This window comes from Bacillus sp. FF-1 (assembly GCF_028548245.1).
Lineage (GTDB): Bacteria > Bacillota > Bacilli > Bacillales > Bacillaceae_G > Bacillus_A > Bacillus_A paranthracis.
Map to the genome: position 1 here is coordinate 517,025 of NZ_JAQQGG010000003.1, position 57,671 is coordinate 574,695.

Genomic DNA, 57,671 nt, shown 5'->3' on the forward strand with positions numbered 1-57,671 from the left:
TGTATCCCCTAAATATATAATGCGCTCTTTCGGCAACTGACGAATTAATTCCTTCGCCACTGTTAAACCGCCAACTCCTGAATCGATAACACCGATTGCTCTATTCAACTTCATCACCCGTTTTCTCATTCATCATCTTATTTTATCATTATATTTTTCACACTTTAAGTTCGCTCACTTAAACTGCTTCTATATGAAAATTTTCATTTGTACCTGTATAGACTAGGACCTTTTTTATTTTGCTCCTTTTTTTCATAATTTGCAAGACAGAAAAACAACCGACCTTCTATATGAAAGTCGGTTTCTTCTATAATAAAGTACATCTTTAATGCTCCATCTTTTTTTGGAAAGAAGACATTCCTATTAATAAGAAGAAATGAGCAGAAATTAACATGACGATTAAAATAAAATTGAAACGATAACTATTTGTAGATTCCATAATTTTGCTCGCAACAGCTGGTCCAAATGCCATACCGAAAAAGTTAATTAAATTATATAAGCCAAGACCGACTCCAACTTTAGCTGCATGTAATGTTTTCGGTATAAATGTGTTCAATGATACTTGAATGGCAGAATAACTCATAAATGTCAAAATAATCGCCAATACAATAACGACTATACTTCCATTCGGAATAAACCCTAAAATTAAAAAGCCAACAATCATAATGACAGACGCTACATAAATCATATTCACATTTCCAAACGAAGGGACAATCTTTCCAGTAATAAAACTAGACACAATACCAAAGAGTGATGCAACAAATAATACAATTCCGATAACAAATGGAGACAATCCGTGCTCTCTTCCTAACAGTAATGGCAACAATAATAAATTAGCACATAACGCCACATTAATTATAAATCCGACTGTTATTAAACGAAGAAATGCTTTGTTCGAAAACAACTCAATATCGATAAATGGATGCTCCGCTTTCTTCATACGAACCGTGAATAAAAATAAAGAAATTATCGATAACACAAATAGCCAACGATTCATATTGATACCTAGTAAAACAGTCGTAATGAATGCAAATAGTAACGCCGCTCCAATATAATCAAAATGAAACGTTTCATCCGTATGCTGCATTTCTTCTGGCATAAATTTTATAAGCAAGAAAATCCCCACTACTGAAATAACCATAAATAAAAATAAATATGGCCACCCTAGTGTATTTGTAATAGCCCCGCCAACTAAAGGGCCAATACCTACTGCTAATGCAATAGAAGAACTAATCATCGCTAACGCACCAGGCTTCTTATGAGGAATAACTAATTTGGCCACTGCAATCATACTAAGCGCAATAAACGCTGCACCCCCGCTCGCTTGCACTAATCTTGCAAGAATGGTAATCACATAAGATTGATTCATAAATCCAATAATAGAACCCACTACAAATATGATAATCGAAATAATTAATAGTTTTTTTACACTGTAACGATCAGCAAGCTTCCCATATATCATTGAACCAATACCGACAACTAAAGAATAACCTACTACAACCCAACTTACTTTCGATTGACTAATAGATAAATCATGAGCAATATCCTCTAACGCAACATTAAATAAAACCGCATTCATCGGTCCTAATAAAACGATAAAACATAATGTGAAAACAAACCATTTTGAATGATTGTTTATATCTTCCCCCATGTGTAACACCTCTCCTGATTGTAGTAATTGAAAACGAAAAATGAAGTTGTTTAGCTCTTCTATTATCACTAGACAACTTCATCAAATGTATACATTTATCGCGCGACAAATTGAATTCGAAACGAAACATGTACGTTGTTCGATATTCATGGAACTATCATAGTTTCAGCATTACAGTTTGTCAACGAAAAATATACAAAGTAAACTAATTTAGTGTTTTTAGTTTACTTTGTTCAAAAATTGTTATACACTAATTTCGAATCCGATATAAGGAGGACTAACACGGTTATTCAAATTTGCAATTTCTAACTTAATAAAATAATGAACTTGTATACGGAAGAAACATTACAGGAGGATTATGATGAAGAAAAAAATGTTAGTTGTATTAACGAGCGTTGAAAAATATCCAAATTTAAATCGAGCTACTGGCCTTTGGCTTGGTGAAGCTGTTCATTTCGTTAAAAAAGTTGAAGAAGCTGGTTACGAAGTAGATTATGTTAGCCCACAAGGTGGTTATACACCGATTGATCCGCATAGTTTAGCAATGGCGGAGAGCATCGATTGGGAATGGTATCAAAAGAAAGAATTTATGAATCGCCTCGGTTCTACAATAAAACCGAGTGAGGTGAATCCAGAAGACTATGCTGTTATTTATTACGCAGGTGGTCACGGTGTGATTTGGGACTTCCCTGAAAATAAAGAACTCCAAATGATTAGCCGTAGCATTTATGAAAATGGCGGAATTGTTTCCTCTGTTTGTCACGGAGCTGCTGGTTTATTTCATATTACATTAAGTAATGGGGAACGTTTAATTAGCGGTAAAAAAGTAACAGGTTTCTCAAATGAAGAGGAAAAACTAGCTGAATTAGATCAATTCGTTCCATTTTTAACAGAAGATGAACTTATTAAAAATGGAGGAATTTACGAAAAAGCAGCGCAGCCTTGGGAAGCTTTCGCTGTAGAAGATAGTCGTGTTATCACTGGTCAAAACCCAGCTTCAGGTGGTCCAGTAGCTGAATTAGTATTACAACACTTAAAAAAGAACATGTAATAAAAAAAGCAGATTTTCCATTCATATAGGAAAATCTGCTTTTTTACGAAATCATTTGCAAAATAGCCATAACTTCTTTTTCAATTTCAGAATCATCAATCGCTTCTATATAATCCGGTTTAAACAGTTGATACTTCTTTAGTTGATAAAAATCAAGTATCGCTTTCTTTAACGTAATATCGTACTGAATACAAAAAGAATGATCTATAATACGCCTTAACATCACATCATCTTGCACCATAAATAATTGTGCGTTCATTTTATTAAAGTAACCTTGTTCCATACCAGCTTCAAAAAACATTTGCAAATTATGATTACGATTTTGTTGTGCAGCGACTAACCGATCAGATAAGTGCGGATATGCCTCTTTCAAATCTTGTAAAAAGACATCTGAAATGTATGTCACACATTTTAAAGAGTGAATAAACGTCTTTTGGAAACGTTCTGCAAAAGACATACTTTCATCTTGATTATCCGCATCCCCTTCAAGAAGATAGTTCATAAAATCTTCTACCACAGCTTCAATAATCTCATCTTTTGAAGAAAAACGTTTATATAAAGTAGCTTTACTAATATCCATATACTTCGCAATTTCATCTATTTTCAATTGACTAAAACTCGTTTTTCTAATAACGGGCTTTATTTTATTAATATAAGTATTTGCACACGCAACTTTTCTCATTAAAAGAGCCTCCCCTTTTGTCCATACAAAATAGTATAGCAAATTCACGATTAATTATAAATGAAGTCACTATACTCAATACATCTTTTTAGTTTAAGGGGTCATTTATCCTATAGAAAAAGTGCCCGCTACCTTTATGAGTAACGAGCACTTTTTCTATACTTTATTTACAGCTCTTCTTATAGCTTTCCCTATTTCCATACTAGACTGCGGATTTTGCCCTGTAATTAAACGCCCATCTACTACGACGTGCGGCGTAAAATTTGGAGCAACATAAAACAAAGCCCCTTCTTCTTTCAATTTATTTTCTAACAAAAACGGCACTCGCTTTTCTAAATGTACAGCTTTTTCCTCATCATTTGTATAACCTGTTATATGCTTACCCGCACTAAAAAACGAGCCGTCCTTATTTTTCACACCGACTAAAGAACTTACTCCGTGACAAACAGCCGCTACAATTCGGTTGTCGTTGTACATATTCACAATTAAATTTGCAACATATGGATTACCTGGAAAATCTACAATCGCCCCGTGTCCACCACCAAATAAAACCGCATCATAATCCGAAAAATGAACATTTGAGATTGGTTTCGTATTTTGCAATAAAGAAGCGACATGCTTAAATTCACGAGGTATCCCGTTCGGAATAGAAACTCTATCAATCGGCACTCTACCGCCCTGTATCGACACAATATCAACATCAAACTTAGCCTTTTTAAACAAGTTATAAGGAGCTGCGAGCTCTTCCAGCCACAAACCAGTCGGGTGTCCATTCATATCATGAGCGCTTGTTGAAACTAACAATATCCTTTTCAACATATCCCCTCCTTACTACTTATTTATGTATGGAGTGTTCTTATCATTCATATAACGCATGAAACAAAAAAATAGCCGACTCTTTATATAAGTCGGCTTTCTTTTTATAACTCGAGCTCTCCCATACGAAGAAGCTCAACAACTGCTTGTGAACGTCCTTTAACCCCTAGCTTTTGCATTGCGTTTGAGATGTGGTTGCGAACTGTCTTTTCACTGATAAAAAGTTCACCTGCAATTTCCTTCGTTGTTTTATCTTGAACCAGTAATTCAAATACTTCTCTCTCTCTCTTTGTGAGTAAAGGTTTAGATTGATACGCTTTTTCCTTCAACTGGTATAACCCTCCTTGCTTAAGCCAGAGCTGTGTATGTGTAAGTTGGGTGTTTATTTAGTCAAGATATTGTATGAACGAAATGTGCGGGTGGTGAATGAAAATGGGCTTTATTTCACATGTTATTTTAGACTTTTATACAGTGCGTTCACTCTTTGTATCCACTTACTTTTCGGTACGCCATATTTGTTCTAGTAATATGCTGACAACTGTACCTACGAACAAACCATTTCCAAATATATATTGTATGACAGACGGCAAGGATTGGAGCGCTCCAGACGGTAAAAACATAACGCCGCTACCAAATAATACTGCAACGCCTAAAATTGTTACATTCCTTTCATTAAGCTCCACTTGTTTTATATTATTTAACCCAATTCCAATTAACTGTACGAAAGAAGCCATTAAAACCGCAGATGCGACAGCGGATGGTAAAGATGCTAAATAACGAATAATACTTGGGAACAGCGACATTACGACTAGTAACATACATGCTAGTAAGAACGAACGTATATATTTTTGTTTCGTTAAACGTATAAATCCTGCCGTTGCCGGTAACGGCACGACACCTACAGTTGAAAATATGGAAGAAATGATATGTGAAATGCCTCCAACCCACGTTCCATCCTTCAACTGTTTCTGTTCAATAGTCGCTTTTTGAATGGTAGCTTGATTAATCGCTATAATAGCTGCCACTGTATTTGAAACTAAAATACATACCATAACGAAACTTGATACTGCCATACCTGTATTCCATTTTGGAAGTCCCCAAGCAAATATTTGCGGAAGTTGCACAAAATGAGTTACTTGAGATGGAATCGTCACTTTTCCTGCAATGAGAAAAAGAATCCACCCACTAATTAATCCTATTAAAACCGCATAACTTTTGACAAAACCTTTCCCAAAATTAGATAGTATAATAACGAAAAGAAATATACTAAACGCAATTATCGCTGTAAATGCATCAATTTGAGAAACAGTAGCAGTAATTCCTAGCATTCCTTTTAGGAATACACCGCTTAATTGTAAGCATAATAAAAGTAAAAACGTCCCTGTCACAAGTGGCGTAAATAAAAATAAAATACGTCCGATGAAACCAGTTACTCCTAGTCCTATTAAAATAACACCTGAGATTATCATTCCTAATTCTAAAATTTGCAATGTACTGTGTAATTGATCTTGCCCGACCGTTGCGTAAGCAAGTACGGTAAATACGCCAACCCATGATCCAGCTGGTCCATCTGCAATTGGTAGTCTATGTCCAAGCCACCCTTGTAAAAAAGAAGATATACCAACTACAAAAAATGTACGCTGCATTAAATAAAATATTTCCTCCGTCGTAAGATGAAATAATCCGCCAACGACAATTGGTAATGCGATTGAATTCGCTAATAAAAAGATAAACCATTGCAAAGTTCCCATAATATGATTTTGGTTATGTTGATTGTCCAAATTTTTCATCCCTTCCATACATTTCACATAGAAATACACACTATACTATTACGTAGCTTTTCGAAACAAAACTTTTTGTCCCTTCGATTTCTTCCCGTATCCAAATGTCGCAGTGTACACTCCACAAACGATAAAAACAGCTCCAATTATTTGAATAGCTGTTACACTTTTCTGCAATATAATATAGCCTACCACCATCGTAACGAATGGTTCTAAATTTAAAAACATGGCTGCTGTTGATGCTTGTGCTTTTCTCAATTGATTATTCCAAGCCAATGTACAAATTCCATGCATAAGTATTGCTGTCACAATAAGAAGCGACCAACTCTCTATAGAGTATTTCAACGTTATGTGAGAAAAGGTAAAAGCAAGAAACGGTAGCATAATTAAAAAACCAAAAATTGAAGAAAAGAATGTAATCAAAAACATATCTTCTCTGTTCCCCAATTTCCGAATTAAAACGATAGATAAAGAAAAAGATAGCATCGTTATAAAAATCCATATTAACCCTTCTGAAAAGACAAACCTCTGCCCAACACCAATTACAAAAAACACTCCAAAAGTAGCAATTCCCCCTCCTATTACTAACTTAGCTGTTAACGGTTCGTTTAAAATAAATACCGCTAAAATAGAAGTCATGACAGGAGTAAGTGCTAATATTAGCGCAGCTGTTGTTGGATCTGCTGTTTGTAACCCTTCATAAAAAGACCATTGATTAATCGCGACACCTATGACTCCAATTAATAATACACCTTTCATTTCATTCTTTTCTATATATAAGCCTTTCTTACACATAATAGCGTACGCTAGAAAAAACAAATTAATAAATAGTAAGCGAAGTGTCGTTAACAACACCGGATGAAATGTATTCACTAAAATCGCACCAAATATAAAATTACTCCCCCAAACTACTACACATATAAACAGTAATATATATGTACGTGTCATCTATTCCCCTCCTTTTCTCGTAAAAAAGAAGGATTCCTATTCTTTCATTAGGAACCCTTGAAAAAATATATATAAAGTGAAACTTTAATCAGTGGGGGTTTTGTTCATCCCCCACTGATTATTAGTTGAACCAATCGGACTTTTACGGACAGTTGATCCCCCACCTAACTTCTTTGCTTCCGCTGAATTTTGAGGTGGGGGTCTTACTGCCCGTTAAAGCGGGATAAATTAGGGAGATACGTAAATTAAATCAATACGCCTTGAACATGTTGCAAGGAACCTGCTACTATTTTTCCACCTTTCATCACAGCAGGTCGCTGTGCACGTCTAGCTATCGCTTCTGCTGAACAAGTAGCTTGTAAGAAAACAAAATCAGCTTTATCTCCTACTTTAGGCCAAACTTGATTTCCGTCTTGATCCAATGGCGTTTTTCCACCTGTAATATAAGTTAAAGAAGAAGCTAAAGACTTTTCATCAATCCAGCGATACTTTTCCGCTAAACGCCCTACTCTTTCAAAAATATCAGCATTTCCAAATGGTCCCCATGAATCAAACATACTATCGCAACCTAAAGAAACGGAAACACCCTTTTCTGTAAGTAATGGTACTGGCGGCATATTTCTGTTAATTGGTACCGTCGTAATAATAGACATTCCTCTTTCAGCTAATAAGTCTGCCATATCTGCTCCTTCTTCTTTAGATACATCTCCTAGGCTAAACGCATGACTGACCGCAACACGTCCGTCCCAACTAGCCTCCTCTGTATACTGAGCTAACTTTTTAATTGTATAAATACCTAAATGCCCTGCATCATGTAAATGCAAATCAACATCGGCATTTGCTTCTACAGCAATTTCCATCATATCAAAAAGTGATTTTTCAATATTATTATCTACAGTAGCTGGATCTACACCACCTACTAAAGTTGCGCCCATTTTCATCGCTTCTCTCATAAGAGAATGCGCTTCTGTACGAAGTAAACCATGCTGCGGGAATGCTACGATTTCATATGTAAACGCATCTTTCATATTCTCTAAAGTTTGACGTACAGATTCTAAGTTTTTAAGACCGATATACGGATCAATATTTACATGCGTTCGTATATGAGTCGAACCAGCATTTAAAATGTTGCTTAGTAATAACTCTGCTCTCTCTCCAGTTGTTTGAGCTAAAATTGGTAACTCTTGCTGTTCTAACTCTAATCTCTCAATAATATTTTTTACTGGTGTACATGCTTCCCATGGACCACCAAGTCTTGTCTTATCAAGGTGAAAATGATTTTCCACAAACGACGGAAGAACAAGCAATTCTTTCGCATCTTTCATTTCATATTCCGTTTGAAGCGGTACATCCGCAAGTACAATCTTTGCAATCTTTCCATCTTGTATAAGTAAATGATGCAAAGCTGTTTCTGTACCTGTAACTACTTCATTATTAAACTTGTAACCTGTTTCTAATCGTACATTCGTTAACCAATACACATTTTGCATTTCAATCATCCTCTCAAACAAGATTATTTATAGCCGTTTTTTCCAAACTACCAGCAACAACATTCCCTTTATATAAAACCGCACAGCGCTCTGTTTGTCTTGCTACTACCTCGGCTGAACATGATGCTTCTGTAAAGACGATATTTGCTTCATCCCCAATTTTTGGCCATTGACGATTTCCTTGATCATCTAATATAGATTTCCCACCCGTAATAAACTGAAGTGCTTTCCCTAAAGAGCGCTCATCAATCCATCTAAATCTCTCCGCTAGACAATTTGCCTTTTGCAACATATCTCCTGTCCCAAACGGAGACCAATGATCAGTTATACTATCATTTCCTAGCGAAACTTTTACACCTTTACGATTTAATAACGGAACTGGAATTACATGTCTACTAATTGGAACTGTTGACGTTATATCAATACCTAATGCCGCAAGTCGTTCAGCCATTTCCTCCGCTTCTTCTACAGATACATCTCCAAGTCCAAGAGCATGACTAATCGTAACTCTTCCTTGCCACCCTGCTTCTTCTGTTAGTGCAGCTAATCTCTTCATTGTAAATGTTCCAAGTTGATCCGCATCATGTAAATGAATATCAATGTCTGAATCAAACTCTACTGCAATATCCATAATTGTATTCAATGATTTTTCAATATTACCATCTACTGTGGCTGGGTCTACTCCACCTACTAAATGAGCTCCCATACGCATAGCATCTTTTACAAGCCCTACGGAATTACTTCTTAACAAACCGTGTTGCGGGAATGCTACAATTTTTGCTGATAACTTATCTTTATATGTTTCCAGTGCCGCAATCGTTGCTTCTAAATTCCCAAGACCAATTACAGGATCAATATTGCAATGTGTTCGAATATTTGTCGCTCCATTTTCAAGAAGTAATTGCAACATTTTCTCCGCTCTACTCTTTGCAGTTTCTAATTGCTTCGGAAGAATAGTTTGCTCCTCATGAATACGAGTGAATATACTTTTTACTGGTGTACATGCTTTCCATGGTCCACCATAATACGTTTTATCAATATGAATATGCATTTCTTCAAATGCTGGTAATGCCAGTAAACCATTTGCATTTACTACTTCACCATCTTGCTCTGATACAATTCCAGGTAATATGTTCGTAATCTTTCCATCTTCAATAAATAAACTACAAATTTCTGTTTCTGTACTTGTAATTCGCGCTTCCTCATATACGTACCCACATTCAAGTTTTACATTCGTTAACCAATATTGTGATTTCACACTCACTTTGTCAATCTCCCTTCGCAATATGATTTTTCTACTTACAAACGAAACAAAAACAGATAAAAATTTCTATCAGTGTAAAATCATTTTTACACTGATAGAATTTTCTATTTTACTGTAGTTCTACACCTTCCAGTCGCAAATACCCAGATGGATCAATCCAAAATCCTTTTATATTTTTCGTAGTTGCCGCAATATGATTAATCCCTCGAATTGGTACTAGTAAGGCATCCTTTAATTCAATCTCTTGTAACTGTTTATATAATTCTTTTCTCTTCGTCTCATCTTTTTCTTTTCTAGCTTCTTCTATTAATTTATCTACTTCCGGATTACTATAGAAAAATTGGTTACCAGTTGCTCCGTGTGAACTAGAATGGAATAAATTATATTGATTATAGTCACCATCACCTGTTGCGTTTCCCCATCCTCCAACAAACATCGCATGTTCTGATTTATTCGTTGCAGCTAAAAACGCACCATATTCCATAACTTTAATTTCTACATCAACGCCAATCCCTTTTAATTGAGATTGAATTACTTCCACTAACGCCATTCTAACTTTGCTGTCATTCGTCCAAATTGTTGTTTTAAATCCATTTGGATAACCAGCATCTGCTAATAATTTTTTCGCAGTATTAATGTCATACTTATATCCTTTTACGTCTTTCGTATAACCGAACACTTTAGGAGTCATTACGGAGTTTATTTCAGTCCCAACATTGTTATATACCCCTTTTAAAATCCCTTTCGTTTCAATTGCATGTGCAATCGCTTGACGAACGAGCGGGTTGTCAAATGGCTTTTTCTGTACATTAAATCCAATATATTCTACACCTAAACCTTCATTTTCAATTAACTCCATAGATGGTGAATTTTTCACACGTTCTACTTCAGTTACAGGTAAATTCTCTGCAATGTGAGCTTCACTAGTTTCAATCATTCCAATACGTGTTGCATCTTCTGGTACTACTTTGAATACCACTTCATCAATCTTTGATTTTTCACCCCAATAATTTTTATTCTTTTCAAGGCGAATTTCTTCACCTGGTTTCCATGATTTAAAAGTATATGGACCTGTCCCAACCGGATGCTGCGCTAAGCCTTTCCCTTTTTCATCAATTGCCTTCGGACTTAAAATACTTCCTTCATTACTTGCGAAAATAGATAAAAGAGGTGAGTATGGGTATTTCAATACGAACTGTACTGTATATTCATCAATTACTTTTATTTCTTGAATCATGGAATAAACAGTTGCTCGATTTGAACCTACTTTCGGGTCTAATACACGTTCAAAGTTTTTCTTTACTGCCTCAGCATTAAATGGTGCACCATCTTGGAATGTCACTCCTTGTTGCAACTTAAATTCCCAATTTAAATCATCAATTTGTTTCCATTCCTTTGCTAACATCGGCTTAAAATCCATGTTTTTATCTCGCTGTACAAGATTTTCATATACTTTATGGTACACAACACTTGCGGAAGGGATGTTTGTAATAAAATGCGGATCTAAATTATCAGCATCTGACAGTCTAGCAATTGTTAAAACACCGCCTTCTTTTGTTCCATTGCTTCCTGATCCTTCATTTCCTGTCTTCGTATTAGATGAACACCCCGCTAGAAAAACTGAAAGACATAAAATTGTGATAAAACAAATCACAAGTCCCCTTTTGAATCTCATCGCCCTTCCCCCTCCACTTTCTTTTATCTCTACATCCTAAAGTGAAACCTTACATCTAGCTTTCTATCCCCTACTTTCTAATAGCAGATCATTCCACCACCCTTTCTTTTTCAATTTCGTCTATGTATTTGTAATTATAAATAACTTTGCGAAAAAAGTTTTTAAACATCTTTACTTCTATTTGCACTTTCTTTACTTATTGAATTTTCTGAATTATTTTGAAACATCTTTACTTCTATTTGCACTTTCTTTACTTATTGTTTTAAACTCGTTGACTCGTTTTAATTTTCTGATAATTTAATCATAAAGAAAGAAAGAAAGGGAGGTATAAAAAATGGAAGTTCGTCTTTCTAAAGAAGAAAATACTTCTTTGCAAACAATTCAAACGAAGAACACATCGAAATGGATCATTAGCTATCGAAAACTGAAAAAAAATAAGATGGCATTTATCGGGGGTATTATCGTTCTTTTCTATATTTTAATAGCTATATTTGCCCCATTGTTAGCACCCTACAATCCATTTGATATTCAGTTAGTTAACAAATTACAACCACCATCTATGGAACATTGGATGGGAACAGATGATAAAGGCAGAGATATTTTAAGCCGCCTTTTACACGGGACACGCCTTTCGTTACTTGTTGGATTTTCTTCTGTATTTATAGGGGCATTGTTCGGCATTATTCTTGGTATCATTTCTGGTTATTACGGTGGATGGTTTGACACAATCATTATGCGAATCATTGATATTATGCTAGCTTTCCCTGGTATTTTACTTGCTCTTGCCATTGTAGGCGCACTAGGACCAAGTCTTGTGAACGTAATTATCGCTATTGGCTTTTTCTCAATCCCTATGTTCGCTCGTATCGTTAGAGCTTCTACATTAACAGTAAAAAAATTAGAGTATATCGATGCTATAAGAGCACTAGGGGCAAATGATTTTACTATTATTATGAAACACATATTCCCTAACATCTTATCACCTATTATCGTCCAAGCTACTTTACGCTTAGCTACAGCAATTTTATCTGCAGCTGGATTATCATTTTTAGGACTTGGAGCGCAACCACCTTCACCTGAATGGGGTGCCATGTTAAGTAATGGGCGCGACTTTTTATTTACCGCACCACATATTGCAATGTTTCCTGGAATCGCAATGTCTACACTCGTAATCGGTTTAAACATGTTTGGTGACGGATTACGTGATGCACTAGATCCGAGACTTAAAAAATAGAAAGGGGCATTATACATGCTAATGTTTATTTTTCGTAGAATACTACAATTAATTCCCGTTCTTTTCGGCGTTGTATTCGTCGTTTTCTTAATTATGCAAATGGTACCCGGTGACCCAGCTCTCCTTATCGCTGGTGAAGGAGCATCAAAAGAAACTGTCGAGCAAATACGCCATCAATTAGGATTAGACAAACCCTTTATCATGCAATATTTCTCTTATATCGGAAATATATTACAAGGAGATTTCGGGGTTTCAATTCGTTCTAACCGCCCAGTGTTAGACGAAGTATTAATCCGCCTTCCAATCACTATTGAACTCGCACTGTGTAGTATCGTCATTACAGTTGTAATTGGGATGATTGCTGGTATCATCTCTGCTACAAAGCAATATTCTTGGACAGATGTTTCTATTATGATTATCGCTTTGTTAGGTGTCTCATTACCAAGCTTTTGGTTTGGACTTATGCTCATTTTCTACTTCTCTGTCCAAATTCAAATATTCCCGGTTTCTGGTTGGGGAACTTGGATGCACATGGTTTTACCAGCACTTACACTTGGTGCATCTGGCGCAGCAATTGTAGCACGTATGACTCGCTCAAGTATGCTTGATGTTATACGCCAAGATTATATACGAACAGCAAGAGCAAAAGGGGTAAAAGAAAGAGTTGTTATATATAAACATGCTTTGAGAAACGCATTAATTCCCGTTATTACTGTTGTTGGATTACAATTTGGTGCCCTTTTAGGCGGTACAGTTTTAGTAGAATCAGTTTTTGCTATAAATGGACTTGGAAGATTGATCGTAGACGCCATCCGAATGAGAGACTTACCAATGTTACAAGGAGGCGTATTAATCGCCTCGGTCATCTTCGTTCTAGTCAATCTTATTGTTGATATTTTATACCGTCATTTCAATAAACGTATTGAGCTTAATTAAGGGGGTGCACAAACATGAATAAAAAGGAAGAGGTATTACAAGTTAAAGATTTAAAAACACATTTCTTTACAGACGAAGGTGTAAGCAAAGCGGTTGATGGTTTAAATTTCTCTGTTTCTAAAGGAGAAACACTCGGCATCGTAGGTGAATCTGGTTGTGGGAAGAGTATCACTTCTCTATCCATTATGAGATTAATTGACCGAGAAAGCGGCAGTAAAATTGAGGGGAGCATTTTATTTAAAGGAAAAGATTTATTACAACAAAACGAAGCTGAAATGCGTGCAATTCGCGGAAATCAAATCTCAATGATTTTCCAAGAACCAATGACATCTTTGAATCCAGTATATTCTGTTGGGGAACAGATCGCAGAAGCAATTCGTATCCATCAAAAATTAAATAAAAAGGAAGCTTGGAATAAAGCCGTAGATATGTTGAAACTAGTTGGAATTCCTTCTCCTGAAAAGCGTGCAAAACAAGAGCCTCATGAACTAAGCGGAGGAATGCGACAACGCATTATGATTGCAATGGCACTTGCTTGCAATCCAGATTTACTCATTGCAGACGAACCAACAACTGCTCTTGATGTAACAATTCAAGCCCAAATATTATCACTTATGAAATCACTTCAAAAACAACTCGGTATGGGAATTATCATGATTACACATGACTTAGGAGTCGTGTCAGAAACATGCGATAGAGTCGCCGTTATGTACGCTGGAAAAATCGTCGAATATGCAGATATCGAGCATATATTTACTAGTCCAAAACATCCTTATACAATCGGACTTCTTCAATCTCTTCCAAGACTCGATACAGACCAAGAAGAGTTACAAACTATTCCTGGATCCGTACCGAGTCCATACCATATGCCGAGCGGATGTCGCTTTGCTGATAGATGCACACATGCAAAAGAACTATGTCACAATACTCTTCCAGAACTTCAACTCACACAAGATGGAAGTAAAGTTCGATGCTGGATGTTTACAGACCTTTGGGATAAATCATCTTCAGAAAAATTGGAGGTATTATAATATGTCTACTGCTACGCAAATAAATAAAAAAGAGTTATTACAAGTACAAAACTTAAAACAATACTTCCCTATAAAAAAAGGAATTCTAGGACGCTCTATTAACTATATTAAAGCGGTTGACGATATTAGCTTTACAATTTACGAAAAGGAAACTGTTAGTATTGTTGGTGAATCTGGTTGCGGAAAATCCACCACTGGGCGTGCAATATTACGCCTTGATGAAGCAACAAGTGGAAAAATTATTTTTCAAGACAAGGATTTACTAGAATTAAATAACTCAGCAATGCGAAAGGTTCGAAAAGATTTACAAGTTATTTTTCAAGATCCCTTTGCTTCTTTAAACCCTAGGCAAACTGTAGGGAGCATTTTAGAAGAAGCTATAGCCATTCAAAACGTATGCCCAAAAGGTGAAAGAATGGCGAAAGTTATTGAGCTGCTCGGGAAAGTTGGTCTTCCACCTGATGCAGTGAAGCGCTATCCACATGAATTTAGCGGTGGTCAACGGCAAAGAATCGGAATCGCACGCGCCTTAGCTGTTAATCCAAAACTCATTATTTGTGACGAGGCTGTCTCCGCCTTAGATGTTTCAGTGCAAGCACAAGTTTTAAATTTATTAAAGCAGTTGCAACAACAATACGGGTTAACATATTTATTCATCTCTCACGACTTAGCTGTCGTTCGTCACATATCAGATCGCATCATTGTAATGTACCTTGGTACCATTGTGGAGATTGCCGATAAACATTCTCTTTTTAACAATCCGCAACACCCTTACACAAAAGCGCTTCTCTCAGCAATTCCTACCATTAGTGCAGGAACGAAAAAAGAACGCATTGAACTTAAAGGAGACCTCCCCTCTCCTCTAAACCCGCCAAAAGGCTGTCGTTTTCATACTCGTTGTCCGTATGCCATTGAAAAATGTGCTACGCAGCAACCAAGTTTTCAATCTATAAGCGAAGGTCATAAAGTAGCCTGTCATATCATTTGATCCGAGTCTGAATAATAGAAACATTTACAACGCTTTAGTATAATAATAAAAAACAAGATTGAGGTATGTATGTTAACTTATGAAGCATTTGCTGTATTAATAACTATACTTGTCTTAGCTCCAATTTTTGGAGCTATTATTTTATTATGTTTATTTATTTTTGAAAAACGAATCGATTTACTAGAAAGTGAAAAGAAAAAAATAGCACTGGAACGAGAGTTGCAACAGTCTTTATATCATCAACTTACGCAACAAATTCAGCCTCATTTTTTATTCAATACATTAAATACAATTTTGAGCTTAGCTCGTCTACAGAGAACAGATGAAGTTGTCAAATCACTCGAGATCTTTTCTCTATTTTTGAAAGGAAAATATAAAACAACAGATTTGTTAATTCCAATCTCTGAAGAACTGGCTTATACGAATTATTATATTGAGATTCAAAAAATGCGGTTTCGCTCGAGACTTTCAATAAATATTACTTCTTCTGAAGATTTACAGAATGCTTATATTCCACCTTTCGTTATTCAAACGTTAGTTGAGAATTCTTTTAAACACGGTCTTGAAAAAAAAGCTGGTCAAGCTATTTTAAATATTCATCTACACAATACAAATAACCGAATTACACTTCTAGTATCCGACAACGGTACTCAAAACGAACCATTTACTTCCCATACGGAAGAAAGCGGATACGGACTTGAAAATATAAAACAACGATTTCAGTTATTCTTTCAAGAACAAACTACATTCTCTTTCCTCTCTACAAAAGAGAATGGCACGAAAGTAGAAATCACATGGCCTTTCATCACAGAAAAAAACACAGAGGAGGTAATACAAAAATGAACGTGCTATTAGTAGATGACGAACCACTGGAACTGGAACAATTAGAATTTCTTATCCACCGTCAGTTCCCTAATTGGACATTACATCTAGCTTTAGATGCGGCTGAAGCTTTACGTATAAATGAAAAATTCTCAATTCATTTGGCACTTTTAGATATTCACCTTCCGGGCATATCCGGCCTACAACTAGGTGAGAAATTAAAAAATAATAACTCTAACCTCGATATCATTATTGTAACCGCATATCAAAATTTCGATTATGCAAAACAATCTATTCGTCTAGGCGTTATTGACTACATAACAAAGCCAATTATAGAGAAAGAACTCATCGATATATTACAAAAGTACAAAGGAGATGCTAATACCCCTTCCTACTCACGTATTATTCAAGATACATTAGACATCATCCATGAAACTTTTCATGACAAACTACACTTAGCAGACATCGCAACTAAAGTACATACAAATCCGACTTATTTAAGCCGAAAATTCCATGAAGAAGTAGGGGTTTCATTTTCCGGATATATCATGCAATATCGGATTGAAATGTCACAGAAATATTTAATGGAACACCCACATTGGTGTATCTCTCAAATCTCTGAAAGATCTGGTTTTAATAGTCAGCATTATTTCAGCACTGTTTTTCGTAAGATGACCGGAATGACTCCGAAAGAATATAGAGGCGAGGGATAAATTGTGAAGAAAAACAACTCAGCTTTCACACCTTTACAATTAGGCATCGGAACTGGTACTGTTCTTTTATTATCTAAATGGGTCGCAAGTATATCGACGCTCGCTTTACCTGAATCGATTATTAATTATGGGCTAATCGCTGGTATTCTTTATGCGATGATTGGCCCTTTTACTCTTATTTTATTGGGGATTTTAATAAAAAAAATACGTTCTACATTCCCAGAAGGAGAATCCATTCACGATTACTTATCTTATAAACTTTCTCGCAAAGGATATATAATTGTATGCTCTTTCCTTGTTCTATTAAGTATAGAAAGTATGTTCATTCAAACGAAAGTTGCTAGTATTTTACTTAATGTTTTTTTCCATATTCCATATACATTGGGTTCTTTCCTTTTCATTACCCTTTGTACAATATTCGTAATATTAAGTAACGCTAAGCTATTTACTAAAATGGCTATTATGCAAACTGTATTAATGTTTTCTACTATGATCATTATTCCAATTTATTTTTTTGTGCAAGATGGCATTACCCATGTATACGATGGAATCCGCTTATATCACCCGTACTTGCTATTTTATGAAAATAGAAATGGAATATATTTTCTTACTGCCGGTATTCTCATTGAAACAGGAAGAGTATTAATAAGCCCTGCATCTTGGGATAAAGCTTTCCGTATTCATCCTAAAAAAATTATTCCAACTTTTTTACTATCAGGATTTATATGGATTACTATCCCTTTGGCATTCGCTTCTCTAATTATGATAGTTATCTTTAGTGGGAGCTTAGATCATTTATACGATCTTCTAGTCCAGCTTCCAAAAAAAATAGAATTTACCATTTTATTTTATCTGCTCGTTATCGGTTCGTTAAGCGCAATAACTTCTAGTTTTATTTCTTGGATACATGGATTTACTAAACTCATTCGAGATTTTATACCGATGATACCTACAAAAATAAATTTCAAATTATATACAACTCATTTTATTTCTATCACTATCGGATTTTTAGCTTTTTTCATTACAATTACTACAAACTATACGATTTTAGAAATTATTTTTTTCTTTGGTATTCTTTATACATCTCTTATCATCACAATATTATTCGTTATTTTCAGCAAGCAAAAAATCAGCATCATTATACCGCTCATCTCGATTATTGGTGCTCTTACCGGTTATGTAGTTTACTTCTTAATCGGTCCTTTAACGAGCATTTGGGTTAGTATAGCGGTTACTCTTTCACTAAGTATTTGTTTTCTGTTTTCACATTGGATACATCAACAATTCAACTATAAAATGAAACAATAATATGAGGCCTTTTTGGTAGCTTAAATTTTGCTACCTAAGGCCTTTTTATTTTTATCGCAAACTATTATACTGCGCTATAAATTAGATTTATTGTTTATATGACCTCACATCTAAATTGTAAAATACGGTTCACTTTATAAAAAAATGTCATACAACCTCATAGTCTCCTCATAGATTTCCATATAGAATAGAAGTATATAGTTTGCTATAAAAGGAGTTGATCGTAATATGTCAAAAAAATTATATAAATCCGAAACTGATAAAATGCTATTTGGTATATGCGGTGGTTTAGGAGAATATTTTGATATTAGCTCTACTCTCATTCGCATACTTTGGGTCATTGCAGTTTTATGTTTTGGGACGGGGTTTTTAGTTTATTTTATTTGTTTATTACTTATGCCACGCTCTTACTAATAACATTCTTTCGTATATTTGAGCATAGTGTATACAAAATCCCCTATAGATTTTTCTATAGGGGATTTTTTCATGAAGAATATTTCATCGTTAAATGTAATACCGCCACTTCATCTTCTTCATTCTTATAACTATGTTTCTTATTCGCTTCAAATTGAATAGAGTCAAACTCATTTAATTCGTAAACATCGCTTTCTACTTGAATCGATACTTTCCCTTTCATTACCGTTACAAGCTCAATAGCACCTTCATGATGAGCTTCTGGTTCATATATACTATTCGACCTTAAACAAGCACGGTGCATTTCCATACCCGTTTCTTTCGTATAACGGAACATTGTTTCTAAATGCCATGCTTGTCCTACGTCTACTGCAAATCCTTCTCCGCAGCGCGCAACCGCTACAGGTTCTCCAACAACCATCAATCTCGATAAAGGAATCGATAACCCTTTCGTTATTTTCCAAATGACAGCTAACGTCGGATTCGTTTCGCCTCTTTCAATCTTTCCTAATGTTAATTTACTAACCCCTGTTTTTTGAGCTAATTCTTCTAAACTTAATTTTTGTTCATTTCGAATTTGCCTTAATAACTGACCTACTTGCTGAATGACTTCTTTCGTTTGCATATCTTCATGTTCTTTCATCTATAAAACCACCTTAAAATATAAAATAGTTTACTTTTATCTAGATAAAGTATATTATACTATACATAATCATTAAATTCCGAAAGGAGTGCTATACTTCATGCGCGCAATTTTATTAGGCCTTTTATCATCAGCCTTTTTTTCCGCAACTTTTATTATAAATCGAGCGATGAATGTATCTGGAACGAGCTGGGCTTGGACAGCTTCCTTCCGTTTTTTATTTGCTCTCCCTATTTTATTCCTTATCGTTTTATTTCGCAAAAACTTAAGGGAGTTATGGGAAGAATTAAAGAAACATCCATTGGCTTGGATCGGGTGGGGGTCTGTTGCTGGTATTGGTTTCTATTCTTTATTAAGTTTTGCAGCTGTCTTTTCTCCAGCTTGGCTCGTTGCTGGAACTTGGCAAGTTACTATATTAGCAGGTTTACTACTCTCGCCATTATTTTTCGTTAAAATAGAAACGAAATCAGGTACGAAACTTGTACGCGGAAAAATTCCACTTCGTAGTTTATACGTTGCATTATTTATTTTACTTGGTGTAATTTGTATGCAAACAACTGCAGCAGGTCACATTACAATGACTCAGTTTATTTCAGGTTTTTTACCTGTCGTGTTAGCTGCTTTCTTATATCCGTTCGGTAACCGAAAAATGATGGAACTTGTTGGTGGGCGCCTTGATACATTCCAACGTGTATTAGGAATGGCAATAGGCAGTCTTCCTATAACAATTTTACTTGGTATATACGGATTTTCTACTACTGGTATTCCAACATCAAGCCAAATGCTACAAGGATTTTTGTTAGCATTATGTTCTGGCGTTATAGCGACAATGACATTTTTCTTTGCTACTGACTTAGCCAAAGATAATCTCGCTCTACTTGGAGCTGTTGAAGCAACGCAAGCTGGAACGATGGTCTTTACCGTGCTTGGCGAAATTGTTTTCTTAAATGGTTCATTTCCTGGCGGGCTTTCCCTACTTGGAATGATTATTATTATGTTAGGAATGGTTGCAAATAGCATTTTAAACCGTTCTGTTCCAGTCGTTAAACAGAAAAAAACAGCATAAAAAAAGAGTATGGTTCTGTAACAAAGAACTATACTCTTTTTTATTGTCTCCCTATTGCGCCTTATCAGAATAGTATTTCATTAACGGTTTATACTAAAACCTATGTTATAATACGGTTCATGCGCAACAATAGGAGGTAAATTATGTTAAAAAAAGCAATCGCTGAATTTATTGGTACGTTTGTACTAGTATTATTCGGAACTGGAGTAGCTGTCATTGGCGGCGGAATTGAAGGAATTGGAACATTAGGAATCGCTATGGCTTTCGGTCTATCTATTGTGGCTATGGCATATAGCATCGGAACAATTTCTGGATGTCACATTAACCCAGCAGTATCAGTAGCTATGTTCATCAATAAAAGAATGAACGCTATGGAACTTTGTTATTATGTATTAGCTCAAATTTTAGGTGGTTTATTAGGAACTGCAACGTTAGTAACAATTTTAAAATCTGCTAAAACACCTTTAGATAATTTAGGACAAAACGGTTTTGGAACTCTTGGTTTATCTGGAGCATTTCTAGTTGAATTTATTTTAACTTTCGTATTCATTTTAGTGATCGTTGCTGTAACAGGTAAAAAAGGAAGTTCTTCTCTAGCAGGATTAGTAATTGGTTTCACATTAGTTTTAGTTCACTTATTAGGTATTCCGTTAACTGGAACTTCTGTTAACCCAGCTCGTAGTATCGCCCCAGCTTTATTCGCTGGCGGAGAAGCCCTTTCTCAACTATGGGTATTCATCATCGCACCAATTCTTGGTGGTATCGTAGCAGCTATCGTAGGTAAATTCATTTTAAATACTGAAAAATAGAATTTTCAATATTTCTGAATAAAAAAAGGCGAGCCCTCATTATGAGGATGCTCGCTTTTTTACTCTTTCATTTTAGACTTTAAATTTGTAACTAGTTGATCTACCGTTACATTTGCAAGTACATTTTCCATCGCTTCTTGTGCTTGCATTAAAATAATTTCTAATACTGATTGAATATTAGCTCCTACTGGACATTCAATGTTGGGATTTTCATGGAAGGAAAATAGCTGTCCTTCTTCTACAACTTCCACTGCTTTATATACATCAAGTAATGTAATTTCTTCTAAATCACGAGCAAGTGTCGTACCACCTTTACCAGCTTGTACATCAACAAGTCCTGCTCTCTTCAACATTCCTGTAATGCGACGAATCACAACTGGATTTGTATTCACACTACCGGCAATCCATTCAGAGGTACAGCGAGAGTTTCGATCTATCGCAAGTAATGTCAGCATATGAACACCTACTGTAAAACGACTACTAATTCCCATCTGCACACCCTCCTTTTTATTCATTCTATTAAAAGACGACTCTTATTATTATATACTATTTTTAATTTATACATAAAGAAAAAGCATGATTTCATTAGGAAATCATGCTTTTCTCTCATTATTGACGCTTTATAAATTTCGCTAAGTCTTTAAATTTCACTTTGTCTGAGTAATTCATTACACCATTTACGTAAATGCGGCTTGTTAGCATATTGACGATAACAATAGTCACCAATAAAATGACTAACGTCACAATAATTTCTACAGTGCCCGCTTCACCAGATACAAGTCTTGAAAAAGTAACCATAGGTGTAAAGAATGGAATATATGAACTAACTATAGCTAATGTACTATTTGGATCAAATAATGATTTAAGACTAATAAAAAATGCCGCCATACCTAACATTGTAATTGGGAACGAAAGAGATTGCACATCCTCAATTTTTGATACAACAGCACCAACCGCTGCATATAGCATTGCGTATAGTAAGTAACCCGTAACAAAATACACAAAGAACATACTAATTACTACAGCATCCAATTTAGAAAAATCTAGTGTAAGTCCTATTAAGGATGCATTATCTAAATCCACCCACCCTAATAAATTTGGTACAAGAAAACCGAAAGAAGCAATAACAAGTAATAGTAAAGCACTAGAAACAATTGCTAAAATTTTGGCATGTAGCATTGTTAATGGTTTTACTTTCGGAAGCATTAACTCCATAACACGAGATGATTTTTCAGATGCCACAGTTGTTCCAATTGCAGCACCAAAGATAACAATAAACATATATAAAGCAAACGAGAAAACATAACCAATTCCAAAGGAAGATGCATGATCCTTTACTGCCTCTTGCTTTAACGGAATTTCCATCTGTAACTGTTTGGCTACTTCTGCAGATACATTATTTTTTTCGATCATTACCGCTGTATATTGTTCTTTTAAATAACTCGCCATAAGTGTAGCAGTTGATTGACTTGGAAAACCACTATACATATACGTCACTTCTGGAATACCATTCTTTTCTGTAATACGGAATAAACCGTCTAAATCCCCATCTTCTACTTGCTTACGTAACTCATTAAACTTATCCTTATTTTCTACCGTTACTTTAGCAGACGGGAGTAACTTTGTTACATCACTTTCTTGCACTTTATACGTATCACTTTCTGTTACTACAGCAAATTTATCTTTTCCTTTATCATTATCAGCAGTGAAATGATTAAAGGCAAAAAGACCAAACACAACTAAAAACAAAATCGCACTCGTAATTAATGATTTTTTAGATAAAAATGCTTCTCTAAAATAAAATGAAAATACGTGAGAAAATTTACGCATCGTTATTTCGCCCTCTCTACAAAGATTTCGTTTAACGTCGGCTCTAACATCTTAAATTGTCGTAAGGTAACACCTTGTTCTTGTAATTGTTGTAAAATGTTTAGAGCTTCTGCATCATCTTGTACTCGCACATAAAGAAGGCCTTGTTGTTTTTCATACGATACATGTATAGATTCTAATCCCTTCTCATTCACTTCTGTATCTTCAATCGTTAAATTACGAAAACCATATTGTTTTTTAATATCACTTAACTGACCTTTTACGACTGCTTCGCCTTTTTTCAGAATACATACATGTTGGCAAAAAGCCTCTACTTGTTCCATACGATGACTAGATAAAATAATTGTCTTTCCGCTCTGTACTTGTTCTTCAATAATGCTAGCTAACATTCCAGCATTCACTGGATCCAGTCCGCTAAATGGCTCATCTAAAATGAGAAGTTCTGGATTATGAAGAAGAGCAGCAATTAATTGAATTTTTTGCTGGTTCCCTTTTGAAAGCTCTCCTGCTGTTTTAAATTTATATTCTGGTATTGCTAATCGATCTAACCAATGATCAATAGCAAGATCTACTTCTTTTTTCGTCATTCCTTCTAATCTACCAAAATATCGCAACTGGTCTATTACTCTACTTTTAGTATATAAACCTCTTTCTTCTGGTAAGTATCCTATCGTTACCCCACTAGTCCCAAATGGTTTTCCATCCCATGTAATAGAGCCTTCATTAGGCGTTAATAATCCGAGAAGCATTTTGATTGTCGTTGTTTTTCCTGCACCATTTCGTCCAAGTAATCCTAACACTTCACCTTTTGGTAACGAAATTTGCAAGCCGTTAACTGCTTTTGATTCCCCAAATTGTTTCGTTAAGTTTTGAATTTGTAAACTCAAAGTATAAAGCCTCCCCTTTAGTATCATTCATACTCTCTTTCAAAGACTATGTTTATTCAGGATAAAATATAGCACTACACTCCATCCTCTTATTATGTAGCATCTCTCTAATCCATCATTTGTTTCATTTAGTTAAAATTGTAAATAAAATTACATAGTTTGTCAATTATTATTGTCATTTCGACAATTAAACTTGTCAAAATAATTCCCATCATTTTTTCTCATCTTTCTAATATAGGACATACTACTATATATACAAAAGACAATATGCAAATGTTCATACAAAAAATATTATTTTTCGATATATAATATTAACTGGTTTTCTAACATCAAGGAGGGTACATATGAAGATGAAAAGGGGCATTACCACTTTATTATCTGTAGCGGTTCTATCTACATCACTTGTAGCATGTTCAGGAACACAAGAGAAAACAGTGGCGAAAGAAGAGAAAGTAAAATTAACAGACCAGCAATTAATGGCTGATTTATGGTATCAAACAGCCGGTGAAACGAAAGCACTGTACTACCAAGGATACAATATCGGTCAATTGAAACTTGATGCAGCTCTTGCAAAAGGAACCGAGAAAAAACCCGCTATCGTACTTGATTTAGATGAAACTGTTTTAGATAACAGTCCTCATCAAGCAATGAGCGTAAAAACAGGAAAAGGCTATCCATATAAATGGGATGACTGGATTAATAAGGCTGAAGCCGAAGCCCTTCCAGGTGCAATTGATTTCTTAAAATATACAGAGTCTAAAGGTGTAGATATTTACTACATCTCAAATCGTAAAACGAACCAACTAGATGCAACAATTAAAAATCTTGAGCGTGTAGGCGCTCCTCAAGCAACGAAAGAACATATATTACTACAAGACCCGAAAGAAAAAGGAAAAGAAAAACGACGTGAACTCGTTTCTCAAACACATGATATCGTCTTATTCTTCGGTGATAACTTATCTGACTTCACTGGTTTTGATGGAAAGTCTGTAAAGGACCGAAACCAAGCAGTAGCAGATTCAAAAGCACAATTTGGTGAGAAATTTATTATTTTCCCTAATCCGATGTATGGTGATTGGGAAGGCGCTTTATATGATTATGATTTCAAAAAATCAGATGCAGAAAAAGATAAAATCCGCCATGACAACTTAAAATCATTTGATGCAAAATAAAAGAGGATGGCATGTGCCCTCCTCTTTTATTGCATATTTCTCGTTAAAGGTAAAATAAACACTTCTACACGTCTATTTTTCGCTTTTCCTTCTTGCGTATCATTTGGAGCAATTGACCGATATTCTCCGTAACCAACTGCACTAAATTTTCCTGGTTGTAATTCTTTATTTTGCAGTAATACTTGCATAAAATTAACTGCCCGCTGCGTACTTAATTCCCAGTTCGATGCAAATTGCGCATTTGCAATAGGAACATTATCTGTATGTCCAGATACTGTGATTTCACGAGGTGATGCTGAAACCAGTAAATTAGACATTTCTTTCGCAATACTTAACGATTCTAATTTTACGTCCGCTTTCCCAGAATCAAATAGTACATTTTCTAATATCGTTACCTTCAATCCCTTTTCTGTTAAATCAGTTTTAAAAGAAGAAGATAATCGATTTTCCTCAATATACTTATCAATACCTTTTTGTACCGCTTTTAATTCGTTCATTTCTTGTTGCTTTACTTCAGCTTCAGCATTCTTTTTAATCTTCTCAGACTCTAAACTACTTGCTGATAATTCCTTTTCATCATTTGGCTTCTGATCACTTAAAAATTCTTTGTTACCTGTTCCACCAGCTAATTCACTTCGAAAAGCAACAGCCATCTGTTTAAACTTAGCAGCATCTATACTGCTCATTGCGAATAAAACGATGAACAATGCAAACAACAACGTTAACATATCAGAATAAGGGATTAGCCAAGTTTCATCGATATGTTCTTCGTGTTTTTTCTTTTTACTTCTTCTATTTTTTTTACTCCGCATTTTTTTCTGCCCCTTTTTCAAGCTTTTTGCGCTCAGTTGCAGAAAGTGCACCTAAAATGCGGTTCTTCATAATAAACGGATATGTACCTTCTTGTAACATTAATAAACAATCAATAATTAAACGTTTTTTCTCTAATTCAGCTGCAGATTTTTGCTTTAATTTATTTGCAAATGGATGCCATAGTATATAACCTGAGAAAATACCAAAAATCGTTGCAATAAATGCACCCGAAATAGCGTGACCTAACTTTTCAATATCAGTTAAATTACCAAGTGCAGCTACAAGACCAATAACAGCACCTAAAACCCCTAATGTTGGTGCATATGTACCAGCTTGAGAAAAAATTGCTGCCCCCTTTGCATGCCTTTCTTCAATTGCTTCTAATTCAGCTTCTAAAATCTGTTCTAAATCTTCTGCAGATACGCCATCAATCACAAACTTCATACCACGCAAAAGAAATTCATCTTGAATTTTGTCTAATTGCTGCTCTAAAGACAAAATACCGTATTTTCTACTTTCAGATGTCCAATGAACAAACAATTCTAGCAACTGTTCATAACTTAAATCTTTTTTATTAGAACCAAAAAGAACTTTAAATAATTTTGGAATCTTTTTTAATTGATCCATCGGAAATGCGATACATACTGCAGCAAATGTACCAACAAAAATAATTAATGCTGCGGCAGGATTAACTAAGGCCATTACGTCAGCGCCCTTGACGACCATCCCTACAACTACCGCCACTACTCCTAAGATGATTCCAATAAGTGTTGCAAAATCCATTCCCATTCACTCCTAGTCTATACAAGAAGTTCTTTATTCTCGATAATCGCTACATCTTCTTATGTATATATATTACATAAAAAATGAATTTCATGAAAGATAAGAAATGAATTATATAAAAAAATACTACAATTCCACACATTTTCTGACATTTTCTTTGCATTTCTATTACGTTACGACTCTTATATTTCTTTTTCAGTAAACTAGACTTATAATAAAAAACGATACATATTTTATTAAGAAAGGATTGTGATTACAAGGCATCATGAAAAAAATAATCCTTATTTCTGCCGCTACTATTGTAATCGGTATCACTTCTTTCGCTTACTTTGATTCTAAATCGCCACTACAAAATGAGGCGAAAGCTGTCGAAAGTCAACAGCATAATAATCACCAAAAAGAAGAGATTCCTGCTTTTCCAAAAGCTGATCATAACGCCAAGAAGCTAGACAATGATTTTTCCGTTGTAACAAATCCAGATTCTAACCTTGTATTAGTTAATAAACATCGAAAACTACCAGATGGATATACACCTGAAGACTTAACAAGACCAAATGTACCATTTACTAGTCCAAAAGATAAAGAAAAAACATTGCTACGCAAAGATGCTGCAGATGCGCTTGAAAATATGTTTGCAGCAGCAAAAAAAGAAGGACTTGAACTTACAGCTGTATCTGGTTATCGTTCATACAAACGCCAAAAATCATTACATGATACATACGTTAGACGTCAAGGAAAAGCTGAGGCAGATTCAGTAAGCGCCATTCCTGGTACGAGTGAACATCAAACTGGTTTAGCAATGGATATTAGTTCAAAATCTGCTAAATTCCAATTAGAGCCTATTTTTGGAGAGACAGCCGAAGGTAAATGGGTTGCAAAACATGCTCATGAATTTGGCTTTGTCATTCGTTATTTAGAAGATAAAACAGAAACAACAGAATACTCATATGAACCATGGCATTTGCGCTACGTTGGAAATCCATACGCTACATACATATATAAACATCATTTAACATTAGAAGAAGCGATGGAAGACAAAAAATAAGAGAGCATGTTGCTCTCTTATTTTTCTTTCACTCTATTATTGTAGTAATTTTTTCTTCCACTCTTCAGGCCACGGTTCGCCTCTTCCTGTTTTTTTCGACGCTTGGACCATCATTCCACGACCAACTAAACAAACCTCTCCTTCTGCATTCTTCACCATATAATGCAAATCTAATGAAGAATTTCCAACTGATCCCGCTTTTACATACACCTTCAACTGTTCATCAAAATATATTTGTTTAATAAAATTACATTGTAAATCCGCAACAACAATCATCGTTTCTGAAGATTCATGCGTCCATTCTTGCATAAATCCAAGTTCTTTAAACAATGCGATACGCGCTTCTTCAAAATAGGTGAAGGCAACGACATTATTTACATGTCCAAACATATCTACTTCACCAAAACGAACCTTTACAGGATTGTAAAACGAAAAACCACTTTCCCATTGCTCAAAGTCTTCAATATAAGAAATCCTCTTCATTGTTCCCTCTCCTTTTCGCTTTAAAATAAACAGAATAAACAGAAAAATATAGTTATAAATATTGCCCCTTCGAAATGAAGAGGCAATATTTTTTAATAGTTATTGTCGCTACCAAAGAAATCTTTGAACGATTGAATTGTTGTATCACGGTTTAACGCCGCAATTGAAGTTGTTAATGGAATACCCTTTGGACATGATTGCACACAGTTTTGAGAGTTACCACAGTTTGCAAGTCCTCCATCACCCATAATTGCACGTAAGCGATCTGCTTTATGCATTTCACCCGTTGGATGTGAGTTAAATAAACGAGCTTGTGATAACGGTGCTGGTCCAATAAAGTCCGATTTACTATTTACGTTTGGACATGATTCTAAGCAAACACCACATGTCATACATTTTGAAAGCTCATAAGCCCATTGACGTTTCTTCTCTGGCATCCTTGGTCCTGGTCCTAAGTCATACGTACCATCAATTGGAATCCAAGCTTTAACACGTTTTAGAGCATTAAACATGCGACTACGGTCAACTTGTAAGTCACGAACAACCGGGAATGTCTTCATCGGTTTTAAGCGAATTGGTTGTTCTAATTGATCGATAAGCGCTGTACATGATTGACGTGGTTTTCCGTTAATCACCATCGAACATGCACCACATACTTCCTCTAAACAGTTCATATCCCATGCAATCGGAGTTGTTTTGTTTCCTTTTGAATCAACAGGATTACGACGAATTTCCATAAGCGCCGAAATAATATTCATATTCGGACGATACGGAATTTCAAACTCTTGGTCAAACGCTTGCGCATCTGGTCCGTCTTGTCTCGTAATGATGAGGCGGATTGTTTTCTCAGACATGTTGTTTATCCCCCTTCTCTTCACTCTTAGCAGCTACATCGTGTTTTGAAGAATAATCACGTTTACGTGGTTTAATTAATGAAATATCCACGTCTTCGTAATGGAATGCCGGTGCATTTCCTTCTCCTTCAAATTTCGCCATCGTAGTTTTTAAGAAGTTTGCATCATCACGATTTGGGAATTCAGGTTTGTAATGCGCCCCACGGCTCTCATTACGGTTATATGCACCAATTGTAATAACACGTGCTAATTCAAACATATTTGCAAGTTGGCGTGTAAATGAAGCACCTTGGTTGCTCCATCTCGCTGTATCGTTAATGTTAATACGTTTGTAGCGAGCCATTAACTCTTCAATTTTTGCATCTGTTTCTAATAATTTTTTATTTTCACGAACTACTGTAACGTTATCTGTCATCCATTCTCCAAGCTCTTTATGAAGAACATACGCATTTTCGTTACCATCGAGCGTTAAAATATTGTTAAATTTCTCTGTTTCGATTAATTCATTTTGTTCATACACAGTAGATGAAACAGCATCTGATGATTTAGAAAGACCTTTCATATATTCAATTGCATTTGGTCCTGCTACCATACCACCGTAAATTGCTGATAATAGTGAGTTCGCTCCAAGACGGTTACCACCGTGCATAGAATAATCACACTCACCTGCTGCAAATAAACCTGGAATGCTTGTCATCTGCTTATAATCAACCCATAGCCCGCCCATTGAATAGTGAACAGCTGGGAAGATTTTCATTGGTAGTTTACGAGGATCATCACCTGTAAATTTCTCATAGATTTCAATAATTCCACCAAGTTTAATATCTAGTTCTTTCGGATCTTTATGAGAAAGATCTAAGTACACCATGTTTTCACCGTTAATACCTAGTTTTTGCTCTACGCAAACATCAAAGATTTCACGCGTTGCGATATCACGAGGTACAAGGTTTCCGTAAGCCGGATATTTTTCTTCTAAGAAATACCATGGTTTACCATCTTTATATGTCCAAACACGTCCACCTTCACCACGTGCAGATTCACTCATCAGACGTAATTTATCGTCTCCAGGAATTGCCGTTGGGTGAATTTGAATGAACTCACCGTTTGCATAATATGCGCCTTGTTGATATACAGCAGAAGCTGCTGTACCTGTATTGATAATGGAGTTTGTTGATTTTCCGAAGATGATACCAGGGCCCCCTGTTGCCATAATCACGGCATCAGCTCGGAAACTTCTAATCTCCATAGTTTGTAAGTCTTGTGCAACGATTCCTCGGCACACACCTTCATCATCAATAACAGCTCGTAAGAAATCCCAACCTTCATATTTCGTTACAAGTCCTGCTACTTCGTGACGACGTACTTGCTCATCTAATGCGTATAGTAATTGCTGTCCAGTTGTTGCACCAGCAAATGCTGTACGGTGATGTTGCGTTCCACCAAAACGACGGAAATCAAGAAGTCCTTCTTCCGTACGGTTGAACATAACACCCATACGGTCCATTAAATGAATGATACCAGGTGCTGCTTCACACATTGCTTTAACTGGTGGTTGGTTCGCTAAGAAGTCCCCACCATAAATTGTATCGTCAAAGTGGATCCATGGAGAATCCCCTTCACCTTTCGTATTTACGGCACCGTTAATTCCACCTTGGGCACATACAGAATGCGAACGTTTTACTGGTACTAAAGAGAACAGTTCAACATTTACTCCTGCTTCCGCCGCTTTAATCGTTGCCATTAAGCCAGCCAAGCCACCGCCGACTACTATAAGTTTCCCTTTCATGCTCTCCCACTCCTTACTGGTTTGCTAGCTGTGGATCGATGAACGCTAATAATGCACTCACACCTACATAAGATAGACCTAAGAAAATAGCTAATGTTACATAAGTAGAGATTCTTTGTGAACGTGGAGATACTGTAATTCCCCAGCTGATGCAGAATGTCCATAGTCCATTTGCAAAGTGGAAAATTGTTGAAACAACACCAACTAAGTAGAATGCAAACATAGCTGGATTGTTTAAAATATCTGCCATCATGTCATAGTTTACCTCTTTACCTAACGCTGCTTGAATACGAGTTTCCCAGACGTGCCAAGAAATGAAAATCAGTGTAACGATACCTGAAATTCTTTGGAAGACGAACATCCAGTTACGGAAATAACCGTAAGAAACCGCATTGTTCTTAGCTGTAAATGCAATATATAAGCCATATATAGCATGGTACAGTATCGGTAAAAAGATAATGAAAATTTCTAGCGCATACCGGAATGGAAGGAGCTCCATAAAGCCTGCAGCTTTGTTAAAAGCCTCTGCTCCTCGTGTTGCAAAGTTGTTTACAATTAAATGTTGCGTCAAAAAGACACCAACCGGGATGACCCCCATTAATGAGTGCCACTTACGAAACGTATACTCGCGGCCTTTCATGTCCCCATTACCCCCCTTGAATGATTGACTGCTGTTTTCAGATTAGTTTATGGCAATAATGTTTTTTCACTATTGGCATAAGAAAAACTGAAAAAATTATTCGAAATATTTCAGCATAATTTGATACCAAGTTCATTTTACTCCTATTTTTGTCGAAGCGTCAAGAAAACGTATACATAATTTGCATATAATTTGCCAATTCTTTTTTTCTTCTTATATATTCAGATTTTCCCAAAGAAAAATCTGTTTTTATAAATGAGAAATGTTATATAATAATCCCTATAGAAAGAGGGGAATATTGTGAGTAAAAATACAATCGATTCAACATCTTTAGAAGATGTTTCATTGAACGCCTTCGCTTACGAATTGCTACGTGAAGAATTACTACCTGATTTAATCGGTAACGATCTAGATGGTATTTTATACTGGTCCGGTAGAAACCTTGCAAGAAAATATCCACTAGACACAATTGAAGAAGTCATTCAGTTCTTTGAAAAAGCTGGCTGGGGCACTTTAAGCATTATTGAACATAAGCGTCGTGAAATGCAGTTCCAACTTAAAGGCACACTCATCGCTGAACGTCAAAAACAAAAAAGACATTCTTCTTATCAATTAGAAGCTGGGTTCATCGCTGAACAAATTCAAAAGCAACGAAACGTCGTTGCAGAGTCCTACGAAGAAAAGAAAAAACGTTCAGACTCTATTACATTTCTCGTAAAATGGGATATAAAAGATCTCATTGAAGTGTAGCATTACCCACAGTCAACTAGACATATCAGTTTAGTTGACTTTTTGCATTTTCATTCATTTGAATTTATTTTAAATCTTCAGAAATTATACCAAAAAATAGAAGACGTTGTAAACTACAACGTCTTCTTATCCGCTAAATAACTATAAATCGTCTCTGCGACATTTTTCGGCATACCCGCTTCGACAAATTCTGTTACAGAAGCCTCTTTCATCTTTTTTAGCGATCCGAAATGTTTTAACAATATCTTTTTTCGTTTATCTCCAATTCCAGGAATATCATCGAGTGCCGATTGAATGACAGATTTCCCGTGTAATTGACGATGGAATGTAATTGCAAATCGATGCACTTCATCTTGAATGCGCTGCAATAAATAAAATTCTTGGCTATTTCTCTCAAGCATCACAGGTTCAGGTGGATCTCCAATAATTAAATGAGATGTTTTATGTTTGTCATCTTTTACAAGACCTGCCATCGGAATATATAAACCGAGCTCATTTTCTAAAACATCACTTGCAGCCGCCAGATGACCTTTTCCGCCATCAATAATGATTAAATCTGGTAAAGGTAACCCCTCTTTCAGCGCCCTTGTATAACGGCGTCTCACAACTTCTCTCATAGACTCATAATCATCTGGTCCTTGAACTGTTTTAATTTTATATTTCCTGTATTCTTTCTTAGCTGGTTTCCCATCAATAAAAGCAATCATTGCCGAAACAGGATTTGTCCCTTGAATATTTGAGTTATCAAACGCTTCAATACGATAAGGCGTTTCAATTCCGAGCTGCTTCCCTAAATTCTCTACCGCTTTAATCGTTCGCTCTTCATCACGTTCAATTAAATAGAATTTCTCTTCCAAGGCAATCTTCGCATTTTTATTTGCCAGTTCTACAAGATCTTTTTTCTTACCGCGTTTCGGCTGTGTCACTTCCACTTCTAAAAAGCGTTCTACTAATTCTGAGTCTATACTTCCTGGAACGACAATTTCCTTCGGCTTAAAATGACTGCTGTTTTCATAAAATTGACCGATAAACGTTAAGAACCCCTCTTCTGGTTCATCGTAGATTGGAAACATAGAAACATCACGTTCGATTAGCTTTCCTTTTCGAACGAAGAAAACTTGAACACACATCCACCCTTTATCAACTGCATAGCCAAACACATCACGGTCCACTAAATCACTCATAATCATCTTTTGTTTTTCCATAATCGCATCGATATGAGCGATTTGATCACGTAACTCTTTTGCACGTTCAAACTCTAGTTTCTCTGAAGCTTCATACATTTTTGTTTCTAATTCCGAACGAACTTCTTTATGTCCACCATTTAAAAACTTAATAATTTCATCTACAATTTCTTTATTTTGTTCTTCCGTAACTTCTTTCACACAAGGTGCTAAACATTGACCCATATGATAATATAAACAAACTTTATCGGGCATATTTGAGCACTTACGAAGCGGGTACATACGATCTAGCAGTTTTTTCGTTTCATGAGCTGATTGTGCATTCGGATAAGGACCAAAATACTTTCCCTTATCCTTTTTTACATTTCGCGTAATAAGTAATCGCGGTTGTTTCTCAGCTGTAATTTTAATAAAAGGATATGTTTTATCATCTTTTAATTGAATATTATATTTTGGGTCATGTTTTTTTATTAAGTTTAACTCCAAAATGAGCGCCTCTAGATTTGAGGAGGTTACAATATATTCAAAATCTACAATTTCCCCTACTAGCCGAAGTGTTTTTCCATCATGCGAACCAGTAAAGTACGAGCGCACACGATTTTTAAGCACTTTTGCCTTTCCGACATATATAACCGTTCCTTGCTTATCTTTCATTAAATAACAACCAGGTTGATCTGGTAAAATAGCCAACTTCTCTTTTAAATGTTCGTGCACTCGTTACCCTCCATTTCTACATGCTTAGCATTTTTATTTTCACATGAAAACATACTATGCCAAAACACCCAACATACGTTCTTTCATTGTAACGGAAAGGTGTAAAAAAGGAAAATAAAAAAGGCTACCAAATGGTAGCCTTTTTATTTTAGAAGTGTTTAGAAACTAATTCTACTAACGCTTCTTTCGGTTTGTAACCTAACGCTTGATCAACTACTTTACCGTCTTTTAATACGAAAAGAGCTGGAATGCTCATTACTTCGAATTGACGAGCAGTTTCTTGATTTTCATCCACGTCTACTTTTACTACTTTTACTTTTTCGCCTAGTTCTGCATCAATTTCCTCTAATACAGGAGCGATCATTTTACAAGGTCCACACCAAGGTGCCCAGAAATCTAATAATACAACACCTTCGCTAGTTTCTGCTGCGAAGCTTTGGTCATTTGCGTTTACAATTGCCATTTTATTTCCTCCTTCAAGTATATTCTACCAAGAGTATATCATTAACTTATATACGTGGCGAATAATATGTATCGTTATGTATTGTAACAAAAAAGTGTTCCTTTATACTATATAAAAATACGGATTAAATACTAAAAAGATGAGAGACAGGGGATCTCTCACCTTTTTCTATATATAGGGGTACTTCACTTGGAACTCAAGGGTACTCAAATCATGAATGTACTTTTAACTTTTTAAACTCTTCTGTTAAAAGAGGTACCACTTCAAATAGATCGCCAACAATACCGTAGTCAGCTACTTTGAAGATACTTGCTTCTGGGTCTTTATTAATCGCAACGATTATTTTTGAGTTAGACATACCAGCTAAATGCTGAATCGCTCCAGAAATACCGCATGCAATGTATAGGTCTGGCGTAACAACTTTACCAGTTTGACCAATTTGTAATGAGTAATCGCAATACTCAGCGTCACAAGCACCACGAGATGCTCCAACAGCGCCGCCTAATACGTCAGCTAACTCTTTTAATGGCTTGAACCCTTCTTCACTCTTCACACCGCGTCCGCCAGCGATAATCACTTTTGCTTCAGAAAGATCAACGCCTTCTGCCGTCTTACGGACGACATCTTGAATGATTGTACGTAAGTCTTTCACATCTACTGTAATAGAAGACACGTCACCACTGCGAGACTCATCTTTTTCAAGCGTTGCGATGTTATTTGGACGCACTGTCGCAAATAAGATGCCGTCTGTTACAATCTTCTTCTCAAACGCTTTACCAGAGTAAATTGGACGAGTAAAGATAACATTTCCACCTTCAACTTCTAAAGCAGTTACGTCAGAAACTAGACCAGCCTCAAGCTTCGCTGCTAATTTTGGTGATAAATCTTTCCCAAGTGCTGTATGTCCAAATACAATACCTTCTGGATTTTCTTCAGCATATACAGCTAAAAATGCTTGTGCATAGCCATCAGATGTATATGATTTTAATTTATCATTTTCAACTGTCACAACGCGATCTGCACCGTAATGAATCAATTCATTTGCAAAAGAAGCAACGCTGTCTCCAACTAGAAGACCTACTACTTCACCGCCTTCTGCAATTGTTTTTGCTGCTGCTACCGCTTCAAACGAAACGTTACGTAGCGATCCATCACGAACTTCACCCATTACTAATACTTTACGAGCCATAGATTTTCCCTCCTGCATATATAATTTCGTATTTTATTAGATTACTTTCGCTTCTGTATGGAGCAACGATACAAGTTCTTTTACTTGATCTTGCAGCTCGCCTTGTAACACTTTTCCTGCATCTTTCTTAGGAGGCAAATAGATTTCAATTGTTTTTGTCTTTGCTTCCACATCATCTTCTTCTAAATCTAAATCATCTAATTCTAATTCTTCTAGTGGCTTTTTCTTCGCTTTCATAATACCTGGAAGCGATGGATAACGAGGTTCATTTAAACCTTGCTGTGCTGTTACTAAAACTGGTAATGAAGTTTCAATCACTTCTGTATCACCTTCAACATCGCGCTCAATCTTCACGTTTGTACCGTCAATTTCAAGTTTTGTAATTGTCGTTACGTACGGAATATTTAACGCTTCAGCTACACGCGGACCAACTTGTCCAGATGCACCATCAATTGCAACGTTTCCGCCTAAAATTAAATCTGCATCTTTATCTTTTAAATATTCAGCAAGCACTTTTGCTGTCGTGAACTGGTCACCATTTTCTACATCATCTTCAATATTAATTAATACCGCTTTATCGCAGCCCATCGCTAACGCCGTACGAAGTTCTTTCTCACTATCTTCGCCACCAACTGTTACGACAGTAACTTCTCCACCTTGTGCGTCTCTTACTTGAATTGCTTCTTCAATTGCATATTCATCGTAAGGGTTGATGATGAATTCCGCTTCGCCATCGTAAATTGCACCGTTTTTAATTACGATTTTTTCTTCTGTATCAAATGTTCGTTTCATGAGTACGTAGATGTTCATTCCATTTACCCCCTTGTTTTTCAGAAAGATTCTATCAATTTTAATTTTCTGTTAATTTATATTAAAAAAATAATTGAACTACCTGCCGCTAAATGAAGGCTTACGTTTTTCTAAAAACGCCGCTACACCTTCTCTTCCATCTTCACTCGTAAATACTTCACCAAAGATTTGAGCTTCGCGTTGTACACCTTCATAATAATGAGACGATTTCGTCGTTTGCAATAACTCTAGTACAGCACGAGTCGTCGCTGGGCTTTTTCCAGCAATCTGTTTTGCAACTTTAAGCGTATCATCTAAAAATGTTTCTTCAGCAAAAACTCCGTTAACTAGTCCCCATTTTAATGCTTCTGCACCAATAATCGGTGTACTTGTTAACATCATTTCACAAGCTTTCGCTTTCCCAACATAACGTGGTAATCGCTGTGTACCTGCAAATCCAGGAATTAATCCAAGTGTTAATTCAGGTAAACCAAGTTTTGCACTTTCAGTTGCAAAGCGCATGTGGCAAGACATAGCAAACTCAAGGCCGCCGCCAAGTGCCGCTCCATGAATTGCCGCGATAACTGGTTTTGAACATTTTTCAACGCGCTCAAACGTAACTTGTCCAAGCTGCGCTAATTCAGTCGCTTGCTTCGCTTCAGTAACAGATGTAAATTCTTTAATATCTGCTCCCGCCGAGAAGAAGCGCCCTTCACCGTGAATAACAACAACACGAATGTTATCATCCTTCTCCACTTGATCAATTAATTCAGTAACGTCATGCATAACTTGTGAAGACATCGCGTTAGCTGGCGCATGATTTAACGTAGCCACCGCGATATGATCTTCAACTCTTACAGATAGGAATTTCAACATGATCCCTCCCATTATTGACGATAACCACAAGCTGCAATAAGTAGCCCATGTACCGTTTTTGAAAGTGCGACCAGATCATACTTATGATCGCTCATTACCCAATTGGTCACAACTTCATCTACTGTTCCAAAGATCATTTGTCTTGCCACGCGAACATTTAAATCCGCTTGGAATTCACCTTGCTTTATACCAGTCTCTAAAATCTCATCAATAACTTGTAAGTAGCCTTTTAATACTTCATTTATTTTCAGGCGTAAGTCTTGATTGGACTGTCTTAGCTCTAATTGCGTAACGATAGCAAGAGGATCATTTTGCGACAACAGCAAGAAGTGCGTTTCTACCAACATGAATAACTTCGATACAGCGCTTTCAATTCCTGCTGTTTTTTGACGAATTGTTTCGACAAATTCTCCCATCTTCTCTTGGAATAAGGATATTAATATATCTTCTTTATTTTTAAAATATAAATAAATCGTGCCATCAGCTACCCCAGCTTGCTTTGCTATTTTAGAAACTTGCGCTTGGTGGTACCCATTCTCCGCAATCACAATGACTGCCGCATCAATAATTTGATTGTATTTCGGTCTATTTTTCTTCACTTTACTGTCCCCTTCAAGAAGATGACTGAATGAATAGTCATTCATATTCTTATAATACTGACTATTTAGAAAAGTGTCAATCCCATTTTTTCAAAAAGAAAGGGCCTTAGCCCGTTTGCTCATCCTCATTCTTTCTTTTCTCTTCCTCAATTAGGACACGGCGCAAAATTTTCCCAACTGTCGTTTTCGGCAGTTCATCTCTAAACTCATATACTTTCGGAACTTTATAGGCCGCTAAATATTTACGAGCAAACTGATTTAATTCTTCCTCAGAACACTCTGTACCTTCTTTTAACACAACAAACGCTTTAACTGTCTCTCCCCTATACGGATCGGGAACTCCAATCGTCACTACTTCTTGCACTTTTTCATGCTCATATAATACTTCTTCTACTTCACGAGGATACACATTAAATCCACTCGCAACAATCATATCTTTCTTACGATCTTTCACATAGAAAAAGCCATCTTCATCCATGTAGCCAACGTCCCCTGTATGGAGCCATCCATCTTGCAGTACAGCTGCTGTTTCTTCTGGCTTATTCCAATATCCTTTCATAATTTGAGGACCTTTTACTACAATTTCACCGATTTCTCCCGGTGGTAATGCCTCACCAGTTTCAAGCGACATAATCATTGCTTCTGTATCTGGCCACGGAACTCCAATGCTACCTGGCACTCGCTTTTCCCATAAAAAATTACTATGTGTAACTGGAGATGATTCTGTTAAACCATATCCCTCTACGAGTTTACCCCCTGTAACTGTTTCGAACTTTTCCTGTACTTCTACTGGTAGTGGTGCTGATCCACTAATACAAGCACGAATAGACGAAATATCGTATTCTTTTAAAAGCGGGCTATTTAAAAGAGCGATATAAATAGTTGGTGCTCCTGGAAACAATGTCACTTTATGCTTCTTAATCGCTTCAAAAACCATTTTCATATCAAATTTTGGAATAAGAACCATTTTGTATCCTTGCATAATACTTAAATTCATGACAGCCGTCATGCCATACACGTGGAAAAATGGAAGAACCCCAAGAACGACTTCTTCTCCTTCTTTGCAATTATATAACCATTGAACTCCCATCAAAGTGTTAGAAACGAGGTTTTTATGCGTTAACATAACGCCTTTCGGAAATCCAGTTGTTCCTCCTGTGTACTGTAAAAGAGCTAAATCATTTTCAGGATCACAAGGCACCTCAACATCCGTATTCACTTCTTTTTCTACTGAGTTCCAAAGGTGAATCGTTTCACTCTCTGATACTTTCACAACTAAATTTGACTGTTTTTTCTGCACAAATGGATACAATAGATTTTTAGGGAAGGGCAAAAAGTCCGCAATACGAGTTACGATAATATGCTCAATTTTTGTAGCAGATTGAACATTCGTTACTCTTGGGAACACTAAATCGAGGCAAAGAATGACTTTTGCTCCCGAGTCATGAAGTTGATATTCTAATTCTCTTTCTGTATATAATGGATTTGTTTGGACTACGATACCTCCCGCAAGTAATGTACCGTAATAACCGATTACAGCTTGCGGACAATTCGGCAACATAATGGCAACTCGATCACCCTTTTCCACACCGAGCTTTTGAAGATAATTTGCAAATCTCTTCACCTTATCATGAAAGTCTGAAAATGTAATATCCTTCCCTAAAAAGTGAAGCGCTTTCTTTTCTGGGTAGCGAGAAGCCATCTGTTCTACATATTTATGAAGCGGCTGAATATCATAAGAAATTGTACTTGGAATTTCCTCTGGATAATTTTTCAACCATGGTTTTTCCACCTTCATTCCCCCTTCAAATACATAAAAATAAATGAATGTTCATTCATGAGGTTGTTTTCATTATATTATAGTCACCATAACGTTACAATCATAATATTCTGGCTTTTATATAACTATGCTTCACTCCATTAACTTCTTATTATATGTACAAACTCTCCTAATCTATAAAAAAATAAGAGAGTTATTATTTAGCTTAATCTTATTATCGTTAACACAGCTCCTGGTGTAGTTGTTGATAATGTTGCAACAGCTAACAAACCAAATAGTTGCAAACTAATAGCATCTCCTGCTGCAAGAGTTGTAATAATTGTTGCGCTAAATGATGTAGTTGCTAACGCAGGAGAATTGATCGTCCCAGCAAGTGGTGCTCCATTAATTGTAATCCGTGAACTGACTAATAACGAAGCCGTTATATTAATTGTATATGAAATATAATAATTCCCAGCATTTGCAACCGTAAATACTGTATTTCCACCAGAAACAGTAATTCCTGGACCGATGTTTTGATTATTCGGAAGCGGGACATTCGTTCCACCAAGAAGTACCGATATCGCTGTTCCCGACGTATTATTTGCAAATGCATACGTCGCCGTGATACTTGTACCTGTAGCTCCGGTTGCCCCCGTTGAGCCTGTTGGACCTGTTGCTCCCGTTATTCCTGTCACTCCGGTTGGGCCCGTTGCTCCTGTCGCTCCCGTTATTCCTGTTGCTCCCGTTGCTCCCGTTGCTCCCGTTGCTCCCGTTATTCCTGTCGCTCCCGTTGCTCCTGTTATTCCTATTGCTCCTGTTATTCCTGTTGCTCCTGTTATTCCTGTCGCTCCCGTTATTCCTGTCGCTCCCGTTGCTCCTGTTGCTCCTGTTATTCCTGTCGCTCCCGTTGCTCCTGTTATTCCTGTTGCTCCTGTTATTCCTGTCGCTCCCGTTGCTCCTGTTATTCCTGTCGCTCCCGTTGCTCCTGTTGCTCCTGTTATTCCTGTTGCTCCTGTTATTCCTGTTGCTCCTGTTATTCCTGTCGCTCCCGTTGCTCCCGTTGGACCTGTTGCTCCCGTCGGACCGGTTGGGCCTAGCTTAGGCACTGTCCCATCGCAACTAAAACAACACGAATCAACATGTACACCATTTTGATTATTACAACTACAATATCCATTTATATTATTTCTCCATGAAGACATGTTGATCACTTCCTTTACTTCGATCTTTTAAGTAAAATCATCTAGTTAAAAAACACCTATCTAACTAACAAAGAAATAATTTACTTAATAGGATAAACACAGATACATTCCATAGATTCTAGTAATTATTACATGCAATTTGCTCTCCTTTTGCTTGTACTTTCGCCTCATCTCCACAGATTATTAACTATACACATTTCACTTTGTATTGGGACGATTGCATATCCGAAAGAAATCCCTTCCAGCCTTGTCGTTGCTGTAATTGGAGCACCTTATTTCTCATGTTTGATGAGGAAGAGTGAAAAGAAGGTTAATTAAAAACCAGCTTCATATATGAAGCTGGTTTTTCTATTATGGCATAGAGTGAAACTATAATTAGACTTTTACAGGCAACCTGACTTCCATCTAAATTCTTCAATCTAGCCGAGTTTTGAGACGGGAGTTTTACTGCCCGTTAATGCGGGATAAAATTAATATAAGCTTTGTACATAAAATATATAACAAGTGAATACATGATTATATTGAACACACTTCGTTTTAAAGTTAACTTTCTCTTTAATTCCTTATCTTGTAATTTTAGTTCTATTCCGTTCGCTACTTTCAATCCACCTATTATTTGAAATAGCCCTCTGTAATCATCAGCATTCCCTAACAATACGTATTCCTTATCATTTTTATACTTTATATACAGAAATTCACTTCCATTTCTCTATTCATTACATATACGAATAAAAAGATCGTTTTTCTGACACTTTTATAAATATTTTCTAATTATTTTTATAATGTAGCAATATTTAACGAAAGCTTTTCTATTAAAAGGGAATGCATCACTTCTCTCGAATTTAATGTATGAACATAAATAGGGGGGATAACAATAATGTACCAAACAATTGAAGGCTTCTTGCAATCATGGACATACGAGGCTGCGTCTACTCAGAAAATGCTTGATTCATTAACCGATGCATCTTTATCACAAGAAATTGCACCTGAGCATTGGACGTTAGGCAGAGTTGCTTGGCATATCGTGACGGCAATTCCTGTTATACTATCTGGTACTGGGCTTAAGTTTGAAGGAGAAACGAAAGATTATCCTGTTCCAACTTCAGCAAAAACAATTGCAGATGGATATCGTAAAGTGAATACAGCTTTTGTTGAAGCACTTCAAAGTAAATGGGCTGATAAAGATTTAGCAACTATTAATGACTTCTTTGGTCGTCCTATGCCAAATTCTATATTTTTAATGACACTTATTAATCATCAAAATCACCACCGCGGACAAATGACGGTATTAATGAGGCAAGCTGGCTTAACAGTCCCTGGCGTATATGGCCCTGCAAAAGAAGAATGGGCTGCCGCTGGAATGGAAGCTCCTAAAATGTAACAGCAGAAAAAGACAAGGTGTTTACACATCTTGTCTTTTTCTGTAACTTGTTTCATGTGAAACTATTTTACGTATTCTTATCATACAGTTATATCTTCCTTCTCTATATTTTTAATTCCGTAATATGCAATGGCAACTCCAATTGCTGCCAATGCTAGTTGAAGGGGAAGAAAAGTTGCTGTGGGAAACTCTGGGTTGCTATTCATTGCAATTGAGACAACGATAAGAGATGAAACAATTGTAGTTGGCACTGAACGTTTACGCATTCCGAAATATAGAGGGATTAAACTCATTCCCGCAGTTGCAATGGCTAAAGGAACCAGTTTTATTCCTTCTTGCACCAATTGATCTACTGTGAATGAATTAGGAAGAATTGAAAAATAGCTATCTATCCCAAAGAAAATTCCTACTACTAAAATGTTAGATACAATAACTGTTATAAATGTGACTATCGCTGTAATAGCCAACTTACTAGCCATCATTTTCTTTCGGTTAATAGGATAAGAAAACATAAGTAGTATTGTTTTATTTTTATATTCGCCAATTATTAACCTTGCGATTAAGACACTACCAAAAATAATAAATGTTGCTCTTACTATTGTGCTAGCCATTAACAATATCGTCTCTGGATTCCTTATTTCTGCATCCCCTTCTACTTGAGCGATGATGCTCACAAAGATCATTAATGCCAGTATAACAATATTTGCAATAATTGCCCTCTTCACGTACCAACCAAGCTTAAACTTTTTCAATTCTAGCTTCATTAAATGTAGCATGATAGTCCTCCTTCCTCCTAAGACTTAATCAATATAAATGACTCCTGTTTCACTTAAAATCTTCGCTTCATTTTTCGCATCACCAATCGTTCCTACTTTTATTTTTTCTGTATTTTTATCTTTCTTAAGTCCTTTTAAATCCACTATTACGTCAGCCGAATTACTTTTGGCCATAAGCTTCAATGATGCCGGGACACCTTTATACCGTACGCCAATATCCCCTGATTTTGTTTCTATAAATAATGATTTTCCTTCTGTCATATCTTTCAGTAATACTTCCCCAGATGTTGAAGTGATGTTCATATTTTCGTTTTTTACATTTTTCACATAATTATCGCCAGTAGTGGAAGTTATATTTACATCTTGTAATAAACTATCTTTTAACATTAAATCTCCACTTTCGGATGTGAATTCACCCTTCTCTGCCGATAGTCCTGTAATCATTCCATCTCCAGATTTGCCTTTTGTCACGATGCTTTTTACTACTATATCGTTTATTTTCACATCACCCGATTTATTATTTAATATAATTTTATCTATTTCTTTCTTCGGAATAGCTATAGATATACTATTTTTCTTCCTAAACGTAAAACCATAAAAAAATCTGGTCGCCTTTTGTTTTTGCTTAATCACAATTTTATTTTCATCATTTTCTATTTTGACGGGATCTATCTCTTTATCTGTTTGTTGACCTTGAGCGGAAATTACTATTTTATTAGCGTCTGTACTTTTAAATTCAATATTCCAATTTTCATTGTCTACTTCTATTTCTTTTATATTATTTATATCAAAAGACTTTTCTTTCTTAAAATCTTTCCCCTGAAATACCTTAAAACCAAAAACCACACTAGCAATTATAATGAATAATATTGCAATTACTATTATTTTTTTCATTATTCATACCCCAGTTCGTTTTTGTTTTAAGCTTACTTCACGCCACATCGATCTTGTCGATTTTACGAAATGATAGATAACTAATGAAAATTCCTAATAAACAGAGCACGATTGGGATAGCTATAAAATCAAACATACTTACTTGACCGTTTCCAGCACCAACGTTACCACTAATCAGCATACCAATTATTACTGCCGAAGTAATCGTTGTCGGTGTCGATTTCTTTCTCATTCCAAAAAATAAAGGAATTAAACTTATACCAGATATCATAAATGCACTTATAATAGTACCTGGAACGATAGCTATTATTTCGCCTATCGTAGCAGGTGTTTCAATCAGTCCCATCATTGGACTCACAAAATATACGAGCAAGCTAATAATGAAAGTCGCGATAATCGTGCTCACAAAACAAAAACAGAAAACAATTGTTAGTTTCGCACTCATTAGCATTTTCCTTTGCAGCGGATACATAAATGATAGTTGTATCGTTTTGTTCTTATACTCATCAATTACTAAACGTGATAAAATGACCGAACTAAAAATAATGAATGTTACCCTAATAAAAATATTTATTAAAGCCATGTTCTGTGTGAAGTCAGAGAAGAGCACGTCTTCCTCGGCTTTCATTCCCACTGCCATAAGGCTTACTACAGCGAAAATTGCTATAATACAAATTGCTACACTTTTAAAGTAACTAGATAATTGATGTTTCTTCCATTCGAGCTTCATTAATCTAAGCATACAAAACCACTCCTCCATTCTTTATATAACTGTCTTTATGCTGCTAACATTCTAATTCCAGCAGTAACTACGCTTAACATTCCTATCATTAGTAGAATTAACAACCATTTCCGCTCTGGTTTCCTATAATATAAAATCCCGCTTATGAACATTACGACCAATCCACTTACTAGATTCACTAACAATCCATTAAGCATGAATGCCCTCTCCATCCATTACATTTAAGAAATATTCCTCTAAGGAACTATGTTTCTTATTAATACTTTCAATTTCCACATCGTTCATAATAAGCGCTTTTGAAATGGCTTGCTGAGACACTTCTGTATCATACACACGAATCATATTTCCACTCATTATTTTATAATTTTTTATGCCAAGTTTATCTTCTAAAATATAAGCTGCACGCTTCACATCAGGAACAGTGATTTCAATGTACTCTGTTTGTTTTCCGTTAATACTCTTCATTGAAACTTCTTTTATTAGTTTTCCATTTTGAATTACACCAATTGTATCCGCCATTAGCTCCATCTCACCTAAAATATGACTAGAGACTAATAATGTAATACCATATTCTTTGCAAAGCATTTTAAATAAGTCTCGTAACTCTTTAATACCAATTGGATCTAAACCGTTAATGGGTTCATCTAAAATGAGTAATTCTGGCTTTGTTACGATTGCCCTTGCAATACCGAGTCGTTGTTTCATTCCTAATGAAAAATCTTTTACTTTTTTATTATCTATACCTTGCAGCTTCACTAAATGTAAAGCATGGTCAATTTCATTTTTATCGTAATAGCCCATATATTCACAATGTAATTCTAAGTTTTCTTTCGCCGTTAATTTATCATAAAAGATTGGATATTCAATAATCGTCCCCATTCTCTTTAATACTTCATAAGATGTATCTGTTAACTTCTCACCGAAAATTTCAATCTCACCGCTCGTCGGTTTTATTAAATTTGTAATCATTTTCATAATCGTTGTTTTACCAGCACCATTCGGTCCTAAGAAACCGTATATCTCTCCTTTTTTCACATGCATGTTAACGCTAGAAATAACTTCTTTTCCTTTAAACACTTTCGTTAACTGATTCGTTTTTAATATATAGGTCATATCACTTTCCCCTTTCGCACTACTTTATATTTCTATAATAGACAACGGAAATCTCTTTTTTCTTACCCGTTTCTTACAAATTCCTTACGCTGCAAAAAAGCTTGTAGAATCTACTTCTCTACAAGCTAAAACTGCATCTTCTTTAATGCAACTGTAAAAATTGTTTTTTCATACGGCTTACTAGAAAGATGAATTTTTCCATCCATCGCTTCCACAAGCCTTTTCGTAATCGTTAACCCTAAACCGCTCCCTTGGTACAATCTATTTCTTGAATCTTCAAGTGTGTACATACGCTCAAACACTTTATCAATATGCGATTCATCAATTCCTTTTCCTGTATCCCATACGTCTATATACACATTCGTTTCATCATCTCTTAACGTCATACCAAGTGTCTTTCCATCGTCTCCATATGTAATCGCATTTGATATAAAATTGTTCAATACCCTACCTAATACTTCTACATTTCCAAGTGCATATATATTTCTTTCTGGTATATCAATATGAACATGAAAACCTTTCGACGTCACTAAATCATAAAAAGATAAAATCTTCTCTCGACAAACTTCATTCATATTTACTTTTGTCATCTCGATTGCCTTGTCACCAGATTCTAACTTTGCTAGATCAAAAAACTTATGAATTAGTTCCATCACTTCTAGTGTTTTCGTATGCACTTTCTCAAGTAATATTTGTTGTTCTTCTTCATTTATCGTTTTATCCTTATTTAACATTTCTGTATATCCAAGAATAACTGTTAGTGGCGTCTTCAAATCATGTGAAATATTTGAAAGCATTTTTCTCATCGAAATTTCTACTTTCGCATGATCTGCATTTGTTTTCTGTTTTGCATCTAACAATTGATTAATTGCCACTAACAATTTTTGCAATTCTAGATCATCTGTCATAACAAGTAACTTCTCACCTGTTTTTTCATTAACAATACTTTCTAACTTTTCATATGTGTATCGCAAATTTTTGCTACTATTTTTCCTCATTTTATATTGTATATAAATGACACATAACAATATAAAAATAATACCTATTAACAAATTGACCATATTACATCACTTCCAACTTATAACCGATACCCCATAACGTTTTAATGTATTCTGGATTAGATGGATCACTTTCGATTTTCTCACGCAATCTTCTCATATGAACATTAATAACGTTATCGTCACCGTAATACTCTTCGTTCCAAATTAGCGTATATATTTGTGCTTTCGTAAATACACGATTTTGATTCTTTACAAACAGTTTTAAAATCTCAAATTCTTTTAAAGTAAGTTTGAGAGGCTTCCCGTTTTTTTCCACAGTAAAATTAATTGGATCAATCGTTAAATCACCAATTTGAATCATCTTTTCTGTTGTTTCTGTAGCTGAATATTTCGTAGATCTCCGAATTCCTGCTTTTACACGCGCGGCTAATTCAATCATAGAAAATGGCTTACAAATGTAATCATCTGCTCCAAGCCCTAATCCGACAGCTTTATCAACATCTGTATCTTTTGCCGACATCATTAAAATCGGAACAGCACTTTTTTCTCGAATAATTCGCACAACCTCTAAGCCATCTAACTTTGGCATCATAATGTCTAGGATAATCAAATCAAATGAACCTTTTAAATATGTGTTCACGCCCTCTTCTCCATCAGACGCGATTGTAACTTGAAAGCCCTCTTTTATTAAATACTTTTCCACCATCTCTTGAATTGAGAGATCATCTTCAACTAATAATATATGATGTGACATATGTCTATCCCCTTTTTACAAACGTTAACAATTCAATTGTATCGTAACTACTACAGACTTGAAACAAATATATGAATTTTCAAACCAACTTCCCTTCCTTCCTTAACAATGATATGATGAAATTCACTACGATTGTTCATAATTAACTTTATATAAAGGAGACTTATCATGTCAGAAAACAAAAAAGTAAGCTTAGCTGATTTAATGCGCGAACAACTTGCAAAGAAAAAGCAAGGTAACGGTAATGGTCAAAATGCCAAAAACCAAAGCCAAGAAACAAAAAAGTTACAAAACCAACAAACGAAAAAGACAAACAACCAACGTAGACGTACAGGTGTATAAATGAACGGACAAAAACGTTCTAATATCGCACCCGGCCTTGAAGTTGATATTGTATTAAAACAAGATCAACGAACTGGCAAATTAACACGTGGAATTGTAAAAGATATTTTAACGAACTCCCCTTCTCATCCGCATGGCATTAAAGTTCGATTGCAGGACGGGCAAGTCGGTAGAGTACAAAATATCGTTCAATAAGAAAAGGAGCTCAAGTAAACTCGAGCTCCTTTTCTTTATTACCCTTTAATTTTCTCGATGAAAACTACTTTTAAATAGTCTCCTTCTTTAAATTGATCAATGGTACGGAAATCTTCTGGTAAAGAATGTTCTTCTAATATTTTATATTTACCATTCATTTCTTTAAAGGCTGTATCGATAAAGCCTTTAAACTTTTTCATATCGAATGCACTACAATTTGTAGAAGCAACGATAATACCGTTATTTTCTGTAATGGCAATTGTTTCTTTTAATAAATTTTTATAATCTTTCGCTGCACTAAATGTATATTTTTTCGAGCGCGCAAAGCTTGGAGGGTCTAATACAACCATATCGAACTTCATCTTTTTCTTCGCTGCATATTTAAAGTAAAGGAATACATCTTCTACAATAATATCTTGCGCTTCATAATCAACTTCATTTACACTAAACTGCTCAATCGTTTTACTTAAACTACGATTTGCAAGGTCGACACTCGTCGTTTTGCTCGCTCCACCAAGCGCTGCAAATACAGAGAAGGCACCTGTATAAGAGAACATATTTAACACTGTTCTTCCCTTCGCATATTTATCACGAATTTGTTTTCGCACGTTACGCTGATCTAAAAATACACCAACCATCGCTCCGTCATTTAAATAAACAGCGAAATTCACACCATTCTCTTTTACGATAAGCGGGAACTCACCGCGCTCTCCTGCTACGAAATCATCGCCTTCAATGTATTTCCCTTTCGTATCAAAACGCTTCTTCTCATAAATGCCTTTAAAGTTTGCTACTTTTTGAAGAGCTGCTATAATCTCATCTCTGAAAGTATAAATCCCTTCGCTATACCAACTTACTACATAATAGCCGTCATAATAATCGATGATTAAGCCTCCAAGCCCATCACCTTCACCGTTTAGAGCGCGGAATGCTGTCGTATCACTTGATTTATAAAATTGCTTTCGTTTATGTAAGGCAGATTTAATTTTACTTTCAAAGAAAGATTGATTAATTTGTTCACTCTCTTTTCTCGTTAAAATCCAGCCGTATCCTTTATTTTGTTTTCCATAATAACCTTTTCCGACAAAATGGTTCTTCTCATCTACCACTTTAATGATTGTTCCTTCTTCCTGAACATCATTTAAATTTTGAATCGCATCTTTTAAAATAAGCGGATATCCACTTTTAATTTCTTTTATAAATTTCGGTTTTATTTTTACAGTTACTTCTGATCGCATATAAAAACTTCCTTTCCATTTGCATGCTTTCTCTATAGGAAGCACTTAAAAAACGAGACTGAAAAACAGCCTCGTTTCACTATACCATATTATTGCTTTGCTAGTACAACTAGCTCATCCCCTGGCATAACAGCTATATATTTATACAATGTTGAAAAAGTAAGACTACCATCTCTATGGCGAATAAATAGTATTAAATCCTCTGAATCGATTTCTTCTTTATTAATCTTTTGTTCTTCTGCAACTTGTATCGTTTTAAACGTATAACCATCTTCAATTTTTCTATTTAATTCTTCATAAATTTCATTTTGACCAAACAGTAAATGAGCTTTTTTCGAAAGGGAAATGCGTTCTTGTTCAATCTTTTCCACATCATGGATTGGAAGTAAAAATGTATTATGATGTCCAAACTGCGGTACGTATGTATTTGCGACTAATACATTATAAGAATCCGTATCTGTAACTGCAATTAAGTATTCGTACTGATTCATATCAACTTCAAATTGTAATTGTTCAGAAAGTACTTGGCCATTATATGTATTAAGCCCTTTCCCCTTTGCACATTGCAAATGCTCTTCTGATACATCTACAATTAAGCTCGGAATACCCATCTCTTTACAGTGCAATGCAAAAGCAGATGAGAATGTACTCGCACCTGAAATTAAAATTCCCGGTGGCTCCGTATTCGCCAATCCCAATCTTTTCGCTAAAAATCCAATTGAAAATCCATGAGCACAAACGGTCGTAATAACGAGTGCAAATGTAAGTGCCGTTAATATAGAAGCATCTTTATAACCTTCTTGTAATAACTCCGTCGCAAAGTAACTTGAAACCGTTAATGCAACAATACCTCGCGGCGCAATCCAGCCAACTAGCGCCCGTTCTGCTTTTGTTAACTCTGTGCCGATTGTCGATATCCAAATCGATAAAGGGCGTACAACAAATAGCATCATAAGTACGAAGCTTATAATAGGCCAGCTGAAAATCTCCATAATCGTTGTTCTTGGAAGGGATGCTGTTAATATGATAAAAACAGTCGACGTTAGTAGCACAGAAATATTTTCGTTAAAATGACGAATATCACCGATAGAAGAAATATATTTTTTCATCCGCGCAAGCGTAATCCCCATTACTGTCACAGCTAGCATACCTGTTTCATGCATCACTTCATCCGCAATGCCAAAACATAACAGTACCGTAACTAGCAAAATTGGGGCTTTTAAATATTCTGGTACTTTTCCCTTTAAAATCATATAGCTCATAAAAATACTAAATACATAACCGAGTACCATTGCAAATAATGAACCTGCAAAGAAGTACAGCAACGTATGTAATTGTACATTTTCTTTCGTTAAGAAATTTACAATTTGAAAGGCGAATACAGCAAGCAAAGCGCCAAATGGATCAACGATAATCCCTTCCCATTTTAAAATTGCAGCTGTTCTTGGTTTTAATCGCGCTTGGCGTAACAACGGAATAATTACCGTTGGACCTGTCACAATAAAAAGTCCTCCAATAATAAATGCAACCGCCCAATCTAATCCAGCGACGTAATGAGCTGCAAGTGAGCCAGCAATCCACGCGATAAACGCACCAAACGTAACGATACGAAATACTGGTTTTGATAGCCCCCTCAGTTCACGTACATCTAAACTTAAACTACCCTCAAACAATATAATCGCAACAGAGAGTGATACGAGTGGACTAAAAACATCTCCAAGCACCTCTTTTGGATTAATAATACCGAAAACCGGACCAATTAATAATCCAGCAACTGCCATAACAACAATCGCAGGAAGCTGGAAGCGCCATGCAGTCCATTGTGAAGCAATACCTAATGTAATAATAATAACGATACTAAGTAAAAGTGATTCAACCATAATGCCCTCCTTGTTCATAGTATTGCGACAGCAAAGTATAAACCATACTTTACTTCTATATATTTTCGATTGATTCTATTTACACAATATATAACCAAGTTAAATATATAGTCAACAGGAGGATATTATACTACATAAAGTGAAGCTTTAATCAGCCCGCCCTCCACCTAACTTCTTCGCTTTCGCTAAATTTTGAGGTGGGGGTCTTACTGCCCAACAAATAGCGGGATTAAAAATATTATCATAATTTAAGATTACCATTGACAATGATAATGATTTTCATTATCATTTAATGTATATGAATTCTCGAAAATAAAGGCTACAACTTATAGGAGGAATAAACATGATTATTGTTACAAATACAGCTAAAATTACAAAGGGAAATGGACATAAATTAATTGATCGTTTTAATAAAGTAGGTCAAGTCGAAACAATGCCAGGATTTTTAGGATTAGAAGTTCTTCTAACGCAAAATACAGTTGATTATGACGAGGTAACAATTAGCACGCGCTGGAATGCAAAAGAAGATTTCCAAGGTTGGACAAAGAGCCCAGCATTTAAAGCTGCTCACTCCCATCAAGGCGGAATGCCAGATTATATTCTTGATAATAAAATCTCTTACTATGATGTAAAAGTTGTACGTATGCCAATGGCTGCAGCACAGTAAAAACTGTTTTTTTAAAGTATAGAATATGAGAAGCGTTACTACTTCTCATATTCTATACTTTTTTATTTACTGTCTTTTTACTAGTTTCGCATGTACGACTAATCTTCCTGCTTCTGGATCAAGTGCATAGTCACATGTAGAAAGTGTTATAATTTCATCATTAGCCGTCAATTTCGTATCCGTTTTGTAAAGGGATTTATCTTGAATTTGCTTTAAGAATGCTGTATACGCTGCATCGCTTTCAAAATCCGTTTCAATGTAATAAAAGTCCGTCGTTGTCGTATATACTGAAAAAACTTCAACGTCGTATCCTTCAAATAATGTATCGTAATACAATTTACGATGGGACATGAAGAAATCTTCATCCAACATCTTTTTTAAACTTCCAAACATAGAACCGTCCTTCATACGATGACCATATAAAATAGTATTTCGGTTTTGAGATTTCACATCATTACGATAATCCATAAAAATACTTCCCGCTCTCATATCCTCGCCTTTATAATTACGAAATAAATAGTAATCATTATCCTTCGCTTGAACGATTGGATAATTGATTTGTGTATCATCCATCGTAATCCATCCCACTATTTCTAGATTAATTTTTTGGAGAGCTTGAAACTGTTTACGTACTTCCCCATCTTCTGATTTTTCTTCCATTGGACTTCTCTTATAAATATGTTGCGCTTCAGCCATTACTTTACGATTTTCATAATAATCCATGAAAATCCCACCCAATTCATACATTGAATAGAAAAAGATTCCTAAAAATACAATTGTAAGTATTCGTTGAAAAAAAGAATTCTTTTTCCGTTCTTTCTTACTATTCAAATTATCACCTCAAAACGGATTATGCCCAGCCTTTAAATTCCCATTGGTACCATGTATAACCCTGTATCTTCGTCTTGTTTTACAACGACATCTACACCATATATTGCTTTAACCATTTCTTCTGTTATTACCTCATTAGGATTACCTTTCGTAACAATTTCCCCATCTTTCATAACGATAATATGATCACTATAACGAATGGCTTGATTAATATCATGTAGTACCATCACAATCGTTAATCCATACACTTCATTTAACTCTTTCACTAACTCTAATATTTCTAGCTGATAATAAATATCTAAATATGTTGTCGGTTCATCTAAGAAAAGCATTGGTGTACTTTGAGCTAATGTCATCGCGATCCAAACTCGCTGTCTCTCTCCGCCCGATAAAGCATGAATTGGCTTTTCACGCTTACTTTGCAAATTTGTACATGTTAGTGCACGCTCAATTGCTTCTCTATCTTCATCAGTTTGCGAAGAAAAAACATTTTTATATGGCATACGCCCAAAGCTTATTAGTTTTTCCACTGTAATATCTGCTGGCGCCTCATTTTGTTGATGGACAACAGCTAACTTTCTAGCAAACTCTTTCGGTTTATACTCACTAATCGTTTTTCCATCAAGTATTACTTCCCCACTATTAGGAGCATGATTTCTAGACATAACACCAAGTAATGTTGATTTTCCGCAACCATTCGGACCAATGATTGTTGTAATTTTCCCAATCTCTATTTCACTACTAACAGACTTTAAACGATTTGTTACATTATCGTATGAAAAGGTTACATTTTTAATTTCCATGAACTTTATCACTCTTTCTAAGCAAGAATATTAAGAACGGGCCACCAATAACTGCCATAATCGTCGCCGCCGGAATTTCGTTAGGTGGTACAATTAACCTTCCAATCGTATCCGCCGTCAAAATTAATAACGCTCCTGCAAGAGCAGAAAATGGAATTAATACTTTATGATCTGAACCGACTAATTGCCTTGAAATGTGCGGAACGAGTAATCCTACAAAAGCAATAACACCTGCAATCGCTGTTGATACTGCAGCTAAGAGTACTGCAATAGCAGAAATAATAAGACGAACTCTCGTCACGTGCAAACCTAAGTTTTTCGCAGTCTTATCTTGTAGCGATAATAAATTACACCAAGCTCCTACAAACAGTGCAAGAATAAGACCAATTGTTCCATACGTAACCATTATTTCTACATCGCTCCACGTCTTCATCGTTATATTAGAAGTCGTCGTTTGCTTAATACTCTTAATGAAATATCCACAAATCGTAATGAAAGATTCATTTAATCCAGTAAACATCGCATTAATAGCTATACCAACTAAAATAATACGAAGTGGACTTAACCCTGACTTCCATGAAAAGGCATAAACGAGATAACACGCAAACGCACCACCTAAAAAGGCGAATACTGGTGTCCAGAAAAAGAATTGCGGGAATAACGTAATAATAACAAGTGTCATAAAACTTGCTCCTGAAGATATACCGATTACCCCAGCATCGGCAAGTGGATTTTTCATTACAGCTTGAAAAAGAACACCAGAAACAGCAAGAGCCGCCCCAGTGAACAGTGCAATAATAATACGCGGGAAACGTAAATCTTTAATGACCTCAACATCTTCATTTGCCCCTGTAAATATCCCTTGTACAAGGTCAACGATACCAACCTCTAAACTCCCTTTCATCGCTGACAATGACGTCATAACAATAAGCAATACAGTAACAATGAAGAAACTCCAAGTTTTTTTATTCATTTCACTCTTCCTTTATATGAAAATGCATCACGGATACATCATTTTCTTCAATTCATCTAAAGCTTCGATTGCTGCTAAATTTCCTGTCGTTCCAAATAAACGCTCTTCTAAATCGTAAACACGATTATTTTTAACTGCAGCGAAGTGTTTCCAAATATCATTTGTTTTAAATTCTTTATCAAACATTTTTACAACTTCATCAGGCATACCATGAGCTGCTCGTAAAATAATATCCGGATCAGCTTTCTTTAAATACTCTGTATTAGAAGCTAAATATTCTACTTGTTCACCTTGTACAATATTTTTACCACCTAGTTGTTTCACTAAATCACCAATATAGGAATGCTCAGTTGCTACTAAATAGCTCCCCGGTACACCTAATAAAATAAGCACTGTCGGTTCTTTCTTTCCTTTTACTTCTTTTTGAATGCTAGCAACCTTTTTATCTAACTTCGTTACAACTGCTTCAGCCTGCTTTTCGCGTCCATATTGCTTACCTAAATTACTAATGGAATTTTGCATATTTTTTAAACTAGTTAAGTCCACAAAATTTGCTTTCATACCTACACCGTCAAACACTGGCTTTAATTCATATTCAAGTGTTGTCACGGATAATACTTCTGACGGCTTTAACGACTTTACTTTTTCCATATCAGGACTCATCGGATTCCCGACTTCAGGTAAACCTTTATATCGCTTCGGTAAGGTTTTAGAACTAGTTGGAACACCAACTAAATCTACTTCTAACACATCCATAATTTCAGTAACAGCGACTGTCGTTGCAACAATTCGCTCTTTACTTTCACTCTTTACTTGCTTCGCAGTTTCTTTTTTAGGTGATGAGCACCCAGCTATACTCACTAATAAAATGATAGCCATTAGTACACTTGCAATTTTCCTCACTCTCAATCACCACTCCTTTCCAAACAATATGAAACAAGTCTTGATGCACGCGAACATGCATCAAGACTCCAAAAATTACAATCTACCTGCTCTATATTTACGAACTAGTAAAGCAAGTGAACCTAGCAGTAACATCATGTATAAACCAAGTTGTGCTGTATCTGCAGTTTTTGAGTTTTTCTCTTTTTTCGAATCATTATTTGTAGCTTCGTTTTTCTTTTTACCATCTGCATTTCGGTTAAAATCAGGAGTTCCTACTGTTTTTACATTATCTACTTTTGGTGTAGTTACTGGGTTTTTCGGTTCATTCTTTGGCTCTTCTTTTACCGTTCCTACAGCGCCAATCTTCGTCGTATCAAATTGAATTTGTACGTCGTAGAAATGATGGTAATTCATTGAATCGATATCTACTTTTACTTTTGCATTTAATTTTGCAAATAAATCATTAGCTTCAAATTCTACGACTCTTGTATTGGCAGCCTTATCTTCACTTACTACTTTTGCATCTGCAAATCCACCATTATTTTCTGTTTGGAATTTCGTAATCCAGTCACTATTTTTCAGTGTCATTGCAACATACTTCTTACCATCTTTCACTGTTAATCTTGCTGGACTTACAACATATTGATTCATCATTGAAATTTCTTCAGTCTTATCTTTTAACACTTTAAAAGCAATATCGTACTGACCATCTTTTAAATTTTTCGGATCAACTGTTGGGTTTTCATTTAGATTATTCGTTCCATCTTGGTTGTCGTTTCCGCCTTGGTTGTCGCTTCCGATTTGATTACCATTACCATCTTGATTAGTATCTCCACCTTGGTTACCTAAAGCTTTAATACTTCCTTTATCGAATGCAAATTGAATATCATAGAAATGATGATAATTCATTGCATCGATATCTACCTTCACTTTTGCATTTAACTTTTTCGATAAATCATCTACTTCCACTTCTACTACTCTTGTATCTTTCTCTTTATTTGTACCTAATACTTGCGCATCGACGAACGCACCATTCTTTTCAAACTCAAACTTCGTAATCCATGAGCTATTTGTTAATGTGAAGGATACATACTTCTTTCCATCTTTCACTTTTAATACACCTGGATTCTTCGTATATGTGTTCATCATTGAAATTTCTTCTGTTTTATCTTTTAACACTTTAAAACCGATACTGTATTCACCGTCTTTAAGAGCGTTTGGATCAATTGCTGTGTTATCGTCTTGGTTGTTGTTTCCACCTTGGTTGTTATTTCCGCCTTTGTTGTCATTTTCGCCTTGATTGTTGTTTCCACCTTGGTTGTCATTTTCGCCTTGGTTGTTGTTTCCACCTTGGTTGTTGTTTCCACCTTGGTTGTCATTTTCGCCTTGGTTATCGTTTCCATCTTGGTCGTTACTTCCGCCTTGATTGTTGTTTCCACCTTGGTTGTCTAACGGTTGAATACTATCGTTATCAAATGCAAATTGAATATCATAGAAATGGTGATAATTCATTGAATCAATATCTACTTTCACTTTTGCATTTAGTTTCTTAGATAAATCAGCTACTTCCACTTCTACTACACGTGTATCAGCTTTCTTATCTTCACTTAATACACTTGCATCAACAAATGAATTATTCTTTTCAAATTCGAACTTTGTAATCCATGAGCTATTCGTTAATGTGAAGGATACATATTTCTTTCCATCTTTCACTTTTAATACTCCTGGACTCTTCGTGTACGTATTCATCATTGAAATTTCTTCTGTTTTATCTTTCAATACTTTAAAACCAATATTGTATTCACCATCTTTAATGGTATCTCCGTCTGATTGTTTATCTCCGTCTGGTTGTTTGTCTCCGTCTGGTTGTTTACCTCCGTCTGGTTGTTTGTCTCCGTCTGGTTGTTTGTCTCCGTCTGGTTGTTTACCTCCGTCTGGTTGTTTGTCTCCGTCTGGTTGTTTGTCTTCACTTTTAATAGCTTCCAATTTGTCTTGTTCAAATACAAGTTGTACGTCATGCGTTTGTTTATAATTTCTTGATGCCATCTCAATA

The 57,671-nt window shown here is 35.7% G+C and carries 60 protein-coding genes and 2 pseudogenes (2 of these 62 running past the window's edge); 19 read left to right on the plus strand and 43 right to left on the minus strand.

Annotation, left to right across the window (positions count from 1 at the left end):
- Together racE and PQF83_RS13155 are read right to left on the minus strand one after the other, a co-directional pair.
- On the minus strand, window positions 1–114 hold the 5' end (the start) of the coding sequence (racE, locus tag PQF83_RS13150) for a glutamate racemase (protein WP_000773996.1). It extends 696 nt beyond the left edge of the window; only the first 114 of its 810 coding nucleotides appear in the window; its start codon is at window positions 112–114; the stop codon falls past the left edge of the window.
- A gap of 211 nt (window positions 115–325) precedes the next feature.
- A complete protein-coding gene (locus PQF83_RS13155; protein WP_000503385.1) occupies window positions 326–1,651 on the minus strand; it encodes an MFS transporter in 1,326 nt (441 codons plus the stop codon).
- Between the two features lie 361 nt (window positions 1,652–2,012).
- On the opposite strand from PQF83_RS13155, the gene PQF83_RS13160 reads away from it, so the two are divergent.
- Complete coding sequence (locus tag PQF83_RS13160) at window positions 2,013–2,702, plus strand: type 1 glutamine amidotransferase domain-containing protein (protein ID WP_000728501.1); 690 nt, start codon at window positions 2,013–2,015, stop codon at window positions 2,700–2,702.
- A gap of 43 nt (window positions 2,703–2,745) precedes the next feature.
- Here the strand turns inward: PQF83_RS13160 and PQF83_RS13165 are convergent, their stop codons facing one another.
- The 8 genes from PQF83_RS13165 to PQF83_RS13200 all read right to left on the minus strand — a co-directional run bounded on the left by PQF83_RS13165 (window position 2,746) and on the right by PQF83_RS13200 (window position 11,358).
- On the minus strand, window positions 2,746–3,384 hold the full coding sequence (locus PQF83_RS13165; RefSeq protein WP_001233025.1) for a TetR/AcrR family transcriptional regulator: 639 nt from the start codon (window positions 3,382–3,384) through the stop codon (window positions 2,746–2,748).
- Window positions 3,385–3,540: 156 nt separating this feature from the next.
- Window positions 3,541–4,203, minus strand: a complete 663-nt coding sequence (locus PQF83_RS13170; protein WP_000919612.1) for a type 1 glutamine amidotransferase domain-containing protein — start codon at window positions 4,201–4,203, stop codon at window positions 3,541–3,543.
- Between the two features lie 101 nt (window positions 4,204–4,304).
- Window positions 4,305–4,529 (minus strand): spore germination transcription factor GerE, encoded by a 225-nt coding sequence (gene gerE, locus PQF83_RS13175; RefSeq protein WP_000659484.1) that lies wholly within the window; start codon window positions 4,527–4,529, stop codon window positions 4,305–4,307.
- Between the two features lie 165 nt (window positions 4,530–4,694).
- Window positions 4,695–5,999: a purine/pyrimidine permease gene (locus PQF83_RS13180; protein WP_000398837.1), complete on the minus strand. Its 1,305-nt coding sequence runs from the start codon at window positions 5,997–5,999 to the stop codon at window positions 4,695–4,697.
- A gap of 30 nt (window positions 6,000–6,029) precedes the next feature.
- Window positions 6,030–6,929, minus strand: coding sequence for a DMT family transporter (locus tag PQF83_RS13185; protein WP_000198921.1), 900 nt, complete (start codon window positions 6,927–6,929; stop codon window positions 6,030–6,032).
- 245 nt (window positions 6,930–7,174) lie between these two features.
- On the minus strand, window positions 7,175–8,419 hold the full coding sequence (locus PQF83_RS13190; protein ID WP_001181865.1) for an amidohydrolase family protein: 1,245 nt from the start codon (window positions 8,417–8,419) through the stop codon (window positions 7,175–7,177).
- Between the two features lie 13 nt (window positions 8,420–8,432).
- On the minus strand, window positions 8,433–9,683 hold the full coding sequence (locus tag PQF83_RS13195; protein WP_000114203.1) for an amidohydrolase family protein: 1,251 nt from the start codon (window positions 9,681–9,683) through the stop codon (window positions 8,433–8,435).
- A gap of 109 nt (window positions 9,684–9,792) precedes the next feature.
- Window positions 9,793–11,358 (minus strand): glutathione ABC transporter substrate-binding protein, encoded by a 1,566-nt coding sequence (locus PQF83_RS13200; protein WP_001211304.1) that lies wholly within the window; start codon window positions 11,356–11,358, stop codon window positions 9,793–9,795.
- A 334-nt stretch (window positions 11,359–11,692) separates the two neighbouring features.
- Between PQF83_RS13200 and nikC the strand changes: the two genes are divergently transcribed.
- From nikC to PQF83_RS13240, 8 genes are all read left to right on the plus strand, one after another.
- Window positions 11,693–12,592 carry a nickel transporter permease gene (gene nikC, locus PQF83_RS13205; protein WP_000453816.1) on the plus strand — a complete coding sequence of 300 codons (900 nt, stop codon included), beginning with the start codon at window positions 11,693–11,695 and terminating at the stop codon, window positions 12,590–12,592.
- Window positions 12,593–12,607: 15 nt separating this feature from the next.
- Window positions 12,608–13,528: a nickel ABC transporter permease gene (gene nikB / locus PQF83_RS13210; protein ID WP_000928487.1), complete on the plus strand. Its 921-nt coding sequence runs from the start codon at window positions 12,608–12,610 to the stop codon at window positions 13,526–13,528.
- 14 nt (window positions 13,529–13,542) lie between these two features.
- Complete coding sequence (locus tag PQF83_RS13215) at window positions 13,543–14,559, plus strand: ABC transporter ATP-binding protein (RefSeq protein WP_001034321.1); 1,017 nt, start codon at window positions 13,543–13,545, stop codon at window positions 14,557–14,559.
- A gap of 1 nt (window position 14,560) precedes the next feature.
- The gene (locus PQF83_RS13220; RefSeq protein WP_000102013.1) at window positions 14,561–15,547 is read left to right on the plus strand and encodes an ABC transporter ATP-binding protein; all 987 of its coding nucleotides are present in this window, start codon (window positions 14,561–14,563) and stop codon (window positions 15,545–15,547) included.
- Between the two features lie 69 nt (window positions 15,548–15,616).
- On the plus strand, window positions 15,617–16,390 hold the full coding sequence (locus PQF83_RS13225) for a sensor histidine kinase (RefSeq protein WP_000958967.1): 774 nt from the start codon (window positions 15,617–15,619) through the stop codon (window positions 16,388–16,390).
- The gene (locus PQF83_RS13230; RefSeq protein ID WP_001101757.1) at window positions 16,387–17,082 is read left to right on the plus strand and encodes a response regulator transcription factor; all 696 of its coding nucleotides are present in this window, start codon (window positions 16,387–16,389) and stop codon (window positions 17,080–17,082) included. The genes PQF83_RS13225 and PQF83_RS13230 overlap by 4 nt, the downstream gene beginning before the upstream one ends.
- 3 nt (window positions 17,083–17,085) lie before the next feature.
- A complete protein-coding gene (locus PQF83_RS13235) occupies window positions 17,086–18,390 on the plus strand; it encodes a hypothetical protein (protein WP_000740013.1) in 1,305 nt (434 codons plus the stop codon).
- A 228-nt stretch (window positions 18,391–18,618) separates the two neighbouring features.
- A complete protein-coding gene (locus tag PQF83_RS13240; RefSeq protein ID WP_000038791.1) occupies window positions 18,619–18,804 on the plus strand; it encodes a PspC domain-containing protein in 186 nt (61 codons plus the stop codon).
- Between the two features lie 70 nt (window positions 18,805–18,874).
- Here the strand turns inward: PQF83_RS13240 and PQF83_RS13245 are convergent, their stop codons facing one another.
- Window positions 18,875–19,447, minus strand: coding sequence for a helix-turn-helix domain-containing protein (locus tag PQF83_RS13245; protein WP_000658051.1), 573 nt, complete (start codon window positions 19,445–19,447; stop codon window positions 18,875–18,877).
- Between the two features lie 100 nt (window positions 19,448–19,547).
- Between PQF83_RS13245 and PQF83_RS13250 the strand changes: the two genes are divergently transcribed.
- Together PQF83_RS13250 and PQF83_RS13255 are read left to right on the plus strand one after the other, a co-directional pair.
- Window positions 19,548–20,513 carry a DMT family transporter gene (locus PQF83_RS13250; protein WP_001201654.1) on the plus strand — a complete coding sequence of 322 codons (966 nt, stop codon included), beginning with the start codon at window positions 19,548–19,550 and terminating at the stop codon, window positions 20,511–20,513.
- A gap of 143 nt (window positions 20,514–20,656) precedes the next feature.
- Window positions 20,657–21,322, plus strand: coding sequence for an MIP/aquaporin family protein (locus PQF83_RS13255; protein WP_000913198.1), 666 nt, complete (start codon window positions 20,657–20,659; stop codon window positions 21,320–21,322).
- Between the two features lie 59 nt (window positions 21,323–21,381).
- Here the strand turns inward: PQF83_RS13255 and PQF83_RS13260 are convergent, their stop codons facing one another.
- The 3 genes from PQF83_RS13260 to PQF83_RS13270 all read right to left on the minus strand — a co-directional run bounded on the left by PQF83_RS13260 (window position 21,382) and on the right by PQF83_RS13270 (window position 24,039).
- A complete protein-coding gene (locus PQF83_RS13260) occupies window positions 21,382–21,813 on the minus strand; it encodes an Rrf2 family transcriptional regulator (protein WP_000512998.1) in 432 nt (143 codons plus the stop codon).
- A 118-nt stretch (window positions 21,814–21,931) separates the two neighbouring features.
- The gene (locus PQF83_RS13265) at window positions 21,932–23,152 is read right to left on the minus strand and encodes an ABC transporter permease (protein ID WP_001225004.1); all 1,221 of its coding nucleotides are present in this window, start codon (window positions 23,150–23,152) and stop codon (window positions 21,932–21,934) included.
- A gap of 2 nt (window positions 23,153–23,154) precedes the next feature.
- Window positions 23,155–24,039 carry an ABC transporter ATP-binding protein gene (locus tag PQF83_RS13270; protein WP_000058124.1) on the minus strand — a complete coding sequence of 295 codons (885 nt, stop codon included), beginning with the start codon at window positions 24,037–24,039 and terminating at the stop codon, window positions 23,155–23,157.
- Window positions 24,040–24,383: 344 nt separating this feature from the next.
- Here PQF83_RS13270 and PQF83_RS13275 point away from each other — a divergent pair, with 344 nt between their 5' ends.
- Window positions 24,384–25,211 (plus strand): 5'-nucleotidase, lipoprotein e(P4) family, encoded by an 828-nt coding sequence (locus PQF83_RS13275; RefSeq protein ID WP_000782776.1) that lies wholly within the window; start codon window positions 24,384–24,386, stop codon window positions 25,209–25,211.
- A gap of 26 nt (window positions 25,212–25,237) precedes the next feature.
- Here PQF83_RS13275 and motB read toward each other — a convergent pair whose 3' ends face one another.
- Window positions 25,238–26,023 carry a flagellar motor protein MotB gene (gene motB, locus PQF83_RS13280; protein WP_001256753.1) on the minus strand — a complete coding sequence of 262 codons (786 nt, stop codon included), beginning with the start codon at window positions 26,021–26,023 and terminating at the stop codon, window positions 25,238–25,240.
- Entirely contained in the window at window positions 26,013–26,807 is a 795-nt protein-coding gene (gene motA, locus PQF83_RS13285; RefSeq protein WP_000344867.1) for a flagellar motor stator protein MotA, read from the minus strand. Before motA ends, motB begins: the two co-directional genes overlap by 11 nt.
- A 265-nt stretch (window positions 26,808–27,072) precedes the next feature.
- On the opposite strand from motA, the gene PQF83_RS13290 reads away from it, so the two are divergent.
- Complete coding sequence (locus PQF83_RS13290; protein WP_000720579.1) at window positions 27,073–27,852, plus strand: M15 family metallopeptidase; 780 nt, start codon at window positions 27,073–27,075, stop codon at window positions 27,850–27,852.
- A 36-nt stretch (window positions 27,853–27,888) separates the two neighbouring features.
- Here the strand turns inward: PQF83_RS13290 and PQF83_RS13295 are convergent, their stop codons facing one another.
- The 4 genes from PQF83_RS13295 to sdhC all read right to left on the minus strand — a co-directional run bounded on the left by PQF83_RS13295 (window position 27,889) and on the right by sdhC (window position 31,615).
- Window positions 27,889–28,335 carry an acyl-CoA thioesterase gene (locus PQF83_RS13295; RefSeq protein ID WP_000822740.1) on the minus strand — a complete coding sequence of 149 codons (447 nt, stop codon included), beginning with the start codon at window positions 28,333–28,335 and terminating at the stop codon, window positions 27,889–27,891.
- A gap of 92 nt (window positions 28,336–28,427) precedes the next feature.
- On the minus strand, window positions 28,428–29,189 hold the full coding sequence (gene sdhB, locus PQF83_RS13300) for a succinate dehydrogenase iron-sulfur subunit (protein ID WP_001291826.1): 762 nt from the start codon (window positions 29,187–29,189) through the stop codon (window positions 28,428–28,430).
- Window positions 29,182–30,975: a succinate dehydrogenase flavoprotein subunit gene (gene sdhA, locus PQF83_RS13305; RefSeq protein WP_000676735.1), complete on the minus strand. Its 1,794-nt coding sequence runs from the start codon at window positions 30,973–30,975 to the stop codon at window positions 29,182–29,184. Before sdhA ends, sdhB begins: the two co-directional genes overlap by 8 nt.
- A gap of 13 nt (window positions 30,976–30,988) precedes the next feature.
- Window positions 30,989–31,615, minus strand: coding sequence for a succinate dehydrogenase cytochrome B558 (gene sdhC, locus PQF83_RS13310; RefSeq protein ID WP_000678352.1), 627 nt, complete (start codon window positions 31,613–31,615; stop codon window positions 30,989–30,991).
- A gap of 300 nt (window positions 31,616–31,915) precedes the next feature.
- On the opposite strand from sdhC, the gene PQF83_RS13315 reads away from it, so the two are divergent.
- Window positions 31,916–32,365 (plus strand): YslB family protein, encoded by a 450-nt coding sequence (locus PQF83_RS13315; protein WP_000042219.1) that lies wholly within the window; start codon window positions 31,916–31,918, stop codon window positions 32,363–32,365.
- 113 nt (window positions 32,366–32,478) lie between these two features.
- On the opposite strand, the gene uvrC is transcribed toward PQF83_RS13315, so the two are convergent.
- From uvrC to PQF83_RS13355, 8 genes are all read right to left on the minus strand, one after another.
- Window positions 32,479–34,263, minus strand: a complete 1,785-nt coding sequence (uvrC, locus tag PQF83_RS13320; RefSeq protein ID WP_000544280.1) for an excinuclease ABC subunit C — start codon at window positions 34,261–34,263, stop codon at window positions 32,479–32,481.
- Window positions 34,264–34,411: 148 nt separating this feature from the next.
- A complete protein-coding gene (trxA, locus tag PQF83_RS13325) occupies window positions 34,412–34,726 on the minus strand; it encodes a thioredoxin (protein ID WP_001018943.1) in 315 nt (104 codons plus the stop codon).
- 211 nt (window positions 34,727–34,937) lie between these two features.
- Window positions 34,938–35,915 carry an electron transfer flavoprotein subunit alpha gene (etfA, locus tag PQF83_RS13330; RefSeq protein ID WP_000101965.1) on the minus strand — a complete coding sequence of 326 codons (978 nt, stop codon included), beginning with the start codon at window positions 35,913–35,915 and terminating at the stop codon, window positions 34,938–34,940.
- A gap of 36 nt (window positions 35,916–35,951) precedes the next feature.
- Window positions 35,952–36,725 (minus strand): electron transfer flavoprotein subunit beta, encoded by a 774-nt coding sequence (etfB, locus tag PQF83_RS13335; protein ID WP_001029030.1) that lies wholly within the window; start codon window positions 36,723–36,725, stop codon window positions 35,952–35,954.
- A gap of 78 nt (window positions 36,726–36,803) precedes the next feature.
- Window positions 36,804–37,580 carry an enoyl-CoA hydratase gene (locus PQF83_RS13340; protein ID WP_000911290.1) on the minus strand — a complete coding sequence of 259 codons (777 nt, stop codon included), beginning with the start codon at window positions 37,578–37,580 and terminating at the stop codon, window positions 36,804–36,806.
- An 11-nt stretch (window positions 37,581–37,591) separates the two neighbouring features.
- A complete protein-coding gene (locus PQF83_RS13345; protein WP_000742222.1) occupies window positions 37,592–38,179 on the minus strand; it encodes a TetR/AcrR family transcriptional regulator in 588 nt (195 codons plus the stop codon).
- Window positions 38,180–38,285: 106 nt separating this feature from the next.
- Window positions 38,286–39,971 carry a long-chain-fatty-acid--CoA ligase gene (locus PQF83_RS13350; RefSeq protein ID WP_000414715.1) on the minus strand — a complete coding sequence of 562 codons (1,686 nt, stop codon included), beginning with the start codon at window positions 39,969–39,971 and terminating at the stop codon, window positions 38,286–38,288.
- A 188-nt stretch (window positions 39,972–40,159) separates the two neighbouring features.
- On the minus strand, window positions 40,160–41,143 hold the full coding sequence (locus PQF83_RS13355) for a BclA C-terminal domain-containing protein (protein ID WP_196240833.1): 984 nt from the start codon (window positions 41,141–41,143) through the stop codon (window positions 40,160–40,162).
- Window positions 41,144–41,356: 213 nt separating this feature from the next.
- Between PQF83_RS13355 and PQF83_RS13360 the strand changes: the two are divergent.
- Window positions 41,357–41,461, plus strand: a pseudogene (locus PQF83_RS13360) (iron ABC transporter permease); the annotation flags it as partial.
- A 136-nt stretch (window positions 41,462–41,597) separates the two neighbouring features.
- Here PQF83_RS13360 and PQF83_RS28500 read toward each other — a convergent pair.
- A pseudogene (locus PQF83_RS28500) lies at window positions 41,598–41,852 on the minus strand (septation ring formation regulator EzrA); the annotation flags it as partial.
- Between the two features lie 168 nt (window positions 41,853–42,020).
- Here PQF83_RS28500 and PQF83_RS13365 point away from each other — a divergent pair.
- Window positions 42,021–42,524, plus strand: coding sequence for a DinB family protein (locus PQF83_RS13365; protein WP_000284962.1), 504 nt, complete (start codon window positions 42,021–42,023; stop codon window positions 42,522–42,524).
- A gap of 80 nt (window positions 42,525–42,604) precedes the next feature.
- On the opposite strand, the gene PQF83_RS13370 is transcribed toward PQF83_RS13365, so the two are convergent.
- From PQF83_RS13370 to PQF83_RS13400, 7 genes are all read right to left on the minus strand, one after another.
- Window positions 42,605–43,300, minus strand: a complete 696-nt coding sequence (locus PQF83_RS13370; protein WP_000902919.1) for an ABC transporter permease — start codon at window positions 43,298–43,300, stop codon at window positions 42,605–42,607.
- A 24-nt stretch (window positions 43,301–43,324) separates the two neighbouring features.
- Window positions 43,325–44,194: a DUF4097 family beta strand repeat-containing protein gene (locus tag PQF83_RS13375; protein WP_000720984.1), complete on the minus strand. Its 870-nt coding sequence runs from the start codon at window positions 44,192–44,194 to the stop codon at window positions 43,325–43,327.
- Between the two features lie 37 nt (window positions 44,195–44,231).
- On the minus strand, window positions 44,232–44,936 hold the full coding sequence (locus PQF83_RS13380) for an ABC transporter permease (protein WP_000945218.1): 705 nt from the start codon (window positions 44,934–44,936) through the stop codon (window positions 44,232–44,234).
- Window positions 44,937–44,971: 35 nt separating this feature from the next.
- Window positions 44,972–45,133, minus strand: a complete 162-nt coding sequence (locus tag PQF83_RS13385) for a hypothetical protein (protein WP_000931773.1) — start codon at window positions 45,131–45,133, stop codon at window positions 44,972–44,974.
- Complete coding sequence (locus tag PQF83_RS13390; protein ID WP_000221094.1) at window positions 45,126–46,049, minus strand: ABC transporter ATP-binding protein; 924 nt, start codon at window positions 46,047–46,049, stop codon at window positions 45,126–45,128. The genes PQF83_RS13385 and PQF83_RS13390 overlap by 8 nt, the downstream gene beginning before the upstream one ends.
- Window positions 46,050–46,174: 125 nt before the next feature.
- Window positions 46,175–47,110: a HAMP domain-containing histidine kinase gene (locus PQF83_RS13395; protein ID WP_000247662.1), complete on the minus strand. Its 936-nt coding sequence runs from the start codon at window positions 47,108–47,110 to the stop codon at window positions 46,175–46,177.
- A gap of 1 nt (window position 47,111) precedes the next feature.
- Window positions 47,112–47,804, minus strand: a complete 693-nt coding sequence (locus PQF83_RS13400; protein ID WP_000018056.1) for a response regulator transcription factor — start codon at window positions 47,802–47,804, stop codon at window positions 47,112–47,114.
- 168 nt (window positions 47,805–47,972) lie between these two features.
- Here PQF83_RS13400 and PQF83_RS13405 point away from each other — a divergent pair, with 168 nt between their 5' ends.
- Both PQF83_RS13405 and PQF83_RS13410 read left to right on the plus strand, forming a co-directional pair.
- A complete protein-coding gene (locus PQF83_RS13405) occupies window positions 47,973–48,146 on the plus strand; it encodes a hypothetical protein (RefSeq protein ID WP_001293578.1) in 174 nt (57 codons plus the stop codon).
- Window positions 48,147–48,341 (plus strand): YwbE family protein, encoded by a 195-nt coding sequence (locus PQF83_RS13410; protein WP_001014310.1) that lies wholly within the window; start codon window positions 48,147–48,149, stop codon window positions 48,339–48,341. It begins immediately after the preceding gene.
- A gap of 38 nt (window positions 48,342–48,379) precedes the next feature.
- Here the strand turns inward: PQF83_RS13410 and PQF83_RS13415 are convergent, their stop codons facing one another.
- On the minus strand, window positions 48,380–49,579 hold the full coding sequence (locus PQF83_RS13415; protein ID WP_001255958.1) for a class I SAM-dependent rRNA methyltransferase: 1,200 nt from the start codon (window positions 49,577–49,579) through the stop codon (window positions 48,380–48,382).
- A gap of 89 nt (window positions 49,580–49,668) precedes the next feature.
- Window positions 49,669–51,459 carry a cation:proton antiporter gene (locus PQF83_RS13420; RefSeq protein ID WP_000230346.1) on the minus strand — a complete coding sequence of 597 codons (1,791 nt, stop codon included), beginning with the start codon at window positions 51,457–51,459 and terminating at the stop codon, window positions 49,669–49,671.
- A 343-nt stretch (window positions 51,460–51,802) separates the two neighbouring features.
- On the opposite strand from PQF83_RS13420, the gene isdG reads away from it, so the two are divergent.
- Window positions 51,803–52,126 (plus strand): heme oxygenase, encoded by a 324-nt coding sequence (gene isdG, locus PQF83_RS13425; protein ID WP_000587815.1) that lies wholly within the window; start codon window positions 51,803–51,805, stop codon window positions 52,124–52,126.
- Window positions 52,127–52,192: 66 nt separating this feature from the next.
- On the opposite strand, the gene srtB is transcribed toward isdG, so the two are convergent.
- From srtB to PQF83_RS13450, 5 genes are all read right to left on the minus strand, one after another.
- Window positions 52,193–52,957: a class B sortase gene (gene srtB / locus PQF83_RS13430; protein ID WP_001086112.1), complete on the minus strand. Its 765-nt coding sequence runs from the start codon at window positions 52,955–52,957 to the stop codon at window positions 52,193–52,195.
- A gap of 32 nt (window positions 52,958–52,989) precedes the next feature.
- The gene (locus PQF83_RS13435) at window positions 52,990–53,760 is read right to left on the minus strand and encodes an ABC transporter ATP-binding protein (protein WP_000403755.1); all 771 of its coding nucleotides are present in this window, start codon (window positions 53,758–53,760) and stop codon (window positions 52,990–52,992) included.
- Window positions 53,750–54,733 carry a FecCD family ABC transporter permease gene (locus tag PQF83_RS13440; protein WP_001036822.1) on the minus strand — a complete coding sequence of 328 codons (984 nt, stop codon included), beginning with the start codon at window positions 54,731–54,733 and terminating at the stop codon, window positions 53,750–53,752. Before PQF83_RS13440 ends, PQF83_RS13435 begins: the two co-directional genes overlap by 11 nt.
- A gap of 27 nt (window positions 54,734–54,760) precedes the next feature.
- Window positions 54,761–55,642 (minus strand): heme ABC transporter substrate-binding protein IsdE, encoded by an 882-nt coding sequence (gene isdE / locus PQF83_RS13445; protein WP_002163510.1) that lies wholly within the window; start codon window positions 55,640–55,642, stop codon window positions 54,761–54,763.
- 69 nt (window positions 55,643–55,711) lie between these two features.
- A protein-coding gene (locus PQF83_RS13450; RefSeq protein WP_157406503.1) for an NEAT domain-containing protein crosses the window boundary here: on the minus strand, window positions 55,712–57,671 show its 3' portion. The gene runs 842 nt beyond the window's last position; the window shows 1,960 of its 2,802 coding nt (coding positions 843–2,802); its start codon lies beyond the right edge, outside the window — the gene reads right to left on this strand; it ends in the stop codon at window positions 55,712–55,714.

Coding starts and splice junctions, on each gene's coding strand:
- PQF83_RS13155 (WP_000503385.1), bottom strand. CDS start 1,651: ATGGGGGAAGATATAAACAATCATTCAAAATGGTTTGTTTTCACATTA.
- PQF83_RS13160 (WP_000728501.1), top strand. CDS start 2,013: ATGAAGAAAAAAATGTTAGTTGTATTAACGAGCGTTGAAAAATATCCA.
- PQF83_RS13165 (WP_001233025.1), bottom strand. CDS start 3,384: ATGAGAAAAGTTGCGTGTGCAAATACTTATATTAATAAAATAAAGCCC.
- PQF83_RS13170 (WP_000919612.1), bottom strand. CDS start 4,203: ATGTTGAAAAGGATATTGTTAGTTTCAACAAGCGCTCATGATATGAAT.
- PQF83_RS13180 (WP_000398837.1), bottom strand. CDS start 5,999: ATGGAAGGGATGAAAAATTTGGACAATCAACATAACCAAAATCATATT.
- PQF83_RS13185 (WP_000198921.1), bottom strand. CDS start 6,929: ATGACACGTACATATATATTACTGTTTATATGTGTAGTAGTTTGGGGG.
- PQF83_RS13190 (WP_001181865.1), bottom strand. CDS start 8,419: ATGCAAAATGTGTATTGGTTAACGAATGTACGATTAGAAACAGGTTAC.
- PQF83_RS13200 (WP_001211304.1), bottom strand. CDS start 11,358: ATGAGATTCAAAAGGGGACTTGTGATTTGTTTTATCACAATTTTATGT.
- nikC (WP_000453816.1), top strand. CDS start 11,693: ATGGAAGTTCGTCTTTCTAAAGAAGAAAATACTTCTTTGCAAACAATT.
- nikB (WP_000928487.1), top strand. CDS start 12,608: ATGCTAATGTTTATTTTTCGTAGAATACTACAATTAATTCCCGTTCTT.
- PQF83_RS13215 (WP_001034321.1), top strand. CDS start 13,543: ATGAATAAAAAGGAAGAGGTATTACAAGTTAAAGATTTAAAAACACAT.
- PQF83_RS13220 (WP_000102013.1), top strand. CDS start 14,561: ATGTCTACTGCTACGCAAATAAATAAAAAAGAGTTATTACAAGTACAA.
- PQF83_RS13225 (WP_000958967.1), top strand. CDS start 15,617: ATGTTAACTTATGAAGCATTTGCTGTATTAATAACTATACTTGTCTTA.
- PQF83_RS13230 (WP_001101757.1), top strand. CDS start 16,387: ATGAACGTGCTATTAGTAGATGACGAACCACTGGAACTGGAACAATTA.
- PQF83_RS13240 (WP_000038791.1), top strand. CDS start 18,619: ATGTCAAAAAAATTATATAAATCCGAAACTGATAAAATGCTATTTGGT.
- PQF83_RS13245 (WP_000658051.1), bottom strand. CDS start 19,447: ATGAAAGAACATGAAGATATGCAAACGAAAGAAGTCATTCAGCAAGTA.
- PQF83_RS13250 (WP_001201654.1), top strand. CDS start 19,548: ATGCGCGCAATTTTATTAGGCCTTTTATCATCAGCCTTTTTTTCCGCA.
- PQF83_RS13255 (WP_000913198.1), top strand. CDS start 20,657: ATGTTAAAAAAAGCAATCGCTGAATTTATTGGTACGTTTGTACTAGTA.
- PQF83_RS13260 (WP_000512998.1), bottom strand. CDS start 21,813: ATGGGAATTAGTAGTCGTTTTACAGTAGGTGTTCATATGCTGACATTA.
- PQF83_RS13265 (WP_001225004.1), bottom strand. CDS start 23,152: ATGCGTAAATTTTCTCACGTATTTTCATTTTATTTTAGAGAAGCATTT.
- PQF83_RS13275 (WP_000782776.1), top strand. CDS start 24,384: ATGAAGATGAAAAGGGGCATTACCACTTTATTATCTGTAGCGGTTCTA.
- motB (WP_001256753.1), bottom strand. CDS start 26,023: ATGCGGAGTAAAAAAAATAGAAGAAGTAAAAAGAAAAAACACGAAGAA.
- motA (WP_000344867.1), bottom strand. CDS start 26,807: ATGGATTTTGCAACACTTATTGGAATCATCTTAGGAGTAGTGGCGGTA.
- PQF83_RS13290 (WP_000720579.1), top strand. CDS start 27,073: ATGAAAAAAATAATCCTTATTTCTGCCGCTACTATTGTAATCGGTATC.
- PQF83_RS13295 (WP_000822740.1), bottom strand. CDS start 28,335: ATGAAGAGGATTTCTTATATTGAAGACTTTGAGCAATGGGAAAGTGGT.
- sdhB (WP_001291826.1), bottom strand. CDS start 29,189: ATGTCTGAGAAAACAATCCGCCTCATCATTACGAGACAAGACGGACCA.
- sdhA (WP_000676735.1), bottom strand. CDS start 30,975: ATGAAAGGGAAACTTATAGTAGTCGGCGGTGGCTTGGCTGGCTTAATG.
- sdhC (WP_000678352.1), bottom strand. CDS start 31,615: ATGAAAGGCCGCGAGTATACGTTTCGTAAGTGGCACTCATTAATGGGG.
- trxA (WP_001018943.1), bottom strand. CDS start 34,726: ATGGCAATTGTAAACGCAAATGACCAAAGCTTCGCAGCAGAAACTAGC.
- etfA (WP_000101965.1), bottom strand. CDS start 35,915: ATGGCTCGTAAAGTATTAGTAATGGGTGAAGTTCGTGATGGATCGCTA.
- etfB (WP_001029030.1), bottom strand. CDS start 36,725: ATGAACATCTACGTACTCATGAAACGAACATTTGATACAGAAGAAAAA.
- PQF83_RS13340 (WP_000911290.1), bottom strand. CDS start 37,580: ATGTTGAAATTCCTATCTGTAAGAGTTGAAGATCATATCGCGGTGGCT.
- PQF83_RS13355 (WP_196240833.1), bottom strand. CDS start 41,143: ATGTCTTCATGGAGAAATAATATAAATGGATATTGTAGTTGTAATAAT.
- PQF83_RS13365 (WP_000284962.1), top strand. CDS start 42,021: ATGTACCAAACAATTGAAGGCTTCTTGCAATCATGGACATACGAGGCT.
- PQF83_RS13370 (WP_000902919.1), bottom strand. CDS start 43,300: ATGCTACATTTAATGAAGCTAGAATTGAAAAAGTTTAAGCTTGGTTGG.
- PQF83_RS13375 (WP_000720984.1), bottom strand. CDS start 44,194: ATGAAAAAAATAATAGTAATTGCAATATTATTCATTATAATTGCTAGT.
- PQF83_RS13380 (WP_000945218.1), bottom strand. CDS start 44,936: ATGCTTAGATTAATGAAGCTCGAATGGAAGAAACATCAATTATCTAGT.
- PQF83_RS13385 (WP_000931773.1), bottom strand. CDS start 45,133: ATGCTTAATGGATTGTTAGTGAATCTAGTAAGTGGATTGGTCGTAATG.
- PQF83_RS13390 (WP_000221094.1), bottom strand. CDS start 46,049: ATGACCTATATATTAAAAACGAATCAGTTAACGAAAGTGTTTAAAGGA.
- PQF83_RS13395 (WP_000247662.1), bottom strand. CDS start 47,110: ATGGTCAATTTGTTAATAGGTATTATTTTTATATTGTTATGTGTCATT.
- PQF83_RS13400 (WP_000018056.1), bottom strand. CDS start 47,804: ATGTCACATCATATATTATTAGTTGAAGATGATCTCTCAATTCAAGAG.
- PQF83_RS13405 (WP_001293578.1), top strand. CDS start 47,973: ATGTCAGAAAACAAAAAAGTAAGCTTAGCTGATTTAATGCGCGAACAA.
- PQF83_RS13410 (WP_001014310.1), top strand. CDS start 48,147: ATGAACGGACAAAAACGTTCTAATATCGCACCCGGCCTTGAAGTTGAT.
- PQF83_RS13415 (WP_001255958.1), bottom strand. CDS start 49,579: ATGCGATCAGAAGTAACTGTAAAAATAAAACCGAAATTTATAAAAGAA.
- PQF83_RS13420 (WP_000230346.1), bottom strand. CDS start 51,459: ATGGTTGAATCACTTTTACTTAGTATCGTTATTATTATTACATTAGGT.
- isdG (WP_000587815.1), top strand. CDS start 51,803: ATGATTATTGTTACAAATACAGCTAAAATTACAAAGGGAAATGGACAT.
- PQF83_RS13435 (WP_000403755.1), bottom strand. CDS start 53,760: ATGGAAATTAAAAATGTAACCTTTTCATACGATAATGTAACAAATCGT.
- PQF83_RS13440 (WP_001036822.1), bottom strand. CDS start 54,733: ATGAATAAAAAAACTTGGAGTTTCTTCATTGTTACTGTATTGCTTATT.